53 protein-coding genes (1 of these 53 running past the window's edge) are annotated in these 57,671 nt (G+C 38.6%); 26 read left to right on the forward strand and 27 right to left on the reverse strand.

Features of this window, described 5'->3' with window-relative positions:
• The first annotated feature begins 249 nt into the window (after positions 1–249).
• Positions 250–558 (forward strand): hypothetical protein, encoded by a 309-nt coding sequence (locus M23134_RS27740; RefSeq protein ID WP_002701977.1) that lies wholly within the window; start codon positions 250–252, stop codon positions 556–558.
• 64 nt (positions 559–622) lie between these two features.
• The gene (locus M23134_RS27745; protein WP_198145104.1) at positions 623–1,510 is read left to right on the forward strand and encodes a PD40 domain-containing protein; all 888 of its coding nucleotides are present in this window, start codon (positions 623–625) and stop codon (positions 1,508–1,510) included.
• Positions 1,511–1,570: 60 nt separating this feature from the next.
• On the opposite strand, the gene M23134_RS27750 is transcribed toward M23134_RS27745, so the two are convergent.
• Positions 1,571–2,404 (reverse strand): hypothetical protein, encoded by an 834-nt coding sequence (locus tag M23134_RS27750; protein ID WP_198145105.1) that lies wholly within the window; start codon positions 2,402–2,404, stop codon positions 1,571–1,573.
• A gap of 418 nt (positions 2,405–2,822) precedes the next feature.
• Here M23134_RS27750 and M23134_RS27755 point away from each other — a divergent pair, with 418 nt between their 5' ends.
• The 3 genes from M23134_RS27755 (at position 2,823) to M23134_RS27765 (ending at position 5,573) form a co-directional block, all read left to right on the forward strand.
• Positions 2,823–4,151, forward strand: coding sequence for an alpha/beta hydrolase family protein (locus M23134_RS27755; protein WP_198145106.1), 1,329 nt, complete (start codon positions 2,823–2,825; stop codon positions 4,149–4,151).
• Positions 4,152–4,243: 92 nt separating this feature from the next.
• The gene (locus M23134_RS27760; protein WP_002701983.1) at positions 4,244–4,726 is read left to right on the forward strand and encodes a nuclear transport factor 2 family protein; all 483 of its coding nucleotides are present in this window, start codon (positions 4,244–4,246) and stop codon (positions 4,724–4,726) included.
• Positions 4,727–4,805: 79 nt separating this feature from the next.
• Positions 4,806–5,573, forward strand: coding sequence for a hypothetical protein (locus tag M23134_RS27765; RefSeq protein ID WP_002701984.1), 768 nt, complete (start codon positions 4,806–4,808; stop codon positions 5,571–5,573).
• Between the two features lie 211 nt (positions 5,574–5,784).
• Here the strand turns inward: M23134_RS27765 and M23134_RS27770 are convergent, their stop codons facing one another.
• Positions 5,785–6,207, reverse strand: a complete 423-nt coding sequence (locus M23134_RS27770) for a CBS domain-containing protein (RefSeq protein ID WP_002701985.1) — start codon at positions 6,205–6,207, stop codon at positions 5,785–5,787.
• A 121-nt stretch (positions 6,208–6,328) separates the two neighbouring features.
• Positions 6,329–7,192, reverse strand: coding sequence for a bile acid:sodium symporter family protein (locus M23134_RS27775; RefSeq protein WP_002701986.1), 864 nt, complete (start codon positions 7,190–7,192; stop codon positions 6,329–6,331).
• Positions 7,193–7,297: 105 nt separating this feature from the next.
• On the opposite strand from M23134_RS27775, the gene M23134_RS27780 reads away from it, so the two are divergent.
• Positions 7,298–8,302: an NAD-dependent epimerase/dehydratase family protein gene (locus tag M23134_RS27780; protein ID WP_002701987.1), complete on the forward strand. Its 1,005-nt coding sequence runs from the start codon at positions 7,298–7,300 to the stop codon at positions 8,300–8,302.
• Between the two features lie 88 nt (positions 8,303–8,390).
• Here M23134_RS27780 and M23134_RS27785 read toward each other — a convergent pair whose 3' ends face one another.
• From M23134_RS27785 to M23134_RS27795, 3 genes are all read right to left on the reverse strand, one after another.
• Complete coding sequence (locus tag M23134_RS27785) at positions 8,391–9,653, reverse strand: GDSL-type esterase/lipase family protein (RefSeq protein ID WP_002701988.1); 1,263 nt, start codon at positions 9,651–9,653, stop codon at positions 8,391–8,393.
• A complete protein-coding gene (locus tag M23134_RS27790; protein WP_157558684.1) occupies positions 9,625–11,220 on the reverse strand; it encodes an SGNH/GDSL hydrolase family protein in 1,596 nt (531 codons plus the stop codon). Before M23134_RS27790 ends, M23134_RS27785 begins: the two co-directional genes overlap by 29 nt.
• 125 nt (positions 11,221–11,345) lie before the next feature.
• Positions 11,346–12,026, reverse strand: a complete 681-nt coding sequence (locus tag M23134_RS27795) for an ABC transporter ATP-binding protein (RefSeq protein WP_045114478.1) — start codon at positions 12,024–12,026, stop codon at positions 11,346–11,348.
• 152 nt (positions 12,027–12,178) lie between these two features.
• Between M23134_RS27795 and M23134_RS27800 the strand changes: the two genes are divergently transcribed.
• Positions 12,179–12,997 (forward strand): CPBP family intramembrane glutamic endopeptidase, encoded by an 819-nt coding sequence (locus M23134_RS27800; protein ID WP_002701992.1) that lies wholly within the window; start codon positions 12,179–12,181, stop codon positions 12,995–12,997.
• Between the two features lie 220 nt (positions 12,998–13,217).
• The gene (zupT, locus tag M23134_RS27805; protein ID WP_002701994.1) at positions 13,218–14,045 is read left to right on the forward strand and encodes a zinc transporter ZupT; all 828 of its coding nucleotides are present in this window, start codon (positions 13,218–13,220) and stop codon (positions 14,043–14,045) included.
• Positions 14,046–14,067: 22 nt separating this feature from the next.
• Here the strand turns inward: zupT and M23134_RS27810 are convergent, their stop codons facing one another.
• Positions 14,068–16,803 carry a SpoIIE family protein phosphatase gene (locus M23134_RS27810; protein ID WP_002701996.1) on the reverse strand — a complete coding sequence of 912 codons (2,736 nt, stop codon included), beginning with the start codon at positions 16,801–16,803 and terminating at the stop codon, positions 14,068–14,070.
• 287 nt (positions 16,804–17,090) lie between these two features.
• Here M23134_RS27810 and M23134_RS27815 point away from each other — a divergent pair, with 287 nt between their 5' ends.
• The 4 genes from M23134_RS27815 (at position 17,091) to M23134_RS27830 (ending at position 20,008) form a co-directional block, all read left to right on the forward strand.
• Positions 17,091–17,564 (forward strand): MarR family winged helix-turn-helix transcriptional regulator, encoded by a 474-nt coding sequence (locus M23134_RS27815; protein WP_045114479.1) that lies wholly within the window; start codon positions 17,091–17,093, stop codon positions 17,562–17,564.
• 289 nt (positions 17,565–17,853) lie between these two features.
• On the forward strand, positions 17,854–18,039 hold the full coding sequence (locus M23134_RS27820; protein WP_002701999.1) for a hypothetical protein: 186 nt from the start codon (positions 17,854–17,856) through the stop codon (positions 18,037–18,039).
• 84 nt (positions 18,040–18,123) lie between these two features.
• On the forward strand, positions 18,124–19,341 hold the full coding sequence (locus M23134_RS27825) for an MFS transporter (RefSeq protein WP_002702001.1): 1,218 nt from the start codon (positions 18,124–18,126) through the stop codon (positions 19,339–19,341).
• Positions 19,342–19,708: 367 nt separating this feature from the next.
• Positions 19,709–20,008: a hypothetical protein gene (locus tag M23134_RS27830; RefSeq protein WP_045114480.1), complete on the forward strand. Its 300-nt coding sequence runs from the start codon at positions 19,709–19,711 to the stop codon at positions 20,006–20,008.
• 187 nt (positions 20,009–20,195) lie between these two features.
• On the opposite strand, the gene M23134_RS27835 is transcribed toward M23134_RS27830, so the two are convergent.
• Entirely contained in the window at positions 20,196–21,452 is a 1,257-nt protein-coding gene (locus M23134_RS27835) for a competence/damage-inducible protein A (RefSeq protein WP_002702005.1), read from the reverse strand.
• Between the two features lie 567 nt (positions 21,453–22,019).
• Here M23134_RS27835 and M23134_RS39035 point away from each other — a divergent pair.
• Positions 22,020–22,442 (forward strand): hypothetical protein, encoded by a 423-nt coding sequence (locus M23134_RS39035; protein ID WP_002702006.1) that lies wholly within the window; start codon positions 22,020–22,022, stop codon positions 22,440–22,442.
• Positions 22,443–22,666: 224 nt separating this feature from the next.
• On the opposite strand, the gene M23134_RS41420 is transcribed toward M23134_RS39035, so the two are convergent.
• Positions 22,667–22,831, reverse strand: coding sequence for a hypothetical protein (locus M23134_RS41420; RefSeq protein ID WP_002702008.1), 165 nt, complete (start codon positions 22,829–22,831; stop codon positions 22,667–22,669).
• Positions 22,832–23,038: 207 nt separating this feature from the next.
• Between M23134_RS41420 and M23134_RS27850 the strand changes: the two genes are divergently transcribed.
• The 3 genes from M23134_RS27850 to M23134_RS39040 all read left to right on the forward strand — a co-directional run bounded on the left by M23134_RS27850 (position 23,039) and on the right by M23134_RS39040 (position 25,863).
• Complete coding sequence (locus M23134_RS27850) at positions 23,039–23,539, forward strand: NADH-quinone oxidoreductase subunit A (protein ID WP_002702009.1); 501 nt, start codon at positions 23,039–23,041, stop codon at positions 23,537–23,539.
• 285 nt (positions 23,540–23,824) lie between these two features.
• Positions 23,825–25,141, forward strand: coding sequence for a lytic transglycosylase domain-containing protein (locus tag M23134_RS27855; RefSeq protein WP_002702011.1), 1,317 nt, complete (start codon positions 23,825–23,827; stop codon positions 25,139–25,141).
• A gap of 314 nt (positions 25,142–25,455) precedes the next feature.
• Complete coding sequence (locus M23134_RS39040; protein WP_157558685.1) at positions 25,456–25,863, forward strand: hypothetical protein; 408 nt, start codon at positions 25,456–25,458, stop codon at positions 25,861–25,863.
• A 401-nt stretch (positions 25,864–26,264) separates the two neighbouring features.
• Here M23134_RS39040 and M23134_RS27865 read toward each other — a convergent pair whose 3' ends face one another.
• Positions 26,265–27,452 carry an IS4 family transposase gene (locus M23134_RS27865; protein ID WP_002701467.1) on the reverse strand — a complete coding sequence of 396 codons (1,188 nt, stop codon included), beginning with the start codon at positions 27,450–27,452 and terminating at the stop codon, positions 26,265–26,267.
• 117 nt (positions 27,453–27,569) lie between these two features.
• Between M23134_RS27865 and M23134_RS27870 the strand changes: the two genes are divergently transcribed.
• The 6 genes from M23134_RS27870 to M23134_RS27895 are packed head-to-tail and all read left to right on the forward strand — an operon-like array spanning position 27,570 to position 33,563.
• Entirely contained in the window at positions 27,570–28,376 is an 807-nt protein-coding gene (locus tag M23134_RS27870) for a hypothetical protein (RefSeq protein WP_002702014.1), read from the forward strand.
• A gap of 8 nt (positions 28,377–28,384) precedes the next feature.
• Positions 28,385–30,532 carry an eCIS core domain-containing protein gene (locus tag M23134_RS27875; RefSeq protein WP_045114482.1) on the forward strand — a complete coding sequence of 716 codons (2,148 nt, stop codon included), beginning with the start codon at positions 28,385–28,387 and terminating at the stop codon, positions 30,530–30,532.
• 3 nt (positions 30,533–30,535) lie between these two features.
• Positions 30,536–31,144, forward strand: coding sequence for a hypothetical protein (locus M23134_RS27880; RefSeq protein WP_002702018.1), 609 nt, complete (start codon positions 30,536–30,538; stop codon positions 31,142–31,144).
• Between the two features lie 34 nt (positions 31,145–31,178).
• Complete coding sequence (locus M23134_RS27885; protein ID WP_002702020.1) at positions 31,179–31,787, forward strand: hypothetical protein; 609 nt, start codon at positions 31,179–31,181, stop codon at positions 31,785–31,787.
• 36 nt (positions 31,788–31,823) lie between these two features.
• Positions 31,824–32,435 carry a hypothetical protein gene (locus M23134_RS27890; RefSeq protein ID WP_002702022.1) on the forward strand — a complete coding sequence of 204 codons (612 nt, stop codon included), beginning with the start codon at positions 31,824–31,826 and terminating at the stop codon, positions 32,433–32,435.
• Between the two features lie 12 nt (positions 32,436–32,447).
• Positions 32,448–33,563 (forward strand): prolipoprotein diacylglyceryl transferase family protein, encoded by a 1,116-nt coding sequence (locus M23134_RS27895; RefSeq protein WP_002702024.1) that lies wholly within the window; start codon positions 32,448–32,450, stop codon positions 33,561–33,563.
• A gap of 40 nt (positions 33,564–33,603) precedes the next feature.
• Here M23134_RS27895 and dapF read toward each other — a convergent pair whose 3' ends face one another.
• From dapF to M23134_RS27915, 4 genes are all read right to left on the reverse strand, one after another.
• Positions 33,604–34,380: a diaminopimelate epimerase gene (dapF, locus tag M23134_RS27900; protein WP_002702025.1), complete on the reverse strand. Its 777-nt coding sequence runs from the start codon at positions 34,378–34,380 to the stop codon at positions 33,604–33,606.
• A 134-nt stretch (positions 34,381–34,514) separates the two neighbouring features.
• Complete coding sequence (locus tag M23134_RS27905; RefSeq protein ID WP_053337403.1) at positions 34,515–35,438, reverse strand: mechanosensitive ion channel family protein; 924 nt, start codon at positions 35,436–35,438, stop codon at positions 34,515–34,517.
• Positions 35,439–35,723: 285 nt separating this feature from the next.
• Positions 35,724–36,077: a 50S ribosomal protein L19 gene (rplS, locus tag M23134_RS27910; RefSeq protein WP_002702029.1), complete on the reverse strand. Its 354-nt coding sequence runs from the start codon at positions 36,075–36,077 to the stop codon at positions 35,724–35,726.
• 166 nt (positions 36,078–36,243) lie between these two features.
• On the reverse strand, positions 36,244–37,074 hold the full coding sequence (locus tag M23134_RS27915; protein WP_002702030.1) for a DUF481 domain-containing protein: 831 nt from the start codon (positions 37,072–37,074) through the stop codon (positions 36,244–36,246).
• Between the two features lie 408 nt (positions 37,075–37,482).
• Here M23134_RS27915 and M23134_RS27920 point away from each other — a divergent pair, with 408 nt between their 5' ends.
• Positions 37,483–38,193 (forward strand): head GIN domain-containing protein, encoded by a 711-nt coding sequence (locus M23134_RS27920; RefSeq protein ID WP_002702031.1) that lies wholly within the window; start codon positions 37,483–37,485, stop codon positions 38,191–38,193.
• A gap of 10 nt (positions 38,194–38,203) precedes the next feature.
• Here the strand turns inward: M23134_RS27920 and M23134_RS27925 are convergent, their stop codons facing one another.
• The 3 genes from M23134_RS27925 to M23134_RS27935 form a co-directional block, all read right to left on the reverse strand.
• Complete coding sequence (locus tag M23134_RS27925; protein ID WP_002702032.1) at positions 38,204–38,785, reverse strand: NTP transferase domain-containing protein; 582 nt, start codon at positions 38,783–38,785, stop codon at positions 38,204–38,206.
• Between the two features lie 135 nt (positions 38,786–38,920).
• The gene (gene moaC, locus M23134_RS27930) at positions 38,921–39,406 is read right to left on the reverse strand and encodes a cyclic pyranopterin monophosphate synthase MoaC (RefSeq protein ID WP_045114497.1); all 486 of its coding nucleotides are present in this window, start codon (positions 39,404–39,406) and stop codon (positions 38,921–38,923) included.
• Positions 39,407–39,756: 350 nt separating this feature from the next.
• Positions 39,757–42,567 (reverse strand): hypothetical protein, encoded by a 2,811-nt coding sequence (locus M23134_RS27935; RefSeq protein WP_002702035.1) that lies wholly within the window; start codon positions 42,565–42,567, stop codon positions 39,757–39,759.
• A gap of 325 nt (positions 42,568–42,892) precedes the next feature.
• Between M23134_RS27935 and M23134_RS27940 the strand changes: the two genes are divergently transcribed.
• Positions 42,893–43,711, forward strand: coding sequence for an MOSC domain-containing protein (locus M23134_RS27940; protein ID WP_002702038.1), 819 nt, complete (start codon positions 42,893–42,895; stop codon positions 43,709–43,711).
• Between the two features lie 55 nt (positions 43,712–43,766).
• Here M23134_RS27940 and M23134_RS27945 read toward each other — a convergent pair whose 3' ends face one another.
• From M23134_RS27945 to M23134_RS27960, 4 genes are all read right to left on the reverse strand, one after another.
• Positions 43,767–45,398 carry a DUF6029 family protein gene (locus M23134_RS27945; RefSeq protein WP_157558686.1) on the reverse strand — a complete coding sequence of 544 codons (1,632 nt, stop codon included), beginning with the start codon at positions 45,396–45,398 and terminating at the stop codon, positions 43,767–43,769.
• Between the two features lie 267 nt (positions 45,399–45,665).
• The gene (locus M23134_RS27950) at positions 45,666–46,181 is read right to left on the reverse strand and encodes a TlpA family protein disulfide reductase (RefSeq protein ID WP_045114486.1); all 516 of its coding nucleotides are present in this window, start codon (positions 46,179–46,181) and stop codon (positions 45,666–45,668) included.
• 78 nt (positions 46,182–46,259) lie between these two features.
• The gene (locus tag M23134_RS27955) at positions 46,260–47,258 is read right to left on the reverse strand and encodes an Omp28-related outer membrane protein (protein ID WP_002702045.1); all 999 of its coding nucleotides are present in this window, start codon (positions 47,256–47,258) and stop codon (positions 46,260–46,262) included.
• A gap of 617 nt (positions 47,259–47,875) precedes the next feature.
• Entirely contained in the window at positions 47,876–48,973 is a 1,098-nt protein-coding gene (locus M23134_RS27960) for a WG repeat-containing protein (protein WP_053337404.1), read from the reverse strand.
• A 610-nt stretch (positions 48,974–49,583) separates the two neighbouring features.
• Here M23134_RS27960 and M23134_RS27970 point away from each other — a divergent pair.
• The gene (locus M23134_RS27970; RefSeq protein ID WP_002702051.1) at positions 49,584–50,558 is read left to right on the forward strand and encodes a polyprenyl synthetase family protein; all 975 of its coding nucleotides are present in this window, start codon (positions 49,584–49,586) and stop codon (positions 50,556–50,558) included.
• Between the two features lie 6 nt (positions 50,559–50,564).
• On the opposite strand, the gene M23134_RS27975 is transcribed toward M23134_RS27970, so the two are convergent.
• The 5 genes from M23134_RS27975 to M23134_RS27985 all read right to left on the reverse strand — a co-directional run bounded on the left by M23134_RS27975 (position 50,565) and on the right by M23134_RS27985 (position 56,289).
• The gene (locus tag M23134_RS27975; protein WP_002702052.1) at positions 50,565–51,848 is read right to left on the reverse strand and encodes a TPR end-of-group domain-containing protein; all 1,284 of its coding nucleotides are present in this window, start codon (positions 51,846–51,848) and stop codon (positions 50,565–50,567) included.
• 108 nt (positions 51,849–51,956) lie between these two features.
• Complete coding sequence (locus M23134_RS27980; RefSeq protein WP_002702054.1) at positions 51,957–53,120, reverse strand: tetratricopeptide repeat protein; 1,164 nt, start codon at positions 53,118–53,120, stop codon at positions 51,957–51,959.
• A gap of 226 nt (positions 53,121–53,346) precedes the next feature.
• Positions 53,347–53,520, reverse strand: a complete 174-nt coding sequence (locus M23134_RS41425) for a hypothetical protein (protein WP_002702058.1) — start codon at positions 53,518–53,520, stop codon at positions 53,347–53,349.
• Positions 53,521–53,553: 33 nt separating this feature from the next.
• The gene (locus M23134_RS41430; protein WP_157558687.1) at positions 53,554–53,712 is read right to left on the reverse strand and encodes a hypothetical protein; all 159 of its coding nucleotides are present in this window, start codon (positions 53,710–53,712) and stop codon (positions 53,554–53,556) included.
• Between the two features lie 1,299 nt (positions 53,713–55,011).
• The gene (locus tag M23134_RS27985) at positions 55,012–56,289 is read right to left on the reverse strand and encodes a vWA domain-containing protein (RefSeq protein ID WP_002702064.1); all 1,278 of its coding nucleotides are present in this window, start codon (positions 56,287–56,289) and stop codon (positions 55,012–55,014) included.
• 434 nt (positions 56,290–56,723) lie between these two features.
• Between M23134_RS27985 and M23134_RS27990 the strand changes: the two genes are divergently transcribed.
• A complete protein-coding gene (locus M23134_RS27990) occupies positions 56,724–56,978 on the forward strand; it encodes a hypothetical protein (protein WP_002702066.1) in 255 nt (84 codons plus the stop codon).
• Between the two features lie 98 nt (positions 56,979–57,076).
• Here M23134_RS27990 and M23134_RS27995 read toward each other — a convergent pair whose 3' ends face one another.
• On the reverse strand, positions 57,077–57,671 hold the 3' portion of the coding sequence (locus M23134_RS27995) for a ferredoxin--NADP reductase (protein WP_002702068.1). It continues 470 nt past the right edge of the window; only the last 595 of its 1,065 coding nucleotides appear in the window; its start codon lies off the right edge, out of view; its stop codon occupies positions 57,077–57,079.

Raw genomic sequence — 57,671 nt, forward strand, 5'->3', positions numbered from 1 at the left:
TCTTTGCGTAGCCTTGGCTACGGAACTATTTTTTGAAGAAGTACAACGGTCAGAGACGAAATTCAGTGGATTAGGTTATTTTTGTAGTTTTACTAAGGCTATTATAAACTAAATAAAAGAAGAATAGGTTTGGGGAAAAAGAAAATTATCTGGTTTTGGTAAAAAAACCTTGAATGCTGGCAATGTGGCAGACATCATCTGCGTGGCGTATTGTTTGAAAAAAGTAAATAAACCATCTACTCAATATTTATGAATCACCTACAATACATTTACCTTCTAGTAGCAGTTTTGCTATGGGTACTAGGGTACTTACATACAGGCAAGCTGGTGCGCCCCCGCTGGAAGCAACCTGGCAAAGCTGTTTTTTACCTCACCATTTCGGTAGCCCTTATATATTGGTTTGATCACTACGCCTTGTTTTTTATCATTTTACACCCTTTGCTAGGGCTGGTGTTTCATATCAGAGTGTGCCGTCGCCACCACATCAATTGGAAAACTTGCCAGCCTCGCGAAAAATACATTGAGTTGCAAGAAAAATGGGCAAAGGGAGAGTTTTAAAGTGGAGAATTTGCGTCTTTGTACATAGATTATGTACTTTATTAAAAAAACTTATAATTGACAAATGATACATAGAACTCTTCTTATTCTTAGCATGTGTTATGCTTTTGGGAGTTTTGCCCAATCCAAAAAATACTTAGGACAAACCCCTCCATTGTCAAAGCCAAAAAAATTTGCTCCTGGGCTCATTTCTACCCAAGCAGAGGTAGAGTTTGGGTCGGTGTTTTCTGCTGATGGCACTGAGTTTTTTTATGGAGTAGATATTGATCAAAAACCAGAAATACGCTATTGTAAATTGGTAAATGGGCAATGGAGCAAACCGAAGGTGTTGCTGAAACACCCTCAATATACCTACCATGACCCCTTTTTGTCGCCCGACGAACAAAGACTGTATTTTATCTCTAATAGACCACTGAGCGGCAAAGGAGCAAAAAAAGATGCTGATATATGGTACATCCAACGTACCACACAGGGCTGGAGCAAACCTATCAATGCCGGGCGCAATATTAATACTGACAAAAACGAATATTACATCTCTTTTACCCAAAAGGGGAGCATGTACTTCTCGTCGAACCATGCAGCCAAACGCTCCTACAATTACGATGTTTATGTGTCACGCCTTAAAAAAGGCAAATTTCAGCCTTCTGTTCGTTTGGGACCTGGAGTGAATACCCGCCGTTATGAAGCCGACGTGTTTGTGGCGTATGATGAGTCTTATTTGATATTTTGTTCTATTCGTGGAGATGCTTCGCGACGAGGTGATTTGTATATTAGTTTTAAACAAAAAGATGGGAGCTGGGGCAAAGCCAAAGACATGGGAAGCCTGATTAATACGGTAAGCCACGAGTTATGCCCCTTTGTAACCAAAGATGGGAAGTATTTCTTCTTTACCCGCAACAACGATATTTATTGGGTAAGTGCTGACATTATAGACTTGTATAGGAAGCAGTAAACTATGCTATGCTTTTTTGAAAAAACAAGTTGGTCTTGCAGGTCAAGACCAGCTTATGATCTATTTCAATGTTACCTTATCAAAAGACGTGAACAATTTTTCGGGCACATCATCTACTACCTGTATGTTTGATAGTTTGGCTCTGCCCCGATTGCCCGATAGCATCAAGTTGCCATATTTTTGGTAGTCGAGCCAAGGCATTACAAAGTTAGCAGAATCTTGGCTGGCTTCTTTAAAGTACGCCCATTGTGCCACCAGTTTGCTTTGTTGGTCTACATACACCTCATATTTGTTTTGTGGAGTATCGCCCACATTCTTAAACGAAAGTGTCAACACATCAGCTTTTCTACCTCCTTTTACAGTGTCTTCGCGGGCATACTTAAGAGTTACCCCTGAATCTTTCAGTTTAAAAGGCATACATAACCAATACATGTCATTGATCCATACACTTTTGCCTCGCTTCAGGTATTTTTGCAGTGAGTCGGCTTGAGTTATTTCTACACTGTCCTTTCGTACTTTGCCTTTGAGTGGTTCACGGTACACATTTAGTAATATGTTCATTTTGCCATTGTTGTAATCAATGCGTACATCTCCCGTTTTTTTGTCCCAGTACAATTGTCGCCGATTAAAAAAGTTCCAACTAATCAAACGTGTTTTATCCCAATTGGCACGACCCCCACTTGCTTTCATTACCTCATCGGCTATTTTAATGGCCTTAGGGTCTGAGTTTTGGGCATCGAAGCCCTCAGCCGCAGGGTTTTCTTCTTGAGGTTGTTGGGTAGTTGTCTGGCTGGAGTCCGTATTTGAAGTAGTCTTTTGCGTGTTGCTACCGCCACAGCTTATCAAACCAATGGCAATAAGTATGGGCAACAACACAAGGATTAATTTTTTCATTGGTTCAGGCATTTTGAATTTAACAAAGAGTTTATCCTAAATTAAAACATAACATTCGACAGGCTCTTAGGCTTTCAAGTCCGATCAAATCAGGGAAATGACATTCTTAGCAATGCAAAAGCAAGATTTTTAACTTTCAACCTAAAAGACAGGGTAGTTTATAGGTAAAAAGCACCATCAATATCTCAAAGTACCTATTTTTCCTTGAATAAGCAGTTTTTGACAATTTTTCTCTGCATCAAATGTGTATTTTTATATTATGAACATTTTGGCTGGCACAAAAAACAGTTTTGCTCTTTCCTCCTGTCTGCTTCAGTGGGGGCAAAAGATAACCATTTTTACCAATTGCCATAAGTTTTGTATAGAAGCCAAAGTGCTTAGCAAAGAACCAGGAACACAACAATACTATTGTATACCCATGAAAAACTTAAAATGCTCACTGCTGTTCATACTTGTTACATTACTGTCACAGTGTATTCAGGCACAACAACTTCCTCGTCGCGCTTTCTTAGGAGCCCAATTGCAAAATGTGACCGAAGCTCAGCAAAAAAGCCTCAAGTTACCTACTCAACAAGGGGTACACCTTGTTCGCGTACTGCCTGGTTCGAGCTTGGCATTTGCCAAACTTAAGGTGGGCGATATTTTGACAGCTATTAATCAATACTCCATTGTTAACGTACGTCAGTTTATGCCTTTACTCAAGAAATTTAAGGCAAATGATAAAGTAAAACTGACCTATTACCGCCAAGGAAAACAACGTCAAGCCCACATGACTTTTCAGGAGTTTCCAAAAATGCAAAGTAAAACTTATGATGTAATATACAGCTCGGTAAAAGCCAACACCAATCATTTGCGTACTATTATCACCAAGCCCAAAGGCAATGGTAAGTATCCGGCAGTATTGATTGTACAGGGTTTGGGTTGTGCGACGATAGACAGTCCTGTAAACCGTTTTTCAAAAGCGATCTCCGACTCATTGACAGGTAGAGGAATGGTGGTAATGCAGGTAGAAAAGACCGGAATGGGAGATAGTCAAGGCGCCCCTTGTCGGGAATGTTCTTTTGAAGAAGAGGTAGAAGGCTACCGTCAAGGAATCAAGGCGTTGAAAAAGATGTCTTATGTAGATGCTAATCAGGTGTTTATGTTTGGTTTTAGTATGGGAGGTATTATCGCCCCCATTGTTGCAAGCCAAATGCCAGTCAAGGGAGTCATTGCTTATGGTACGGTAGGAGGGAGGAACTGGTTAGAGTATGAAATGGAAAACACTCGCCGTCAGGCAGAAATGGCAGGCACGCCCTATGATGAAATAAGTGTAATAATGCAAGCCAAAGAAAAAGCTTTACATTACCTCATGGTAGAAAAGCAAGCCACTCAAGATATTATAGCTAAATATCCCGAAACTGCACCACATTTACGTTATCCACAGCACAGCCAATACTTACGCTCGGTAGGCAGTCTTAACCTGGCAAAAAACTGGTTGAAAATCAACGCCCATGTGTTGGTAGTGCACGGCAAAGCCGACTTTGTGAGTTTTGCTAAAGACCATGCCTTGATTGCCAAAATTGTAAACAGTAAACATCCTGGCAAGGCTACTTATACAGAGTTGCCCAACAGTGATCATTGGCTCAATGCGATGAAAACCATGCAGCGTAGCAGGCAAAATCGCAGAAACAGAAATAATGCAAAAAATTATCGTTTGCTCAGCATTGTTAGTAATTGGATTCTGGAAAAAGTGAAGATTTCTTAAATAACTAAATACATTAAAGTATCTCTGATGGGTAGCTGATAGCTATTTTTACTCGAAAACGAGGAGATTCTATAACTTAAATTCCTGTTAAAATGACTTATATAGCAAAAAGTGTATGGGCAGTGTTACTAAGCGTAACCATGGCTGCCGCAGTACAGGCACAAGATATAAAAAACGAAAGCAAAAAAGTAAAGGCAGTGATCAAACAATTGTTTGACGGCATGCGTCAGGGCAACCCTGACATGGTAGCAGGTGCTTTTTACGAAAACGCCACCTTGCAAACTACTTTTACCCATCGGAAAACTGGTAAATCGGTACTGCACAACGGCGGAGCCTACACCAAATTTGTAGAATCTATCAAAAAGAAAAAGCCTGAAGATACTTATGATGAGCGCATCAGTAAATATGTTGTGCAAATTGATGACAATCTTGCCAGTGTATGGACTCCCTATCAGTTTTACCTCAATGGTAAATTAAGCCACTGTGGAGTAAATAATTTCCAGTTGTTTAAAAGTGAAAAAGGCTGGAAAATCATTTCAATTATAGATACTCGTCGCCGAAAAAAATGTAAATAATTTTGAGGGGCATCACACAAAGAATACAAGGTTGTCTGGCAGTAAAACAGGCAACCTTTTTTTATAAAATACTACGTTCATGAAAAAACACTTGACCATATTTAGTCTTTTGCTGATACTCAGCCTGACACCCCCCCTTGCCCATAGTCAGGGCAAAGTTAACTCTACTAAACGTTTGCTTAAGGCAATGAAAAAACGCTATGATGGCAAATGGTTCAAGGCTTTTACTTTTATCCAAAAAACCATTCGTTACAATGCTCAAGGACAACCATCAGCACCTGCTACCTGGTATGAAGCCATTCGTTACCCTAATCAATTTAGAATAGATATAGGTGACCTCAAAAATGGTAAATCAGTTATTTTTGCTGCTGATTCGGCATACCGCTTCAAACAAGGCAAATTGATCAACACTCGCTATGACCCTCAGCATTTTTTATTGATGAAAGGAGGGCTTTATTACTATAGCCTTAAAAAGTGCCTGCGTATTTTGAAAAAAGGAGGTTATAATACCAATTTGTTTCATGCCAATACTTATAAAGGGCACCCAGTATATGTGATAGGTGCTAAAAAAGGCGACCTTAAGACCGCTCAATTCTGGCTAGACCAGGCACATTTTTATGTAGTAAGGCGAATACGCACTACTCGCAGCACACCTGCAAAAGTATTGGATGTACAATATGCAAACCATAAAGCTACTGGAGGTGGTTGGGTAGAGCAAAAAGTGAGTTTTGAACTAAATGGCAGGTTGGTACAAGTAGAAGAGTACACCAACATAGACACCAGCCCAAAGTTGCCCAGAGACTTTTTTGACCCTACTCAGTTTGGTAAATCGCACTGGTATAAATAGGGGAGGGCTTTTTTCTTGTTTTACCAACAATCTTACACATAGTCGATCATAGTTGCCAACTGACGACTTGCCAAAAAAAATGACGTGAAATAGACCAAAAAAAATCGCTCACTAACAAGGAATCAGTGAGCGGTTTGATTGGAAAACTAAACTTGTGAAAAATATAGACTTAATAAAGTAAGCTTTGTGGGCTGTAATCTTTATATATCTCTTAGTGATATTGTTCCAATAAATACTTGATAAGATCGGTAGTAGTAATAATACCTACTAAGCCGTTGTTGTCTATTACTGGCAATGCATGAAACTCTTTCTTAGATAAGATTTCAGCGGCTTCTCTGATGGTGGTTTCTGTATTTACTGTTACCAATTGGTCAATCATTACTTGTTCAATGGTAAGTACACTGTACAAAGTGGTAGTTACTTGCTCGTTGCCCTTGCCATAACTATCCACAAAGTTTACCCGCATTAAGTCAGTATAACTTAACATGCCTATAATCTCTTGATTGTCTACTACAGGCAAATGGCGGATTTTTTTGTCTTCCATCATTTTCTGTGCATCAATCAAAGAATCCTGTAAAGTAATGGTTACAGGGTTGTCCGTCATTATCTTGGTAACTAACTCTCTTTTTTTCATATCTATAAGGATTAAATATTTTTGATTTCTTTTTTTAATGAGTGCAAGTAGCTACTTTTTATTGAGCAATTCTATGATATAAATCAGGTTTAGAACTGATGTGTGTCAAATAGCTGAAAAATCAAACTTTTACTCCCCTTGAAGCTTTTCGGGCAAATAGCACCACCGGAACCACAGTAAAAAACATCAACAAGCCATATACTGCCCCAGGGGTAGCCATTTCGGCATTATGCAATACCGAAGCAGCGATAGTAATGGCAAGTGTACCATTCTGAATGCCTGTTTCGAGGGCAATAGTAAAACTCTGGCGTACATTTACTTTGAATATTCTTGCCGAAAAATACCCAAAAGCCATCATTACTACATTAAGCAACAGCACTGGTACTGCTGCCTGACGTAATTGAGTAAAAAAGCTAGCCCGATTGCTATAAATTGCCGCCGCTATAATGAATATAAAAAAGCCAATAGAAAAAGGTGCGAGTATTTTTTCTATTGATTTGGCAATGGTTTTTGATCTAGCTTTGATAAACATGCCAATGGCTATTGGGACAATGGCAATGGCAAACATAGGGAGAATGATGCTCAGTACATTAAGGGAGGTTTCGTCACCCATAAACTTGTTGATTGCCAACCCCATAAATACCGGAATTGTAATTACTGTAAGTAAACTACTGATGGCAGTAAGGGTCACGGACAAAGCCACGTCAGCTTTAGCCAAATAAGAGATCATGTTGGAGGTAGACCCGCCTGGGCAAAAAGCAAGCAAAAGCAAGCCTACGGTGAGTGCAGGAGAAAGTGGAAAGATACTTACCACTAACAGTCCAAATAAAGGAAGCAAAATTAATTGATTGATTAACCCTATAGCCGTAGCTTTGGGGAGCGAAATCACTCGCTTAAAATCTGCCAGGGTAAGGGTAAGCCCCATGCCAAACATAATAAAGGCGAGTGCCAAAGGTAAAAATACCTTGAAAACAAGATTAGACATAAGTAAATTGAGTATGTAATATAAATGAGCCTTGGAACAAATAGAGAGTGACTTTTGGTTTACTCTCCAGCCAAAGCAAGTTAACAAAATAATGACAAAACGATTATGAAAAACATATTATTGATAGGTGGGACAGGGTTTATCGGTCGGCATTTGGTAGAGCAGCTCAACAAAGAACACAATCAGTTAATTTTGTTTAGCCGCAATGCCCCCACATTTGAGTTGCCACAAGGTGTGCTCACTATACAGGGCAACCGCATGCACCTGAAAAACTATCGGGCACAATTTGAGCTTTTCAAACCCGATGTAGTCGTTGACCTCATTCCGTATACTCAGCAAGATGCTGAAGATTTATTGGAGGTTTTTCAAGGAATTACTTCTCATATCATTGCATTGAGTAGTGCTGATGTATACAAAGCTTATCAGATTTTTCACGGAAGTGGTGAGGCTGTAATGCCTGGTGTACTCAACGAAAAAAGTGAACTAAGAACCAAAATGTTTCCTTATCGTCAGCCTGAGCAGTTTAACGACCTCATGTACGACTATGAAAAAATTCAGGTAGAGCAAACCTTATTGGGCAATGGTAACATAGATGTAACCATTTTGCGAATGGCGGCTTTGTATGGCGAGCATGATACCCACAAAAAACTGTCAGCGTATATTCGCCCAATGCTTACTGGAGAAACTGAAATATTAATACCTGAACACAAAGCCCACTGGCGGTGGACAAGGGCGTATGTAAAAGATGCGGTACGTGCTATAGATTTGGCGATTAGTGAACCTGCTGCTCGTAATGATGTATTTAATGTGGGTGCTGCTAAAACTTATAGCCAGTTTGAAATTATTGAGTTGCTCAAAGCGCTTACTGGCTGGAAGGGGGAGATTATTACAGTAAAACAAAATATTATCAGTGATGCCCCCAATGAGTTTGAAGAAGAGCTTACTAAAGATGAGTATGATTATGGGCAGCATCTGGTAATAAATTCCCAGAAAATACGTGACATGTTAGGTTACAAAGAAAGCGTGCCTTATATCATAGGTATAGACAAAACCATTGCTTATGAAAAAAGCCTGGTAGATAGTGAAAAACAAACGCAGGAGTCGGAATAAGAAATGAGTGAAAGGTACCAATAAAAAAAGATTGAGCAGGACAATTTTACTTTGCTCAACCTTTTTTTGTACAAAAGTTAACTGTTTTTTAGTTCATATCTACCATTTTTAGAGCGTGCATTCTATAGTCTTGAATCAACGCTTGGTAAAGTAAGTCGCCTTGTAAACGGTACCCTTTACCACTCAAGTGGATGTAGTCACGGCTTGATAACTTGTAGCGTCCCCATTTTTTGATAGAGCCCAAACCACCCATAATGGTATAAATATCCCAAACCGCACAATCCATCTCTTCGGCAAGTTCAAAAATCTTACGGGCAGCATAGTTATTACTGTAGTTCTTACGCCCTCGGTATAGGCAATCGCCAGGAGTCGTAAGTAAAATAGAAGCCTTGGGAGCTGCTCTTTTGATACGTCCAATCAAAATGCTATAATCACGCTTAAATTGCTGGGCATTAAAACGGTGAGTATAAGCATCGTTGGTACCTAATGAAATAATGACCAAATCAGGTTGAATACTTTTTACTTGATTTACTACCCTGGGACTGCGTAAAAATGACTTTACAGTAGCACCATTGGCACCAGCCGAGTGGTAAATCACGCCCTTGTCATTGTTTTCTAACGAAACCCCCTCCAATACAAATGAATTTTGCCCTGGGCGGTTCTTGTTCATGGCTATAGTTACTTTGTTTACTGGGTGTTTCAGTAAAAACTCTACATAACCATCTGCTACAATCCTTTGGGGTGATAGAACCTCGTGCGTGGTAATCAGTTTTACCTGAAAAGAAGAACGATTACGGGTATTATAAAAAACTTTGACCCGATTAATGCTGTATTTATGTCCTTGGCGATTTGGGTTAATTGTAAAGCGTGCGTTTTGATCATAAGTGGAAGCTACCATACCACTGATGCCCCAAGAGGCATGCTTGGCAAAGTTAGTTGCCCAACTGCCCGACCACTTACCCGAATAGGTAGTTTTATAAGTGTGAGGATCATAAGATTTAGCCATAGAGTGTGGAAAAACATAGCCTCGTCCGGCAAGTCCAAAATGAGGTTGATATTTGAAGTGTTTTCGTACCTGATCAGACAAGAAGTCGGCCTGAAGGTGAGAGTCACCTATATGCATGATATTAACCTTGCGGCGTTTATCTTGCAGGTACTCATCCAATGCTTGGTAAAAATGACTAAAAGCCTTTCCTTGTTGGGGTTTATATACCTGATTGTAATCGTAGCGTACAAACGGGTATTTTCGCTCTACTGTAGGTGTGTTGGGCAGTTTAGCCAGATGTTGATAATTAAAAGATGCCCAAAGACTGATGTATAAACTAACGATATAATTGATAGAACTTGTCATATTCTGAAAGTATGGCTTTGTACAGCATTTCAGAGACAATTAATGCTCCTTTGCCTGTAAAGTGAGTAAAATCTCGGTTTGCCAGAGCTGGTTTATGAAAAACCCAGCTAGGCATTGAATTTTTGCCACCCATTGCTTCATATAAGTCCCAAAAAGCACAACCTGCTTTGAAAGCAGCGTTTTTCTGGGCTTCTCGAATCAAGGGTACATTTGGATATGTTGTATATCCTCCGGCAGTACGCCGCGACATGTCAGAAACTCCAATAACCAGGATACTTAACTCAGGATCAAGGCTCTTAAGGAATTTCAACTGTTGGTAAAACATTTTTTCGTACCATTCATAATTAGTAAGTACATGCGGTACAATGTTAACACCAAACTGAAGCACAATGAACTTTACATTCATTGTGCGGATTAACTTGCGATAATGTTCGCGTTGTATACGGGTAAACTCTACTCCTGAACTACCCCTAAGAGGTATATTGTCAAAAGTAATGCCCTGATTAGCATCTAAGGCAACCCCATAAATTTGGGGGCTTTGTGTGCCCACTACTTTAATTTGTACCTGTTCCAGTGGTTTAGTCAGCTTGTGCTGATAATAATTGAACTCATCTGATACAGGAACTTTTACCCTGATTGAGGAATCGTTTTTGACATTGATTCTCAACTCAAATGGGGCTTTTTGATTTCTATAAAGTATTTTGATATTTTGAACAGCTTTTTGCTTAGGAGTAGCTGACGCTAGTGCTCTGTAAGATACAGATGCCGCTATCTGTGTAGTTTTCAGTGGTTTAGCAATGTAACTTGCTTTTCTAAATAACGGTTGTGGCGTTGAAAAATTATACTCATTTTCACCGAATTCATTATATCCTGTGGCAGGATTCAAAAAACGATAATAACTGCCCAATATGCCATAATACTTAGAATTGGTACGGCGAAAGGTTCTACCAAAAATAGAAGCTTTGATCCAGCGCCTATCTGCCTTTTGATAAAAAGAAGTTTTGGTATGGAGCTTATCCACAATGTCTAGTACACCTACACCACCACCACCAAACTGTTGCTGAAACTTTTCACGCAAAAATGCGGTAATTCGGTCACCCTCTAGTTGTGAGTCTCCATAATGCAACACTCGTACCAATCGGGTGGCTGTTTTTTCCTGCAATGAGGTCAAAGCCCTGAAAAATGGGAAGAGTAAACTATCTTGTCCCTCTGGATATTGTATTTTTAGTTCAGGTTTTAGGCGCAATGAGTCAGGAGGACGGTAAGCTTGGATATTTTTTTTAGTAGAATCCTGAGACTTTATGCTATCATTGCCTTGTGCGGTTTTACTGTGCCCGTTTTGTTTTGAACCTCCTGTATTTTTAGGGTTTGAAGTATCAAACTGATCTGTAAGCTTGTCTATGTTTTTATAAGTAGGTTGGTTGGCAGGTAGAACATCAGAGGCTTGAGGGAATCGAATGACTTGTTTTTCGCTTATTTTCACTTCTTTAGGCATCAAAAGTGAAACAGCTGCAAGTATGGCAATTACATATACCATCAGCATTAGTATGCGAGTAGGCTTTATCATAGGTTTAAACGCACTGAATCAAGCTGCAAAAGAAGCAAAATATGCTGAATTTCACAAATTATTGAAGTGCTAATATTGTGTTAAAACGCTCAGATAATCAATTAGTTATATTCTATTTGTTTAGCTCAAAGCTCTTTATTTGAGTGCTTACCATTGTTTACAATGAGTCCATCTACCATTACTATCTTACGATCAGCAAGTTCGGCGAGGTTTTCGTCGTGGGTTACCACTACAAAAGTTTGTTGGAACTCTTCTCGGAGTTTTAAAAATAATTTGTGTAACTCTTGAGAGTTTTCAGTATCCAGATTACCACTGGGTTCATCGGCAAATACTACTGTAGGAGCATTGATCAATGCTCGTGCAATGGCTGCTCTCTGTCGTTCTCCACCCGATACTTGTGCTGGAGTTTTATGAGCAATTTCCGCCACGCCCAACAAGCTTAATAACTCCAACGCTCGTTCTTCAGTGGCTTTTTTTTGTTTTTTTGCCAAAAAAGCAGGTAAGCTTACATTTTCCAGAATACTAAATTCGGGCAATAGGTTATGAAACTGAAACACAAAGCCAATGTGTTCATTACGAAATTTTGCCAGTTTTTGTCCACGCAACAAATTAATGTTTTGCCCATTCATTACTACCTCGCCCTGGTCGGGTACATCCAATGTACTGAGTATATGCAATAACGTGCTTTTGCCTACCCCTGAGCGCCCCACAATAGATATAATTTCAGCTTTTTTTACTGCAAGATTTATTCCTTTTAAGACTTCCTTATCTCCGTAAGATTTATTAATGTTTTTGGCTTCAATCATTTTTTTGTGCAAAATCTGTTTTAAGTCTGCAAAGTACGAGATTATTTGCAAGGAATGAGCTTAAAGTGAATTTTGATGGTTTGAGAAAAGATTTTTTAACAACTTTGCTCCATTTAGTGAAAAATAATTGCCTCATTTTTTTATAACTTCTAATGTTGAAAAAACTCTGGCGGAAGCTATTTTTGAGCACATTTCAAAAGGTATCGCAGGAAGCTACTCCCCAGATGCACGGTGTTGGCTTAAACAATCAAACCATTGGAATACTGACCACGGCAATACTGTGTTTGGTGTTTACCGAATATTGGGGTAGCCTCAGTTATTTAGTTAAATCGTTGGCAAACATAAGTTTGCCGTTGAGTAACCAACTAAAGCATTGGCTGAAAATTCATGCACATCCCCAGTGGATAAAAACGGTGTATTGGTCAATGGTTACTATAGTCTTTTTTTTACTGGTGCCCTTGGTATATATCAGATGGTGGCTCAAAAAGCCACTCAAAGACTTTGGTTGGCAGTGGCGTGCTACTCGTCAAGATATACTCATCTATATCACATGTTTGCTATGTATGTTGCCCCTAGTATGGGTTGTGTCATCCTCTCCGGTTTTTCTTGCCAAATACCCTTTTTATCAACCTAAGCCCAATGAAGTGGCCTGGGAACGTTACTTTGTCTTATGGCAACTAGTGTACTTACTGCAGTTTGTGGCAGTAGAGTTTTTCTTTCGTGGGTTTATACTACATGGAATCAAAAAACAGTTGGGAGCTTATAGTATTTGGGTAGCCATGCTGCCCTATTGTATGATTCACTTTGGTAAACCTTTGCCCGAAACCTTAGGAGCAATTGTAGCAGGTTTGATATTAGGAACTTTTAGTCTGAAAAACAATTCTATTTGGTTAGGGGTGTTGTTGCATTATGGGGTAGCCATTACGATGGACTTGCTCGCTTTATGGCACAAAGGTTTGTTGTTTGGCTAACTTTATCTTTGGAGTTAAAAATGAAGTATTTTGGGCTAACCAAATAAACCAAATCTAACTAAGCGAACGCTGTTTTTACTTTTAAAAATAAATCAATTGATTTTTAGACAGGTTCTAAAATAAGCGAAGTAAATGATACATTTAGTTAAAACATAAAAATTTTTTAGGATAGGCTAAAAATAACCTATAAATTTGTTGTTGCATTTGAATAATTTGTATAATGGATTGGAGCGACAGTAATTTATGGTTTGCTTTTGGGCTGACTCTTTTTGCCGGGTTATCTACTGGAATAGGTAGTGCAATGGCTTTCTTTTCTAAAACCACCAACACTAAATTTTTATCAATAGCACTTGGCTTTTCTGCTGGTGTAATGATTTACGTATCATTTGTCGAGATATTTGTCAAGGCTAAAGATGCACTTACCCAAGATTTAGGAGTAAAGATGGGGTACATCATTACAGTAGTATCTTTTTTTGGTGGTATGCTACTCATTGCTTTAATTGACAAGTTGATTCCTCATTTTGAAAATCCCCACGAAAATATCAAAGTAGAAGATATAGACGACAAAGAAAAAGATGAGGAGTACCAAAACAGGAAGAGTTTGTATAAAGTGGGTGTTTTTACTGCCTTGGCTATTGCTATTCACAATTTCCCGGAAGGACTCGCTACCTTTGCCGCAGCACTCAAAGACCCTACCTTGGGTATACCTATTGCGGTGGCAATTGCCATTCACAATATTCCTGAAGGCATTGCTGTATCAGTGCCTATCTATTTTGCTACTCATGACAAAAAGAAGGCTTTTCGGTACTCGTTTTTATCGGGGCTTGCCGAGCCGGTGGGAGCCATTGTGGGTTACTTTATCTTTTATTCCATTTTCAACGACATTACTTTTGGGGTACTATTTGCCGGGGTTGCTGGTATCATGGTGTTTATTTCATTAGATGAATTGTTGCCTGCTGCCCGCGAATATGGTGAGCACCATTTGTCTATTTATGGAATGATTGCTGGAATGATGGTAATGGCTTTGAGCTTGATATTGTTTGTTTGATAAAGCAACCAAGTTCATTTGATCAAACCTTTACCCCTACCAATGTAACATCATCGCGTTGCTCTTCCTCATTTTTCTGAAAGTCGTTCAATGTGGCAGCAATAGCCTGACGTTGTTTTGCCAAAGGTAAGTGGGCATAGTGCGCCAGCATTTTTTTAAAACGGCTTGAGCCAAAATTACGGCGTCGAGAGTTGGGTAGGTGAATCATTCCGTCGGTTGACAAATATAAAATAGAGCCTTGGGGCAACTGCAAACAATGTTGTTCAAATTCTTTGTGGCGCTTGTTGCCGCCAATTGAATAGCGGTTTGCTGGTAACTGTGCGAGTTCATTAGGTGCCTGAGGTAACACATAATACAAAGGACGCTTGGCACCAGCAAAACTTAAGGTGTGCCCTTGTTCTTTGTTTTTTTCCAGCGTACAAAGGCAAATATCCATGCCATCATTATTTGTGCTATTTTCCTGTTTTAGGCTCTGGCGTAGCTCAGTATCTAGTCTTTGCAGTATTTGGGCAGGAGCCAATACCTTCTCTATGTGTACAATTTCGTTGAGAAGTGCAAACCCCATCATGCTTAAAAATCCACCTGGTACCCCATGCCCGGTACAGTCTACTACAGCAAACAAAAGCAAGGGGTGAGACAGAGCCAGTGATTGATTGTTTTTTTTGGGTTTTACGGACGCAAACCAGTAAAAATCACCTGATACAATCTCTCTGGGTTTAAAAATCACGAAATGTTCTTGAAACACTGCATCCATTTCAGCCTTGTAGGGCAACATTGCCTCTTGCATACGTTTGGCATAATGCAAGCTATCTTGGATATGTTGATTTTTACGCCCCAGCTCATCTATTGTATCACTTAAAATAAAGTTATGTGCTTTTATCTCAAGGTTTTGTTGCTCTAGCTTGGTGTTGGTAGCTTTGAGCACTTTTTCTTTGTTTTTCAGCCTTTCATTTATCTTCATCAATTTGTTGGCAAATTGTTGTGATTCTTGCTGATGCTTTTTGATAATAGCATTGCGTTGTTTCAACATTTTATTGCGCTTGCGTATCTGATAAATCGCCGCCAGAATAATCATCAGCAATACACTCATCCCTATCAGTGTATTATGCCTCAGTGCCCGTTCTTCATGCAATACTTGTTGCTTAAGTTTTCTGTCTTTTTCAAGCAAGGCAATTCTCTGTTGTCGCTCTTTGTCTTGAGCTTGTTGGCGTTCCAGTGCAAGTTTCTGAAGTTTTTTATTATTGCGTAGTGAGTCTATCAGAAGTTTTTGTTCTTCGGTATACAACCTTTGCTCTGCCAGTGAAAGCAATTGTTTCACTTTGTTTTTTTCCAATAATTCGTTGGCCAGTATCGACTGCTGCAACTCTTGATCTTTGCGTAGTAGTGACAGTTCAGAAGCTTTAAGCGCCAAATTTTGTCCTTTTTTTTCACTTTCAAGCTGTAATTTACGGTTGAGCGAAGCCTGTTTTTCTTCTTCAGTCAGCAATAGTTGATAGTCTGCTTCTTTTTGGTCAATGGTGAGCTGCCGGGTATATAAGTCCTTTAGTTTTTGCCGGTTTTCTACTTCTATCTCTTCTTTTAATTGTATCAGCAATTTGTAGTAAGCTTTTACTTTTTTTGGTCTGTTTTGTTGTTCATAAATTTTGATAAAGACCTTGTAGCTATTTTGTAAAACCTCCTTGTTTTGTTGGGCTTTTGCAATATTCACTGCTTTCTGCAAATATTCTTGTGCCCGATCAGGGTTCCCCCGAATGCAATAGTTAGTAGCAATGAGATTGTGCAGGCGGGCAATGTCTAGTGCATCCCCAGTTTGCTGCCTAAACTCCATTGCTTCCATAAAATATTGTTGGGCCTGCTGTGGCTCTTGTAACAGGTTGTAGGTAATGCCTATATTAGTGAGTAGTATGGCACAAAAGTTTTGATAACCTTTTACTTTACCTTTTTGGTGTGCTCTTTTATACAAAACCAGCGACTGTTTGAAAGCATTGATGGCCTCAGTGTGTTGGTTTAATTTTTTGTACAAAAAACCAATACTATTTAATGTAATTGCTTTTTCTGTGGCAGACTCTGTTTCTTTCTGAGTTTTTAAAATTAATTGCTCGTATGCCAACGATATATGGTAAGCGTTGGTTTGTTTATGTATTTTTGCCAGTTTTTTGAGGGTACGCAGGCGTTCTTTTGCTGGCTCACTACTTTGCATACCCAACAATTGCTGGTACACGGTTGAGGCTTTTTTGTATAACTCCATTCGCCAATAAGCTTGTCCAGTGTTGTCCAGTACTTTACACATTAGGTCAGCGTTGTAGTGTTGAGCTGTGATAAGGTCACGACTTTGCCGAAAATAGTGAAGGGCTTTGGTAGGGCTTTGCCAATGAAGGTATAAGTTACCGATTTCGTAATATACCTGAGCTATACTAGATGGTTGTTGAAGGGTTTGATATACTGCCTTGGCTTTAAGAAAAAAATTGAGAGAGGTGGCAAATTTTTTATGGTGATGGCTTATTTTACCTAAAATGAACAAGCTTTGTGCTTTACCTTGTATATAACTATTGGCTTGTGCCAAACGCAGCGCTTGTTGTGCCTTACGCAATGCCAAGTGTGTTTGTTGGTTTGCCAAAGACTCTACTGCTTGTTGGTTGAGTTGGACTACGTGGGTAGTATCGTAAGGTGGGGTGTTTGATTGGCTATGAACAATAGTGCAGGTAAAGGCACAAGTCAGGTAATAAAAGAGTAATATGTAGATAGACCAAAGATGCATAAAAATGGTAGTAAATAAAATCTAAAACTTGCCTGAACAATTTACCTGAACAACGGGATATGAATGGGTGAAAGTTAGATATACAAATCAACAGTTCAGTGCTTCCCTCACACGAAAGGTTATTTCGAAAAATAATCAAGAGTCTGATTCATTCAATATGAATATAAACAATAATACTTATTTTTTGAACCTTTTACAAATGCTGTATAAGCTTATATTAAATTGCACGTTGTTTTTTAAAGTTAAATGCAATACATTTGCGATAGTTGATAATGCAACTAAATATTATGTCGGATAAATCTTATAATTTAGACGACTCATTAGGGTACTTGGTCAATCATACTGCCCGTGCAATGAGTCATCAACTCAACCAAAATTTTTTGCAGGCAGGGTTCAATGTTACAGGCGAACAATGGATTGTATTGTTACAGATTTTGGATGATGACGGGCTCAATCAGCAAGAGATTGCCTGTAAAGTTGGCAAGGATAAAGCAAGTATTACCCGTTTGGTAGATGGCCTGGAAAAGCGAAACCTTGTGGTGAGAATTTCTGATAAGAACGATCGGCGTAACAAGCTGATTTACTTGACAAATGAAGGGAAACAGGTAAAAGCAGAGTTAAGTAAAATAGCGGAAAAAACGCTGACTGATTTGCAGCAAAACATAGATCAGGCAGATCTTGAAAACTGTAAAAATGTGTTACGTCAAGTCTTTAAAAATTGCCTTGAAGTGTGTAGAAGAGGGTTTGATCCCAAACCATGAATTCCAAGGCAAATAAATTGAAAATATAAAGAAAGCCTAAAATAAATTGGTTGAGTGGTGTAAATGACAAGTCATTTTTGGCTAAATATTTGGATTGATTTTTTGCAAAATCCTGTGTAAAACCTTAGATTACGTGATGTTTTGCAGAAATATTCGGGGTATATAGGGCGAACTGAGAGGTTTGACAAATAAAATTTTTTAAATATTGCTACCAGCAAACTTTTCTATGTCCTGAATATCAGCGTTATTAGACTACAAATTGTTTATAAACTTTCATAATTATTACTCTATGGAACAGTTGACAGAAGATTTAAAAGTAAAATTAAGTGGTGAGATTGAAGAACTGAAATCCCAACTTACCGGGAAACTTTTTGAAGATATGGAGATTAGAGATCAAATCCATAATCTTGAAATGAAACTGAATGGAGTAAAACCCGCAAACAGTGAAATTGATTGTATAGGGTGCTCTAGCTAGTATTTAAAACATTGCCCGGCGAATTGTCGGGTTTTTATTAAATTATACTGTTGATATATCAACTATTGTCAAAGTTTTAAATGTATGTTACTGAAAAATAAAAATATAGTCAAGCTGGTTTTGTTACTGGCGAGTAGCTTAACGGTGATGTCAGGAGCCACTATTGCTCCTTCTTTGCCTAAAATGAGCGAAGTGTTTGCCAATACACCCCATGCAGACTTTTTGTCTAAGTTGGTACTTACTTTACCTGCCTTAATGATTGCCTTGGTATCGCCGCTGGTAGGAATTATGATTGATAAGTTTGGGCGACTTCAGTTGTTGTTCATAAGTTTGATAATTTATGCCTTGGGTGGTACCACTGGGTTGTACTTTAGCGATTTATACAGTATACTGGCAGGCAGGGCTTTGTTAGGTGTAGCAGTGGCAGGTGTGATGACCTCAGCAACTACGCTTATTGCCGACTATTTGGAAGGAGAGGAGCGGAACCGGTTTATGGGCATACAAGGGGCATTTATGGCTTTTGGTGGAATGGTGTTTGTCGGAAGCGGTGGTGCCTTGGCAGATCTCAACTGGCGTTTTCCTTTTGCCTTGTATTTCTTTTCATTGGTGGTATTGCCACTTGCTTATACCTACCTGGTTGAACCTGTTAAAACTACGGATAAAAACATAGGGCAAATAAATAGTGGCCCAGCTGTCTATCCTAAGTTTTTGATAGGCTTTATTTACATCATTACCTTCTTAAGCATGTTGTTGTTTTATATGATACCTGTGCAGCTTCCGTTTTTGCTCAAAAGCTTAAATATAGAAAAAAGCTCTTTGGTTGGACTTGCTATAGTGGTAAGTACAATGATGGGGGCCGTTACTTCGGCTAGTTATCAACAACTGAAAAAAAGGTTAAGTTATATGCAAATCTACGCCATTGCTTTTGGATTGCTAGGCATTGGTTTTAGCCTGGTGAGTTTGGCACAAGGGTATGTTATCATATTAGTAGGAATGGTATTTAGTGGTTTGGGTATGGGACTCTTGATGCCCAACCCCAGCCTATGGTTAATGTCGTTGGCTCCGGCAAAAATCAGAGGACGTTTGATTGGTGGGCTTACAATGGCAGTATTTATAGGGCAGTTCTTTGCTCCTGTCATTAGCGAACCAATTGCCTTGAGGTGGTCATTATCTACAGCGTTTGGAGCTGGTGGATTACTTATGTTGACGTTAGCTGTGGGCTTTGTTTTGAGTAATCGAAACCTTATGAGCCGCGACAAAAAATGGAAACAACAGCTAAAAAAAGATGGAGTGGTATCTTGAAGCGATTTTTTAGAGGTGATTAGTTGATGTTAAGTAATGAGTTTTAAATAGTAACGTTTTGATAAACAGGTGATTAAGGTTTTATTATTTGAGAAATCGCTTGGTTTAACACTGATCGCTTTTGCTTGGTAATTCTGGTGAAGTTAATCAATATTTTGACAGTGAGAATCTTGGTTATCTGACAAATCATTTGAATATTGGCATAACTTTCTGTTTCAGAATTAAGTTAAAGTAATAAAAGTATGATAATTAAAAATACTCCGGCAAAGATTTTTTAGAATAGAAAAACTGAATAATAATTGAGAAATTTATAATACCATCTGCTTACAAGTATAATGACAATATTCAACAATAAAATACCAACACTATGAATCAATATATGATAGATATCGACCTGCCAGAAGAATTAGATGAAGACTTTATGGCTTTGGTTCCAGCACAACGCCTCAAGATTAATAAACTGATGGGCAACCGTACCATTAGTAGCTATTCGTTGGCACTAGACCGTTCTAAACTTTGGGTAACCATTAATGCCAAGTCGGGCACCGAAGTAATGGATGTTTTATCTACTTTCCCTCTTATCAAATATATGAAATTTCATATTCACGAATTGATGTTCCACCATGAAGCTTCTATGTTGGTGATTCCTCCATTCTCGCTTAACTAATACTTTATCCTCTTGAAATAAAATCAAGGGACTAAATTGGCTGAAAAAACCAAGGCTACAATGTATTAGGTATTCGTTCCTGAGGTACTGGTTGGCGTATCAAACAGATAACGATATAAAGACGCTTACAAATCTTGCGTTGTAAGCGTTTTTTTTATGGTGACTTTTGTCATCCAACTTAAACTTATTATTGAATCAGCCCTTGTTGTTTTTTGCGTACCAAGTCAAGGATAACATTTGCGGTAATTTCAATATTGAGTTGCCTATCAGGTGTAAGCATAAGTTTTTTGCTATAAGTACCATTTTCATCTGCGTAGGCAATCCAAACAGTGCCTACAGGCTTTTCTTCTGAGCCTCCACCTGGTCCAGCCACTCCACTGCTTGCCACCCCTATATCGGTACCAAACCTTTCGCGTACATTTTCTGCCATTTCACGAATAGTTTGTTCGCTTACTGCACCATGTGCCTTTAGTGTTTCTTCTTTCACCCCTAACCGACTCATTTTTATTTCGTTACTGTATGCTACAATGCCCCCTAACAGGTAGCGCGAACTACCAGGTATTTTGGTAAACAAATGGGCAAGAAAACCCCCTGTACAGCTTTCAGCAGTAGCAATGGTTTTACCCTTTTCTACCAATAGCTTGCCTAAGTTTTCTTCTAATGTATCGTTGTCATAACCATAAATGTACTTGTGAATCAAAGGCGTTACTTTAGCTTCTTCATCTGCTATTTGCTGCTTTATTGTAGCCTCATCTTGTCCTATTCCAGTCAGGCGCAGGCGTACATGCCCATAATGAGGCAAATAAGCCAGTTTAATATTTTCGGGTAGGTTATCTTCCCAGTCCTTGATAATGTCGGCAAGCAACGACTCACCCTTGCCAAAAGTTTTGATCATGCGGTGATGGATAATAGGAGTACTAAAAAAACTATGGATTCTAGGAATAACCTCTTCTATCATCAATACCTTCATCTCATGCGGAACCCCTGGCATCGATACAAACACGCTACCTTCGTGCTCGAACCACATACCAGGTGCTGTGCCCGAACGATTGGTAATATAAGTAGCATTGTCTGGAATGGCCGCCTGCTGGCGATTACTTTCTAATATAGGAATGTTTCGTTCTCTGAAAAGCTCTTCAATTTTTTGAAGTGCAGGTTCGTGAATGACCAGATTTGCTCCAAAGTATTTAGCCAGTGTTTTTTTTGTAATATCGTCTTTGGTAGGCCCTAAACCTCCTGTAATTAAAATTATACTGGCCCGTTGGCTGGCTTCTTTCAAAATGTCTAAAATCTGAGTTTCATCATCACCTACTGATGATTTTCTGATAGTTTTTACTCCTATTTTGTCCAACTCAGCACTTATCCATTGGGAGTTAGTGTCAGTAATTTGGCCATATAAAATCTCATCACCAATGGTAATGATTTCAGCAAAAGTTGTATTCATAAGTTGTCGTTTTCTAAGGGAAATACAAGCGTGTAAAGGTTTGAGAAAATCTGGTAAAACAAAGCTTGTAGTGATCAAAGGCAATAAATGTAAGTGTTTCTAAATAAAACTTGTGTAATATTTTTAATAAAAATACAGTATATTTTACAGTTTTACTTGTTATTTTTATGGATATAAATAGAATGCTTCCAGTTTTCCTTCTTTTAGCTCATCCTCTTCCACAAACACCTTTACTTTTTCAATAGTAGGCAAACAGCCTTATAAACAATCCTTTTCTGTCTTCATTAACTTATCAGTTGTGTATCAGTATGCATTGAACAGGTAATGGTTAACCTGCCTGGAACCCTAGCTTCTAACTAATAAATTTATAACTAACTGAAAATAAGCGTACTGTAAATTTGTTAGTTGCCTATGAACCGAATCTACAGCAGCTTGCTGTGATGAGCTCAACGCAGTTAAACAGGGTGCATCTAGCGCCTAGTCGCTAGAACCTTGTTGGGGCTTCTAAGTAGGCAAAGCCATCAGGTTTTGCAATAGTTACGAGCTTAAATTAAAACTATATACACAATGAATTACGAAAGAACATATACTACCGATCACGGGCGTACTTATTTGAATATCCGTTATAATGCCATTGACGATTATTTGTTAATCAATTGGCTGGGGTATATAAGTCCTCAGTTTGTAATGGAAGGCTCTAATGCTATTATAGAAGCAGCAGTAGCCTGTAGTACTGGTAAGTTTTTATCTGATAAAACCTCAGTACAAGGTACTTATAGAAAAACCAACGTTTGGTTGGAAGAAGACTGGTTTCCAAGAGCCATGGATGCAGGCTTAAAGTTTGGTGCTTCACTGTTGTCAGAAAACATATTTAGTCAGATGTCAAGCAAAGACTTAGAAGAAAGAGTGAAAGGGGGGAGGCTTACTTATAAAAACTTTAAAAGCATGAACGATGCAGTAAACTGGCTTAAAGATAAAAAGAGTATATAAATGCCTTAAATATCAGGAGGGTTTGAGGTAAGTGTTCTACACTACCTCACTCAAGCTCCTCCACCTTCAAAAATATCCTACATATTTTTTTATATGACCTTTAATGAACACTTTTTACTCGAAAATTTATAGGTATAAGAGCTAAAGTGGAGACTGTTTTTAAGGCATAAAAAAAGCCTACAAACACTGTTTGCAGGCAATATCAAATGCAACCTTGATAGGTATTACTCACCTTTAGGCTGATTTTTTTCGTAACGACGCATTACCGTCTCAGCTTTTTTGATTTGAGCTAAGTGATAGCTTTTTTTAGCTACTTCTTTGCCACCTTTTTCTATGGTGACTTCACGGTCTTTATTCTTTAAGATTTTTTTAGCTATTCTCTTGTTCATGATGCTTTCAACACATTTAGGGGGATGTCCTCCAGAAAAAATTTTCAAAAAAAAGTATGCAAAAGTACAGAGTTTTACTGTAATGTCAAAGAATCGGGCAACTAACTTGTTTTTATATGAGACTAAAAAATGAAAACTAGTTTTTTTTATCAAATTTACTAACTTTGTCAAGCTACTAAACCTGATATTTTTATTAAATTTAAAACCATGCAAAACCCTGAAATACAAGAATTTGGTATTATTCTCCTCTTCATTATAGGGGGTGTTGCATTTGTATCAGTTACTTTTTTGATAAGTTACCTACTACGCCCTAAACGCCCCAACCCTGAGAAACTCACTACCTACGAGTGTGGCGAAGATGCTGTGGGCAATGTATGGGGGCATTTCAATATTCGTTTTTATTTGGTGGCCTTATTGTTTGTCTTGTTCGAGGTTGAGATTTTATTCCTGTTTCCCTGGGCAACAGTATTTGGGCAAAAAGAACTTATTGAAGGTACCCAAGGTCAATGGGGATGGTTTGCGCTGATCGAGGTTATAATCTTTGTGGGCATTTTAGTACTAGGACTGGCGTATGCTTGGGCAAAAGGTTACCTTGACTGGGTACGCCCTGCACAAAAAAAATCGGATTATGTATCTAAGATTCCTGCCAGTGCTTATGACAGGGTAAACCAGCAAATGTATAATAAGAGAGAAAGCGTACAGAGGTAGGGAAATGTGAAATATAAAATTAGTACAATTTTATATCGTAAATTTTATCATAAAAACCTTGCCTTGTGCGTTATAAAAGTACCAATCTAAAACTATGACCTTACCTGGTCAAATAATTAAAGGAACACTATATATTATACCATGAATATATTATTCAATGTATTCATATTGATCAACACTGTCATACTATCTGCTATAACTTGAACTATTGATGGCAAACCCAAGTCAGGTATTATGAACCTAAATTATCTTAAAATAATTATTAAAAATAAAGTTGTTAAATTTATGCAATATTCTTTAAAAAAAGCAATCAAACAAGGTTGTTTAATAGTAGCACTGTGGGCAGGTGCGACAAATGTTTACAGCCAAACCGAAAGAACTTCGTTTGATGGTAGCATATTTTCTGCCGGGCTGGAAAAGAAACTGTCGGCATATTTGGAAAAGAACAATGAAGCTACATCCGTAAAAAGTACTATTAAAAAGCCCAATAAAAACCTAGTGCCCCCCGTACTCGAAAATCAAGTAAAGGCACGCTTAGCAAAGGTGAAAAGTGCTATTGAACTCACTTACAACAAAGATGTGTTGGGTTGGGTACATTTGTACACTATTCGCAAACGTAAGTACACTGAAGAAATACTCCGTCGTACCAGTTTTTACTTTCCAGTGTTCGAACAAGCCCTTAAGCGATACGGTATTCCTGAAGAGCTTAAGTATTTGCCCATTGTAGAGTCTGCTTTACGCCCCAACGCAAAATCTTTTGCCAATGCGGTTGGTCTGTGGCAGTTTATTCCCAGCACAGGTAGCAGCTATGGTTTGCGTCAAGACTGGCTGATAGATGAGCGAATGGATATTTATAAATCTACTGATGCAGCTTGTCGTTATTTACAGGGAATGAATAAATACTTTAACGATTGGCAGCTTACTTTGGCAGCTTATAACTGTGGTCCAGGCAGGGTGATTCAGGCAGTAAAAAAAGCCAAAAAAGAAGCGGCACTCAAAGGTAAACCATTTAAAAAAGACTTTTGGAATATTTATAAGTACTTGCCCAAAGAAACCAGAGGCTATGTACCCGCTTTTATAGCAGCAAGCTATACTTTACATTATTACAAGAACCATAACCTTACCCTAAATAACCCTATACCTGCTATACCTTCTAATGTAGTAATAGTAAAGCAGTTTATAGATCTTAAAAAGTTTGCCAAGGCGCTTGAGGAACCTTATGAAAAAATTCATTTGTTGAATACCCACTTAAAACGCCAAGTACTTACACCCCATTGGAAAGGTTATCCGATACGTATTCCTTCTAATAAAAAGGAGTTTTATGAGAAAAATAAAACCAAAATATTAACGGCTGCCCGTCAGGTGAATAACCGAAATATGAATTACAGAGTGCGTAAGGTGAAGTACTTTCCAGATAGAAAGAAAATCAAACGTGACCGTCGTCTCAGGAGTTACCATGTGGTAAAAGCGGGTGATTCGCTGGAGCAAATAGCTAAGACGCACCAATTGAGTATTCCTGAAATACGTTTATGGAACTTAATGCCTTCAAACCAAGTGAGTGAAGGGCAAGTATTGTTATTGCTCAAACCCAGAAAAAAGTAAAAAAGAGTTTAGATTCTGAGGGTAATTGAAACACTGATTTTATCCGTTTGACTTAGATTATATTTACGCTTATTTAATTTTTATTACAATGCTACTTTTGTTATTAAGAGTAGCATTTTTTTTGTTAATGTTGAATTTTATGTATAATATCTTGTATTGTAAAAATAGTATACATTTTATTTTAGATAGAATTGATTGTATTTTTGCGAGAACAAGTGAGGTGATAAGGATTTATTGCGTCGTTGTTTTAAAGGTATAAATTATTATTCTTCATATCAGACTAATCACTAAGGTTTTATTAAAGTCATCACATCATGGAAGTAATATTGAATGAATCTTATGGCAGTGTACGCCTGGATGCTCATAATAGGATTGTATATGTGTATTTCGTCGGGAGAATTTCCACTGATGAATATAAAAATATTTGGAATACACTGTTGAGCATTGCTACAGAAAAAAATCTGCGTAAGGCGTTTATAGACCAGAGTAGGATAGAAAAAGCTAGTATTGAGGCACGTGCTTGGGTAGTTGCCAAGTGGTTTCCTAAAGCCAAGAAAAACTTACCTGCTGACAATATCAATATCGGAGTACTTTCTTCTACAAGTTTTTTTGCTAAAATAGGAGGAGAGTACATTGCTACTGCGGTAAAAAATATGAGTAAGTTCAATATTAAGTTTTTTCCTACCGAGGCCGAAGGAACCAAGTGGTTGAACGGCTTGTAAAGCACCTATAGGATATTTTTTATAATATTGTCAAGCCAGTTTTTGTAAACCTGAAATCGTTTACAAAAACTGGCTTTTTTTGTTAACATTCACTTTTTTGAGCGTTCAATTTGCTGTTATTTTTGACGCAAATTGTATATTGCCTTATAGAAGTTATCTTGGTTTCATACCTCTACCCAAAGCTAGTAATACTATGAGTAATATAACCAATATAGTAGAAGACATTGCCTGGCTGTCTCAAATATGGAGTTATCGTTGGGATTTTTTTGAATGTGTAAAACACAAAAATATAGACGATTTTTTTATCAGCCATCAGCCCAAAAAACAGCAAGTCTTTTTTTATCAACCAATATCTTTTTCTATCACCCACACCGATATAGGGCTGTTCAGAGAAATATTATCTATTCTCTTTTCAGTCTTTTTTTTGCTTTTTTTAGAAACCATTGACTCAGGTCTGGACTTTCCATCATTTCTACTATAATCAAAAGATAGATGTCTTCCAAAAAGAGTTTTTTGGCTCTTTTATATGTTTTGATGGCATTTTTTTGTTTAAAAATAAGGATCATCATTGCTGCAATAAGCTTTACATAAATCATTACTTTTATAGCATTCAGATCATTACAAACAAAGTGTGTAAGGTTCATTTCTTGTTTTAAAAACCTGAAAATCACTTCTATATCCCATCTCATCAAGTAAACCTGAGCCACCACTTCTGCGGGTAAATCCCAAAGATTGCTCAGGATAAAAAGGTGCTTCCCCGTTTCCTTAACTCTAAACTCTATCAACCTAAACTCATGCTCCATTGAATTGGTAGGTTGTCCACGCTCAAATAATTGTACAACACTGTCTTGTATAAAGTCTAAATCAGGGTGGTGGCGATCTAGGAGCTGATGAGGACGATTCACCTGATAACGGGGCTTTTTACCTATATTGGTCACAAACTGTATAGATGCTTCATCAAAATCTTTAAACTTACGACGCCCTTTCAAACCATTATCAAAAACTATAATATCTTGGGAACTGTGTTTTCCCAGATTAATTTGTTCTTGCAAGGCGGTTTCTTCACTTAAATGAGCCTGATCTTGATGGAAACTCACACGGAGACCAAAACCATCAGTGTGCTCAGTAGTCAGTTTTACTTGAAATTTATTTTTAGATGTATTACCTACTTTCATTCCTTGTAATAAATGACCAAATACCTTAATCAAAGTAGAGTCGTAACGTTTGATATGGTAATCAAGAAGCTTTTTCTCTCCATATAAAGCATGAGCTTCTGCAAAAAAATGTTCATATACCTGCTCGATAAAAGGAAGCTTGATATGCCGCAAACGTTCCCGAATACCAGTCCAACCAGCCATTTGTTCGACCATCTCAGATGAAAAACTTTGAAATATAGGATTGCTCATCTCAGATGATATTTCCCGAAGGCTAAGACGCTCATTGTTTAACACGCTGTATAGCAGTAGCTTAATAAATAGTTTGCCTGGTAATTTGCTTACCCACTTATCTACATCAGTAGACTGACTTAAGTTATCAAGCAAATCATCAGGTAGAAGGGAAAATAAATCCGAAACGCTAACTTTACCCATAAATTTAGATATAAGGAGAATGAAGATGAACCAATCAATATATGTTAAAAAATTTCTCTGAACACTCCTACCGATACAGAAATTATTACAAAATCTAGTGAATACGCACCAGAAGTATTGGCTAAAGCCACTAAAGTATACGCTCAACCTGGCGACGATGCATTTGAGCCTGTAGTATATGTCACTAACCAAAAACAGGTTAAGCTAGTAAGCATCCAAGGCGATTGGGTAGAAGTACAAGGTAGCATATATGAAAACGCCAGAGGGTTTTCCAATATATATATTGAGCGCTCTTATCAATCTTTTTGGCTGCCTATTCATTATACGAATATCCCCCCAAACTACCACTTAGAGTTTACCTGGGAAGATTTTGATGTGGAGAGTAACTTATGGGATAATGAACAGAAAGACTTAGTAAAGCAAAATTTAGAGACAAAAGACCAGGTAAATTATTGGAAAGACTTTTATAAAGCAAAAGATGTTTTTCGAGCAAAGCCTCCTCAACACGAACCTAATAGCTCTGTGTACGCTAAATTTATAGATAATTATCAGTTGTGTATAAAGGACAGAGCTTTGCTTATATTATCATTAGTGAACCAAATTCGCCCTGATTTTTTGCTAAATCTAATTACAAAAGCTAAAAAATACCCTGATTTGGGTGGGGTTACCGGGCAAAATTTCAAAGGGTTTTTGCCTACAGGCGAAACTTTTTTGTTTTTAATGGCAGGAAGAGATGCCTATAAACGTCACGAAGTCATGGATTTCTTATTTACTAAAAGTGTATTAATGCAAGAAGGTTGGATAACCCTACTTAATGCATTGCCTGGTGAGCCCTTGATGAGTGGAGTGCTTGGTTTTCACCCCGAACAAATTACTGTGCTCCTAGAGCTCCAAAGAGATACTGAATTGATTAAAACCTTATAACCACCATCATGTCTGAATACGATAAAAAATTCATATCGAATATATCCTTCAAAGAGGGGTTGGAACAAAATAAGCCTAAGACCAACGATTTATATTCTTCTGAGCACTTGCCCAAACTCTCACAAGACAAGTCTTTGTTAAAATTTAAACCTTTAGACCAAATCAACGGCAAGGCGTCTAAAGAGCGACAGACAAAACTACTGATTGAAGAAGGGGAACAAAAAACAAGGGGCTGGCAATTGACCAAACCTGAGTTTATTGACCGTATTAAACAAACGGTAGATGTAAAGGTGAACGACTTGCTAAAGCATGTGGGGTTTAGCACTAAAGATTGCCCTTGGTTAGAAGCCTTTTACGCAGACCTAGGGATGCACTCAGCCACCTCTATAGAGGCATTGTTACGGCAATACTTGGGGCAAAATATAGAGTCTACCGACGATTTTTTGACAAAACTCTCAGATAGAATAGAAAAGCCCGTAAAGCATTGGATAAGTACGCGTGAGATACAAGATGTGCCAGAGTTGCTAGAGCAGAAAATGCTTGAAAATGACCCTAGCAACACCAATGGGCACTTTAACCCTTTGGATAAAGCCAATAAAACGACTACTTCCTTGCCTCCTGAGCTAAAGGCTCAACTGGAGGAGTTTTTAGGGGCAAGCTTGAGTTCTATTAGACTACACACCGGCTCAGAAGCCAATAAAATACTACAAGACAAAGAAGCGCGCGCCCTTACCCTGGGGCAAGACATTTACCTCAACATAGACAAGTACCCTTTAGACAAGCCCGAAGGCGTGGCAATACTTGCCCACGAGATTATGCATGCACGTCAGCAAATGGGTGCTAGTTCGTTAGATACTTCTGACAATTCTGAAGGACTAGAACAAGATGCCGACCGTGGTTTGATGGCTTTGTTGCGCCATTGGATGCAATGGGGAAAGGGTTTTGCCAAAACACCTGTAAACCTCTCATCTGGATTGAAGATCGCAAGGTGTAAAAAAAATGGTAAGCAAGAAAATGCCGATCCTTTGAATATTATGAAGGCGCAGCAGATTAGCCCCGAAGAAAAGGATTTGAGCAAATCTCAGGTGCAAAAAGGCTTAAAGAACGATGGACTGACTACCAAGGTGGTCAAAGATTTTGAGAAAAAGATAAAGAATGCCACCAAAGACGAAGAAGTGGTAGAGGCAATTAAAAAATGTGGACAGCAGATTTGGACACAAACCAGCGCGAGGGTAAAAACCAAAAAAATCAAGTTTGAGGGGAATTTGTATTGGGCGCGTATTTGGATGCATACCATATTGAAAACCGACCTGGCTACCACCCTCAAGGGAAAGTTACCCGAATATACTGATTTGCTCGAAAAACAAACCCGTAATATGGCGCCTGGGCAAATCAACTTCACGAAAGAGAAGGCTACCAAAAAGATATTGATTTCGGGGTTCGACCCGTTTGATACTGAGCGTATATCCGAAAACTCTCGCAATATTTCTGGTACGGTGGCGCTCTACTTTGATGGTAAAACTATAGGAAGTGGCGACAAAAAGGCAGAGTTGGCCGCCGTGATTTTTCCGGTAAACTATAAAAATTTTAATGCAGGGATGATAGAGAAGTTTTACACCCCTTACCTCGACCAAGTAGATGCCATCATCACTTTTAGCCAAGGGGGGGAAAAAGAGATAGACATTGAACGTTTTTATGCCAACTACAGGTCGGGTAGTGAAGGGAATAACCACCAAACCGAAAAGGGCAAGCCTATCATGAGTGGACAACCCCAATTTTATGAAACCAACTTACCCGTAGACAAAATGATTCATAAGAATGAGTTGGTGGGCAATAAAAAGCAAAATGTGTTTTTTGACCAATCATATAAAACGGATAAGCAAACGCTAAAATCGCCCCATAAGGATGTAAATGTAAAGAATACCAATGTGCCTGATTTTGACATAAAAGACATCAAAGGGAAGGCTCAGAAGGGTTCTGGTGGTAGTTTTTTCTCAAATGAATTGCCCTATAGGGTGGCGCATTTGATTAAAACCAAACAAAAAGAGAAAGATATTAAATTTGGGCATGTGCATTTGCCTTATGATCCGAACTTGGTAGACCAAACCATCAAAGAGGTACAAAAATTATTAGAACGACTTAAGGATGCATTATAAACTATGAAAAAGTATTATTTAATTTTGTGTATGTGTTGTTTGAGTGACTTGGTAAGCGCTCAACCTGACCCTTATACCCATTGTGACCTATCTTTTACTTACCAATACCAAGGCAAAAACAAAGAAATTCTGTTTCCAGAGTTTAGCAAGGTACAACAAAGTGACGGGGTGGTGGTGATGGCGAGTAAAGACAAAAGGGGTAGGTTTGGACTGGTGGTGCAACTGCCTGATAAGAACCATACCTATAGTGTAGAGGGTTACAGGGCTTATTCTTATACCACGACTAAGGGTTCTTTGGAGGTAGAGTGGGGAGATGAAAAGTCAGTAACCGCTGACCTGTTTTTATTTCCTATCCCGTCGGCTCATCGCAAAAAAAAGGTGGTCAAAGTGTCTTCTCATTATGTGATGCATTTGCAGATGAAAATGCAAGAAGTGAATAAACAAGGTTTTGCACGTTTACACTATAACTTTTTGATTCCTTACCAAGTAGGGGCTTATGGTATCAACCTATTTGATCTTGAAAGCGACATGGATAGTGAGAAAAAAAACGTAACCAAATTTTGGAAAACTGGCGTACACCCTACCAAAATATATACTTTTAAGTTGCGCTAAAATCAATAGCTTGTTTTTTTACTTCTAATACGCTATGAAAAAGTATTATTTAATCTTGTGTATATGTTGTTTGAGTGGCTGGCTCAAGGCTCAGCCTGGATCTTATACTTATTGTGAGTTATATTTTACTTATCAATACCAAGGCAAAAGCAAAGAAATTCTGTTTCCAGAGTTTAGCAAGGTACAACAACGTGACGGCATGTTGGTGATGGCAAGTAAAGACAAAAGAGGCAGGTTTGGACTGGTGGTACAATTGCCTGATACAAACCACACATATGTTGTAGATGGTTATAAAGATCACACTTACACAGATACTGAAGAATCTTTGCATGTAGAGTGGGGAGATGAAAAAGCATTAACAGCTGATTTTTTTTTATTTCTTATTCCATCAGCTCATCGTAAAAAAAAGGTGGTCAAAGTACCTGCGCATTATGTGATGCATTTGCAAATGAAAATGCAAGAAGTGAACAAACAAGGGTTTGCGCATTTAGACTATCATTTTCTAATTCCTTACCAAGCAGGGGCTTATACTATCAATTTCTTTGATATTGAAAGTGACCCTGATGCAGGTAAACAGCGCATCACCAAATTTTGGAAAGTTGGTGCACAGCCTACCAAAATATATACTTTTAAGTTGCACTGAAACCAATAGCAAATGAATTTAGTCTTCTAATACGCTATGAAAAAATATTATTTAATCTTGTGTATATGTTGTTTGAGTGGCTGGCTCAAGGCTCAGCCTGGATCTTATACTTATTGTGAGTTATATTTTACTTATCAATACCAAGGCAAAAGCAAAGAAATTCTGTTTCCAGAGTTTAGCAAGGTACAACAACGTGACGGTATGTTGGTGATGGCAAGTAAAGACAAAAGAGGCAGGTTTGGGCTGGTGGCGCAATTTCCTGATACGAACCATACCTATAGTGTAGAGGGTTACAAAAATCATTTTTATACAGATACCCAGGCTTCGTTGAAGGTAGAGTGGTCAGGGAGAGATAGGGCGGTAATAGCTGACCTGTTTTTATTTCTTATTCCGTCGGCTCATCGCAAAAAAAAGGTGGTCAAAGTACCTGCGCATTATGTGATGCATTTGCAAATGAAAATGCAAGAAGTGAACAAACAAGGGTTTGCGCATTTAGACTATCATTTTCTGATTCCTTACCAAGCAGGGGCTTATAGTATCAATCTCTTTGATATTGAATGTGATCCTGATGCAGGTAAACAGCGCATCACCAAATTTTGGAAGTCTGGCGCACACCCTACCAAAATATATACTTTTAAATTGCGTTAAAATCAATAGCAAATGAACTTAGCCAGAGTTTTTCGTTTACCCGAACAAGTGCGTTTGCTTCGTCGTACTTTTTCTGTTTATTTTATTTTAGGGCACACAAGCTTAGCCCTTTCACTAATAATTAACCTGTATTTGTGCTATTATATAGGGTTATCTTATGCCTTATGTGTGAGCCTATATATAGTGGCATTGTTTGTCTTTTATGGGTTGGCATTTGTTTCTAAAGCCTTGTTGGGGTACGAACACTATGTTTTATTAAGGTACAGTCTAGTAGTCAATGTTGTGTTGGCGATTATGTTGTGGTATGTTACCGCTTCAACGAACGAATATTGGCATTATCTCGACTTGTTTGCCATTGCCTTGGCACTAATGATTGTCATAGGTAGGGTAGGGTGCCAAACAGTAGGTTGTTGTCATGGCAAACCTTGTAATTGGAAATTTTATACGGCTTATGGTTTCAAAAATGTGAGTGAAAAACCATTAGTGAGATTTGTACCCATTCAGTTGATTGAAGCTTGTTTTGCCTTTTTTCTGTGTGGCTTAGGTGTTTTCTACAAGCTTATAAATGCACCTGCGGGTATTTTCTTTATAGCTTTTTGGTCGTTGTATGCTGTTGGTAGGTATGTATTTGAGTTTTATAGGGGTGATCCTGACCGCCCTTATTGGAAAGGTTTTTCAGAAGCACAATGGGTATGTATTGGTATTTCGTGTTTTGTGATGGTCGTTAAGTGGGTATATGCTATGCCTTTGGTATGGTGGGTCACCAGTGCCATTTTGGTAAGTATACATACTTTGATATTTCTTCATAGAGTAATTTATCAAAAAGCATTTTATCGTTTGAGCGAACCCAAAAATCTAATGGAGTTTAGTCAAAAAGCGCTTCAAAGCAGACAAAGTAAGCAGGTAAAAATTACTAGTCAACAAATTAAAATATCTTGTACTGAGTTAGCTGCTGAACAATATTTATATACTTTGTCGCACGTAGATGTTCCTTTGCCACGAAGGTGGGCAAAATGCCTTTTCAGGTATTTACAATACACTATGCACCCTACAAAACAAATCAAAATGGATAATTACAATAAGGGAGTATACCACTTAATCATTTTGCCACAAAAAGTAGAAGGATAATAAGCGCAAGTGAAGAACTCGCCTGCGCTTGCTGTTATGCTTATACACTTACTACTCCTTCAAATACTGCTTCGGCAGGACCTATGAGGTAAATATTGGTAAATTCCTGATCCAATTTTTTGGTAAATGAAATTTGCAAATCGCCTCCAAGTGTTTTTATATTGATAGGGCTGTTCATTTGCTGCAAACCACTGGTAAGTGCCGCAGCTGTTACTCCAGTACCACAAGAATAGGTCTCATCTTCTACCCCACGTTCATAGGTTCTTACAAAAATATGTTGCTCACCTATCTTTTCTACAAAGTTTACATTGGTGCCCACCTCTTTGAAACGTTCATTGTAACGAATAGACTTGCCCTCTGCAAACACATCAAACTGTGGGAGGTTGTTGACAAACTGTACATAGTGAGGCGATCCAGTATCTAAAAAATAGTGGTCAAGGTTGTTTTCTACTGTCTGTACATCCCCCATTTTAAGGTGTACCAGTCCATCTTCTACCTTGGCATCGTGTGGACCATCTACTGCTATAAAATGAGTTTCGTGCTCAAATATGCCTAAAAACTGAGCAAACTTTACAGTACACCTCCCTCCGTTACCACACATAGAACCTTCTTTTCCGTTGGCATTAAAATATACCATTCTAAAGTCGTAGCCTTCAGCGTTGCGTAATAAAATCAAACCGTCAGCACCTATGCCAAACCGTCGGTCGCAAAGGCGAGCAATTAATTCGTAATTGTCAATAGGAAACTGGGCAGCTCGGTCGTCAATCATGACAAAGTCATTGCCAGTACCCTGATATTTGTAGAATGATACGTTCATAAGTGAATAGTTGTTAGAAAATGAATTTAAGACTTTGAGCTCATTCTGAGCGAGTTCTTGATGTATAGGTTCAGTGTACTATACAAGGCAACAAAAATAAGTGATCATTTAAAATAACAAACATAATACAATGATTATTGAACCTGCATACGCTCAAATGAAGGTATTTGCTCTTCTACCTGGTGGTAGTTACGGTGTATTTTTATCCCGTTATCTTGTAGTGCTTTGATCAGATTAGTGCGCACGTCATTTTGTAAATACCAGGAGTTGGTAGCGTTGTCTGCCCAGGCAACTATCCAGCATTTGATGCTTTCTTTCGACATTTCCATCACCCAAAAACGAGGTTCTTCGTGAGGAGCAAAATACTCACTCTGACGGGCACAACTTTTAGCAAGCCTTTCTACCTCGTCAATATTGCTCTCATACGCTACAAAAAACTCTACGTGAGTCCATTGGTAGTTGTCTATGAGCGAATAATTGGTAAACTTATTCTTGATCATTTGAATGTTAGGTATGGCATACCTGCGCCAATTCCACATTTTTACGATGGTGTAAAAAGGGTTGATGTCTTCTATGGTGCCATAAGACTTGTCTACCATAACAGTATCACCCACATTGATTACCTTAGAGTAAGACAGTACCAAACCACTGATGCCATTTTCTATGATGGGTTTGGCAAGCATGCCAAAAACAAGTGTGGCTACCCCCAGTAAAAAAGTAAGTATAGTAGCTGGGATTTGCTTCATGAAAGGAAGCATACCCAGCAATATAAAAGGTATAATGAGCAAAGGTAAAACAACTCTTTTGGTAACAGAAAACTGTTTTTCTATGTTGTCCAATCCAATTTGTTTGCCTTCTATGGTTGGATTTTTCAGGGGGCTGTCAGACTTAATTGCATTGAAGTTTTTTTTGTTTTTGAGCCTGAGTATTTGATAGTTTTTTGCTTTGAGCGATTGCTTAAGTAGATAAAGAAGAATGAGTATAAATATAGTACTCACCATTATCAGATAAATGGCCTTATTGGTGTTTGTCTGTATTAAGCTAATCAGATTTTGCATGAGATACTTAAGTTTGATGTGTCATTGAATAGATTGAAATACCACCTGCTACAATGCATTATTGCCTGTTGGGTAAAATCGAATGCCCAATAATGAGTAGTTAAAATTACTTGGGGTAGGGTAGTATGTATGTATGACTGCCTGAATGAATGAAGAATAAACTATAGGAGATAGTACCTTTTGGATGAAATATTGTAGAATAAGTAGAACCAGAAGGGGATAAACAAAACAAGGAGTAGACAACAACTTTGTCTACTCCTTGAAAGCATATAATAAATACAATGCTTATTTTTTCTCTTTAATTCTGGCAGCTTTACCAGATTTTCCACGTAGATAAAACAAACGTGCTCGGCGAACTTTACCCTTTCTTACCACCTCTATTTTGTCAATATTTGGAGACAATAATGGGAAAATTCTCTCTACTCCTATCCCCCCAGACACTTTGCGAACTGTAAAAGTCTCGCCATTAGAACTAGGGTTTCTGCGCTGAATCACAGTACCGCGGAATTGCTGAATACGCTCTTTGTTACCTTCCTTAATTTTCACGTGTACATTTACCGTGTCACCAGGTCCAAAGTCAGGCATATTTTTGCGAGTTTCCTGATACTCATCTTCTACCAATTTTAATAAAGGGTTCATAACTATATTGATATAATATCTTGTAGTTTGCCAAAACGAACCGCAAATATAAGATGTAAAAAGGGGAATAACTAGTTTGATAGAAGTTTTTTGCAGACAAACCTTTGCCCTAGAGTTTAAAAATAGCCTGTAATCGATAGATTATTTGGTACATTTAAAAGTAAGGCTAAAAGTTAATAATCAGGTTACTTCTAAGTGAATAGTCGTAGTTTTCGAGAAACGACTGGATAAAACTGGCATGTCTGTATTTAAAAGTCATACCAAATGACAATGTTTTGCTAATATTGGTTCTAACTGAAGCATTGAGCAAAATACGATAGTTTTCGGTAAGGTTAAACATTTGACTGTTGTTAATATCATAGACTGCGGGTTGAATATATGCAACAAAACTGAAAAAAGTCTTATTGCTACTGTTGTCTAGTAAGTAGGTCATACTTAGGTAGTTACTCCATCGCCAAAAGTTGGTTTGCAAAGGGTAGGTCAGGTCACTGGAATCTAACTTTATCTCTTCAAACTCATACATAACTGACGAACCAAACGAAAGGTTAAGTGCTTTAGGGTTTTTAATAATGTCCCAACGAAAGCCAATGCCTCCAAGTAAACGGTTTTGTAAACGAATGAATTCATTGAGCTCATTTTGACCAAAAACTTCAGCACTCCAGTGGCTGGCGGAGTCTTTGTCAATGGCATAGTTATACTTGGCATACAAAAAACCCTTACGTTTAAAAACATTGGTACTACCATCATTACGGGTTTGCCCAAAGTTATAACTGCCAATGCCGAAAATGACGTGGCGTTTACGCACATAACTGTTTTTGATACTCCCCGAAAAGATATCGTTGTTTCCATTTCCCCGGTTAAGCGACAAGCTCGCTTTAAGTTGCCCTACTAGCCCCTGTTGACGATTTGAAGGGCGATAAATCTCTGTGTTGACTTGGGCTATAGTTTGACAATAACTGGTAAGAATGAAACTAAACAAGAGTAAGTGTTTCTTCATAAGTAAAGCTTGCTTTTGTGTTTGTAGATTTATTTTGAAAAAGTTAGAGGTTGAAACAAATTGTGTTGTGTATTATATATAAGAAAGTTTCTACTGCTTCTGTACTTATACTTTCCTGATTATATTTAGAAGGCATTGCTTGACATTAAAGTGTGTGAGTACTCCAGGTACTACATAAGTAAATTGTTTTTCTGCCCCTTTTGCCCTTAACCAGGTGACTTTTCCGTACTGAAGAAGGGTAAAGATATTTCGAAAATATACCTTCTAAATTTGGTCTTGACTGAGTATGGGTGTTTTTTTTCAAAAAAAAAGCAATCAGAATAAAATGCTCAAGCAACCTTTAGCTCTAAAGGCGTATCTGATTGTTAGTTGCTATATTACTATTCATTTGATTAAATACAAATAGCCATGTATAAGATACTGTATATTTTGTCACTTTTGCCCATATTTCTGATGACAATGTCTAACGCGTATGCACAAAATAAAACGAATGTTGAATATGATGCCTCTAATACCACACGGTTAAAGGTAGGAGGGTATATTCAGGTAGAACTTATAGAAGGAGACAAAGAAAAAGTAGTATTTAGTGCTTCAGAAGAGGTAAAAAAGCTGATTAAAATCAAAGCAAGAAAAGGAAGGTTAAGCATATTGGCAAAACAAAAGTACTTGAAAAGCTTGTCGCCTGTCAAACCCAAAATTAAAGTATACTATAAACACCTAAAAGCCCTGAAAGTAAGAAATGGAGCAAAATTAACCGGACAGCATTTAATCAAAGCAAAATATTTTGATTTGGTGGTAATAGAAGGAGCTTATGTAACACTAAAGCTGCAAACCAAAGACCTAAAGGCCAGGGTAAGTACGGGAGCAGACGTGGCGCTCAGTGGAACTACTGATACATTTGAGGCAAAAGTAAAGATGGGCTCTATGCTTGATGCTTATACTTTCAAGAGCAATGTATGTTTTGTTCGAACAAGCATGGGAGCTAATGCCAAAGTATTTGCCCGTGAACTTTTAAGGATGTCGGCAGGGATGGGAAGCTCTATAAAATATGAGGGTAACCCTAAGCAAATCGCCAAGTCATCGTCTTGGATGGGCGGCAATATTGAAAAGCAACAGTAATACTTTTGAATCAAAGGCCTTTGAGTTCATCCAAGGCTTTTTTGTATTCTTCGGGGTGGTTGGCATTGGTCAGTACCAAGGGTTGGGCTATTTGAATCAAGTGCACCTCCGACTCTTTGAGTATATTCAAAGGGCTGGTGTTATCCTCCTCGATAAACTTTTCAATGATTGGTTTACTTTGTGGTTCCCAGATTGTAAGCAAAGGTTCAGGCAAATCATTTTTGGGGTTGACATAAGCAGTGGCTATTTTTGCCGGATTACGTTGCCTGATCAACGCATCAATGGTTTCTTCATTCAAATAGGGTAAATCACAGGCTACTACCAACCAAGTAGTGTAAGGCTTAAACTTAAGGGCTGTAATAATTCCTGTTACTGGTCCCAAATCTTCGTAGCGATCATATAAGTAGTTATACTCTACGTCTTCTTCCCAGGTACCCGCCTGTTCAACCCGGCAAGAAATGTAGGTTTTTTCGCAAAAGTTTTGCAATAACTCATATAAATATTGCCGTTGTGGCATCCCATGATAGTCCAGCGCCCCTTTGTCGGTTCCCATGCGGCGACTCTGCCCACCAGCCAATACTAATCCATACATAATTTTTTTACCAAAATTTTAGATGTACTGATGTACCAGGTGGTATACCCAGTATTTGTATTGAGTATATTGCAGGAACAATGCCTAAATATATTCAAAAAGCTTCAGTATTTTAAATAAACATATATCAGTAGGCTAACTTCGCTTAAAGTCTGTTTTCCCACCGGTTTTTTGCATCAATTTGGTATCTTTTATCACAATGTTTTGTGACAACCCCTTACACATATCATAAATAGTAAGTGCTGCCACCGAAGCCCCAGTAAGCGCCTCCATCTCTACCCCAGTTTTACCTTCTACCCGCACAAAGCAATCTATCACTACCTCGTTGCTTCCTTGAATCTGAATTTCAAACTTACAGCTGTCAAGACTCAAAGGGTGACATAAAGGAATCAACTCGCTTGTTTTTTTGGCGCCCATAGTGCCTGCAATGATCGCAGTTTGAAACATCGCCCCCTTTTTTGTGTAAATGTCTTGATCTTTGACTTGCTGCATTACTTCTTGCGGCAGTAGCACTGTAGCGCGGGCGTGGGCGTGCCGTACAGTGGTTTGTTTGTTACCTACATCTACCATCGACGGGTTGCCATCTTGGTCAATATGCGTCAGTTTTTTATTGTCTGTCATCTTGGTTTTGCTCAATAGCACTCTAGCTAAAATGCTGCCTATATTTGTTTGAAAAATTGCCAAAGGTCAAACTTTCCTTCGTTTTTAGCAAGTCTTGTTTTTATAAATTTAAATAATGATCTAAAGCACAAAACCAACCTTGGTAGGCAAGGTTGGTTTTGTGCAAGTGGGTGTTTTTTATCATAAGTGATCTTTCATAAATAATTTGAGCCATTAAAGTGTATCTATTGCCCTCATTCTTCTCAAAAAAAAAGCCTCATAGCTTTGGCTATGCACCGTTTTTTTTGAATTGTCTGAGAACAATATATTTTCTTAAATTGGCACATCTTATTTTTTCCAGATCACTAAGCTTATTTTTTTCGCAACCTGTTCCATTGACGGCAATAATACTTTTTTATCCATTTCACCCTTTTGCGGTATGTTCTGCCACTAGTCAGGTCATAATCTTCAAAAGCTTCTTTGCACTGGTTTTTTGCCAAACGGTTTGGGTCGTGCTTAAAGTCAACCATGGCCATTTCATAGGCTAATCTCTTTACATTGCTACGGCTTGGCAGCATCTTAATGTATTTATTAATCAATTTGGTGGCAAAATCGCGGTCATCATCTTTGTTCTTATCAAGAAAATGAATAATCCCATACGTCCAGAATAACACATTAGAATGATTTTCTAAAAAGCTTTGTAAATCTGGTTTTTGAATGCCAAATATTTTTAGGTTATACTGTTGGTAATTGCTCACTACTTGATAGTGTAATTTAATTGCTTTTTGATGCATCGTTTTTTGCCCTGATTGTGCGTATTGATTAATTTCTTTCCAGTCTAGGGCATACTGATAAGCATTTTTATAACGAGTTTTTAGTTGCTGAGCTATTTGCGAGGCTATGCCACAATCTTTGTTGGCGTTAGCTTTGCCTACAGCTTCTTCAAGCAACTGCCAACCTTTGATAAAATCTTTTCGATCAAAGTTTTCCCTGGCTTTTTGTACAAGTTGATTATAGGCTTTTTGGTTCAACTCACATTCTTTGTTAAATATGGCCTTTTTTAGGACCTCATATTTGTTGTTTAATGTAGGGTCGTTTGTCAACGGGTAGTTGTAATGACGGGTAAAACTTAGAATTCCCGACGAAATAGCCATTGCTTCTTGTAACTTATCTTGTTTGAGTTCAGCGTGTGCCTGATCTATACGGGTAGTTATAATGCGTTGAATGGCCTCTTTTTTATATTGATCTACCTTGATTTTTAGCCGATTTACTTGCTCCTGTTGCCCACTTACCAAGGCCAGGGCTGTTTCTGCTGAAGCTAGTTTGTCAAGCGATTTTTGATAAGCTTGGTTACTGTTGTCATTTATGGCAAGTCCAGTATAAGCTGTAGCTAGTCCTAGGTTTACCTTGTTTTTGGTGTTCAATGGTGCCCCTGTATCATTCACCAAACTTGCCCCAAGCTGAAAGTCATTCAGTGCCTGGCTGTATTGTTTTTGGTTGTTGAAACCCTTGCCTCTAGCCACGGTTTTGTTGAGCAATACTTGGTACTGTTCTACCAGTTGCTGTTTTTTGACTGCCTGATTTTGAATAAACTGTTGATTAGTCTGATGGTAAGCATGGGCAGTCTTTAAGTGCTGGGCAGCGTTGTTAAAATCACCTGATGCTACAGCTTGTTGAGCACGATTAAACTTTTGCTGGTAGATATTGGTGTGTGCTGAAGTTTTTACCTCTTGGTACGTGTTGGTCGTATGTACATTGGCTTTTTCTTGGGCTATTTGTTCAGCAAAGCTTACCTCATTCAATGCTTGCTCATAATTTTGGTTTCTTACCTGTACTTGTGCCTTTTGTACAATACGGTTATACAACCTTTGGTATAGTACAGAGTGTTGGTCAGAGATTTGGTTGCCAAAGCTTTGCTGAAAACTTTCTGCAGCACGCAAGCTGGTATAGGCTTGTCTGAAGTTTGCCTGTTGCAAATAGTTATTGAACTTGCTCAAATATGATTGGTAATGTTGTGTGCGTGCACCTACAATCAAAGCCCTTGCCTTGCCGTCACAGTTGTAAATATTTGCCCCTCTTCTGCCGCAAATGTTTTGTGCCTTTTGGTAATACTTGATTTGTGCTTGATAATGACGCTGCCTTTTCCCCAGGTTGACATAATAATCAAATATTTTTTGATACATATTTTGGGTGGCATTGTTTATCAACGATGAGTTGGTTACTGCTTGGTTGTTATACATTCTATCCAATTGATGAAGGGCATCTTCAGGACGGTTGTTTTTCAGTGCCAATGATGATTTCTCTATATAAGGCAAGGCAAAGTGTTTGTTTTTGGCAATGGCAAGATCAAGGTAGCGAGGTTGTCTGGTTGACACAAACTTGCGGTAATACAAAGTATGCCATTTTTGTTCGGCAGCGTGAAACTTTTGCTCTCCTTCGTTTAACAAACGGTTAGTACGCCGTATTTTTTGCTGAAGTTTGGCTGGGTCATTTTGGTCAAGTTTCAAAGAAGTAATGAAATGATAATTATTGATCTTATCAAACCCTTGACGAATGTCGTGCAAAGAACGTTGGGTATTGACCAACAAGTCAGGATCGGTATAATTTAGATAAGGCAGTTTTTGTAAAAAACCGTTTAATTGGGTAACGGCTTTGTAGTAATTGTCGATAAGCAAGCGTTGGCTATTGTTGCTATTGGTAGTACGAGTGTTGGTGTTATACTTTGCTTTCAGGTTTTTTACTTTGATTTTTTTTGCTGATGTATTGGCATCCTTAAACGAAGCCTTATATACATACCCCCCTTTTGCCCCAGGGCTCACTTTTACATTATTGCTACTAAATACCAAGGTTTTGTCGTTGTATACTTGCACATCAAAAGAAAGCGAAATAGGAGAAGGGGTGCTGTTAAGTTTAAAGCCCCGGTATTGATTGTTGGTGGCTCCTGCTACCTTAAACCTGACTTTCATTGAGTAGTGCCCCACGTTGTTTTCCCGCTTTACTTCTGTATATTTTGTGCGTTGGTTAAGCTGAATAAAACTGCCTGTTGTAGGACCAGCTATTTTTCTGAGTTTAACAGTTTGCCCAAAACTATGAGGTAAGTGGAGGCATAGTAAACATACAAGTATGCCATACATTTTGAGTGGTTGTTTGAAAAGGTGAAGAGGAGTAAATGTTTTTTCCATAGTTTCAAGCGGTTTTAAGTTTATACATGACTATATGTACTCAAAGCTACGGCTTAAAACTGAGAAGCTTTTCTTGTTTTATACTAAAATAAAAAAGTATTATAGCAAGCAGTAAGTGATTCCTAAAGGTTATTTTTTGAGAAAACAGCATTTGATAAAGGGGCTTAATAGACGCAAGAGTGACATTGGTAGGCAATAACTATCGATTCAAAGAAACTTCCTGGTAATGGTAAATTTTAACTATAGTAATTGACCTGTTTATAGTAATTGATAGAGGTTTCTTCTTAATTTTAACTTTGCAAAACTTATTTTACCTACAATAATTATGAGTATCACATTAGCCAACCTTTACACATACCCTGTCAAGTCTATACCTGGAGTAAGCCACCGCTTTGCCGAAGTGCAAGACCGTGGTTTAGAGCTTGACCGTCGCTGGATGATTGTTGACAGTGAAGGTGTTGCCATTACCCAGCGACAATATCCTAAAATAGCTTTGCTTAAGCAAACTGTTACTGAGCAAGGGTTGGTATTTGAGGCACCAGGAATGTCATTGCTGAGGGTGTTGTTTGGTGAAAATACTGGAAAATCGACTGCTGTGAATATATGGAAGGACACTTGTAACGCATTGGTGGTTAGCTCGATGGCTGACGTATGGTTCAGCGATTTTTTAGGAGCAACGTGTCAGTTGGTGTACATGCCCGATACTACCCAACGGCTGGTAGAAAAAGCCTACAACATCAATCAACATATTACGAGTTTTTCAGATGCCTACCCGTTTTTACTTATTTCTGAGGCTTCTTTAGCTGATTTGAATAGTAGGATGGAAAAGCCGGTACCTATGAATCGTTTTCGCCCCAATTTGGTGGTATCAGGTACCGATGCTTTTGCCGAAGACACCTGGAAAAAAATAAAGGTAGGAGAGATTATTTTTCATGTGGTAAAGCCTTGTGCACGTTGTGTGCTTACTACAGTAGATCAAGCAACTGGTATCAAAGGGATAGAGCCACTGCGTACCTTGTCGCAATACCGCAAAGTAGGAACCAAGGTAATGTTTGGACAAAATCTATTACCTGAAAACAAAGGACAGTTAAGTATAGGCGATAAGGTAGAAGTATTAGAGATAAAAGATAGGGTAGAAGCATAGAATGTAAAGGTAGCCAGGTTTTGAAGGTGGCTACCTCTACCATAAGTTTTGGGGTTTAAAAACTACTGGTCACAGATAAAGTCAGTCCGCTGGAAGCCGGTACCAATCGACATACACCTCCCACACAAATAAGCCCAGCGCGTTGTCTGCCATAACTGAGCGAAAAACGATTGGCTCCTTTGGCATAAGCCACTCCACCATTGTAGTAATGCAAAGGTATTCCCTTGCCTATTCCATTATAGTTGATCTCGTCAGAGGCAAAAACCAAGAAGTTAGAAAAACCTATTTCTATCAATCCCATTGCCCAACTGCCAAAGTCCTGGCGGGTATACAAATGCTGTAACTCAAAGCGTACTGAGGTTTTTCTACGGGGTTTGATGAGCACATCGGCTATTACAGTATGCGATTTTACTACACCACTTCCAATCACTCCCTCTATTTGGTCTTTGTCATATTCAAGGTATACATAACTAAAAGTGGTTTTGAGTTTTCGGCTCCATTTTTTACTCAATTCTACATTAATGTCCTGAAAATACTTGCGATTACCCAGTTTCCAGAAGTCTGACTCGTACCCAGCATCCCCCGATATAGGGCGTTGGTCTAGACTATTGGCAACGGCATAGTTGAGGCTAATAGTAGTACCATACTTGCCCCCCAGTGCCGAACCTCGCTTGAAAGTATAAATCAAATCTGCCTGTAGACCCGCTTCGCCAAATACTTGGGTAACATAAGGGTAAAGTGTTAAAAGACGGTAGGTGTGTTGTTTGGTAGTGATGGGTATAAAGTTTACCATAAGGCTATTAAGTGGAGCATCACGGCTTGAACGAAAATCCATGTTTTCTACCCGTTTCATTTGTACATTAATGCCTAACCCATTGTGGCTATAACTGGCATTTAACAACAAAGCCGAGCCGTCATGGTTAATGTAGTCATTGCTAAGCATTGGGGAGGGTTTTTTGTATACATATTCAGCATCTATGTTAAAACCTCCGTTACCAATGGCAAGCCTTCCAGCGTAAGCATCGCTTTGGGGCGATATATAGCCAAGTGTACCCGTGTAAGGCTCATATACACTTACATAACTTCCACCTAGAGTAATAGAGATTTCGCTCAGGGGGAATAAAAACTTATTGAGATAAATTTCAGCATCAGCGGCACGTATAGTTCCTTCTCCTTTATTAAAACCATCGCGCTGCTTTCCAGTCAGGGCTTTTATTTGTGCCATATCGTCAAAATTGTATTTGAGCAATACTCCATCAATAGAGTTGTCAATACCAGTAGGTCGGTTTTCTTGTGCCCTTAGGATGGTACCACTACCAAATTGTTCGTAAAAATTACCGGCAGTTACTTCTAGCCCATCTTTTCTATAAGTGATAAATCGGTTGGCAATTCCTTGTCCTTTGAACTCTCCTGGGTAGCCCAATAAAGGGGGGAGGTAGGCCTCGTAACGTAGCCCGGCCGAAAAATCACCTTTGCGGTAAAATAAATTGAGGTAATGATTAGAAGCCATTCGGTCAGCCCCTTCTACCAAGGTAGCGTTAATTGCTGAATCTGCCTGATAATACTGAAAGTCAGATTGTAAGCTTCCTGAAATTACGCCTTTGTCGGTGGGCTGTTGGGCAAAAGCTACTGAGCCCCATAATAACAGACAAGCAGTACAGGCGTAAAATTTAAGTATGTATTTCATGATAAAAAAATCTTTGAGCGTGGTGAGGAGTTGTATGGTGTGACTTATTTTACTCAAATGTGTGTTTTTCAATAGTCCATAGCGCCTGCAGGGGCAAGCTTTTAGCGACAAGCTTCAAGTTTGACGCTGCTCTACAAGCAACTTACCGATTTTATAATACATTGATTTTTAATGGTTTATAAAATCGGTAGATGGAGGTTTTATTGTCCTATCACTGTGCAATGCGTAGTTCAGCAATAGAACAATAAAACAGTATAATCATAGTTTTTACTTCTTGGTGTTGAGTTTTTTTAATACATCATAGTACTTCTCTTCATCACCAGGTTTGTATGAGGTGTGTTGCCACACAATTTCACCGTCTTTGTTCAAAATAAAAGTATGAGGCACATTGAGCACATTCATTGCACGTTTGAGGTCACCGTTTTCGTCTATATAAGTCTCAAACTCCCAGCGTTTACCTTTTACCAATGACTTAGCTCTGGCCCTGCTACGCGCATCATCTACTGAGATGGCAATTAGTTTTACTTTCATGTCTTCTTGCCAATCGGGGTACACATCGTGTATAGCGCTTAGCTCCTGAATGCAAGGTTTACACCAGGTAGCCCAAAAACTTACAACGGTAAAATGTCCTTTGAGTGCCAGTGCCTGAGTAGATAAACTGTTGCCATCCAAGGTCTTAATGGTGACGTTAGGCAAACCCTTGGTCGTTTTTTGCGCTTTTGCCGAAAAACTTACAGCCACTACCAAAAGGCAGGTGATGTACAGTGCAGATGATGTTTTCATTATTGAGTTTGGTTGTAAAAAAGAGATGAATATAAGAAAGACCAGACTGCTTTGTCTGGTCTTTTGACATAAAATGAGTTAGTTCCAGGCTTGGGTTTCGCCTACTTTTACTACTTGAGAGTTGATAACTTCTTTGCTTGTTTTATCAGTCACAAAAGCCACAATACGACAGTTATCTTTGTTGTAGCTGTCGTCTAGTTTTAGCTTAAACATGCGCTTATATACCTTATCTGCTTCTTGTCCACAGGTGGGCAATTCAAACCCATTAAGATCTGTCAATATATCCCGTAAAGTGGCATTGTGTTCATAACCTTTGATAGGGTTACCTTTTTGGTAAAACGGAGAACTGGAATTGTCATTATGATAGTTTGCCTGGTCATAACCATTACCTTGTCCTACTACTTTGTCTTCTATAAGATAAACCGTAATGGCGTATTCCCCTTTTTCTTTGATTCCTACATAAGTCAATACCTCTACTTCGTTGCTGCTGTTAACATTGGTTTCTATAGCAATGCCTAGTTTTGGACTGGTGGTATTATTTATAATTTGACCACTGTTACGGTTAGAGTTACCTGGGTGAGAAACCTTACTACCATTCACAGTCTTGCGGTTAAAAGTAGCCCCCGGAAAACTGTTGATGTTTCCCAGAATGGTTTCAAGGTGGGCAAACATGCGGGTTTCCATTTTATCGCGGTAGTGTATGCCTACACCAATTACTTGGTGAGGGTATTTAAGTTCGGCGTCGTGTACGCTCTTGGCTCCCGATGGGCAGTATCCGCACCAAGTGCCTGTAAATTCCTCTATCAAAACTTTTTGTGTAATGGAGGCTGGTATTGTCTCAGGTACTTTACCATTGGTGGTGTATGTGCATCCACAATCATCAGTGGTAGCGTCTTTGTTATAGTTGGTAGCGAGCGGGTCGGTACAGTTGGCTACAGTAGGAGTAGGGTTACCATTACCGTTCCCTCCTGAACCTCCATTATTAGGCTGAGGAGTTTCTTCGGTTCCAGCGCATCCTACCATAAAGCTTATAGCCAATAAGCAGATGAGCAATTGGGCGTTTTTCAAAATATTCATATTTGTGGTTAAGTATAGTAAAAAGTATATGATAAACTATATCCAAATTATAAAGTGTAAACCATTCATAATTTGAAAAAATATTTTGCTTATTTAAAGGTGTAGTATTGTAATATTCTTAAAGTTTACTTTTCCAAGCTTATGTTTTTTAATGCCCGAAATTAGTAAAATACGCCGCAAAATATTTTCCATTCCACTTGACCTTCATGTAACTTACCAATGTGTAATAGTAAAAAATACTATCAATCATTAGGGTATTCACTCAAATATCACAGTTATAAACTCCGTGTTTCTTGCCATATCAAAATAACTGTGTGGGTATGCTTGAGGGTGAGTAAATAAGTAGGGTTACAGGTTTAAAAAGCAGTTTAAGGTAATATGGTACTATGTTTTGTTAATAAAATACAGGTATGTACCAAAAGAGAGACAGGGGCACACTCAACAATAAGTATAAAAAATAAGAAAGAAATGCGCTTGTTTTTTGGGCTAGTGTGATAAATTATGCTTTATAGTAGTGTTTTTTTAGGGTTTTTACGGTTTATGAGTGTTTTTGGGAAAGCATTTGATAATTGTAAAGTACAAAACGGATGCTTTAAGCATCCGTTTTGTACTTTTTTTTATTTTAAAGGATTTTTTAATATGCCCCATTTACCCTCTTGTTTAGCCACTGCATAGCCCCCTCTAAACTCGCTGGCGCTGTCAAATTTGCACATAAAAACCAGTTTCCCCTTTTTATCTACAAACCCCCTTTTGCCGTTGATTTTTACTTTAGCAAGCCCCTCGTGAAACTTGTAGGCAAAGTCGTATTGATGAGGAATGACTACATTGCCTTTTTTGTCAATTGCCCCCCATTTATCATTTAGTTTCACGAAACATAAGTCCTCTTGAAAACTCCACATAGATTGATACTTTGGAGGAATCACTTCTTTTCCATTTTTATCTATGAACCCATTTTTGCGTCCAACCCTTATTGTACCTAACCCTTCTTTAAACCACCCTGTTTTATCGTATTTGAACTTGGTAATGGCCTTACCTTTGGCGTCGATGTATGAGTGTTTTTTGCCTTGTTGTAAACCACACATGCCCTCTTGAAAATACCAGGCATAATCGTAGCTAAACGCGGTTACCTCACGGCCATTTTTATTGATAAATCCCCACTTGCCCTTCTTTTTTACGGCTGCCCAATTGCCCGTGTGAAAGTCCATCACTTGCTCATAGGCAGGAGAGATTACCTCTTTGCCTTTCTTGTCGATAAATCCCCACTTGCCACGTTTTTTTACTGCGGCTAATCCTCCATAAAAATAGGCGATATCTGCATACCTAAATGGTATTACAGTTCTACCCTTGACGTTGATATACCCCCACAATCCTTTGCGTACTTTGGCAATGCCTTTTCTAAAAAAGAAAGCATCGTCAAACTGAGGCTTTATCACCATTTTACCTGATTTGTTTATATAGCCATACTTACCATTCATTTTTACCGCTGCTTTGCCTTCCATAAAATCAGCTGCATTGTCATATTTTGTCGGAACTATCTCTTGACCTTCCGTATTAATAAACCCCCACTTGCCTTCTGTAGATTTTACCCTTGCCATTCCATCACTAAAACCCCCTACAGTTTTATAATTTAAAGTAGGCTTTACATGCCACTTTTGCCCCATTACAGGAGCTATGCTGACTACTATCAGTATCGCTATGAGTAGTTTTCGAATCATAATTTTTTTGATTTTGGTAAATGTTTATTTTTTATCACGCTCGCTGGCGTGTTGATATTTGGTTAAAATAATAAAAAATGGGAAAACTCACCACCTTCTCTCAACGCTAAATTTGATATTGGCAACTTAACAATCTTTCTCCTTCGGGTTAAATAATGTTTGTTGTACTTGATATAATGGAAGTATGAAAGGAATAGCTTTTCTTTGTAGGGGTGAATTTCCTGTGTAAAGTTTTTTTGTTTTTCTTTACATAGGGAGTTAGTTTCCTGCATGATTTTTTTTGTTTTTTTCGCTATGACAACATTCAAAATTAAAGAATTACTCTGTTTTACTCAAAAACACTTTTTTTGTCTAGCATACCAAGATTGTGTCTCATAGCTCAATTAGGGTGCACGTTGAAGTGTCTAAAAACTTTTGTTCCACGGTATTAAGTGTAACACACATAAAATGGGTGTGGTTTTTAGTGTTTAAATTGTTTGCTCCAACTCTAAAAATAAATCAAACAAAAGGCTTCTATAGCTTGTAATGTATATGACTTGCAAAAAGTTATCAAACCAAATTGGTAAATTGAACAATTTGATCGTATACTTGTACCTCTTTAGAAGCACGCATGACATTATCAATTAAGGACATACAGGCGCCTATACAAGACGTAATGGCGAATTTTGAAGGGAAATTTCGCTCTTTTATGAAAAGCGATGTTTTTTTGCTCGATAAAATCATGAACTACATTGTCAAGCGAAAAGGCAAGCAAATGCGTCCTATGTTTGTGTTTCTGTCGGCAGGTACCGGAGGCGAAATCAACGAAATGGCCTACCGGGGAGCAGCACTTATTGAACTTTTGCACACTGCTACTTTAGTTCACGACGACGTAGTGGATGACTCTAATTACCGCCGGGGTTTTTTCTCTATCAATGCTTTATGGAAAAACAAAATTGCCGTATTAGTAGGCGATTATCTCTTGTCACGGGGTTTGTTGTTGTCTATTGACAATGAGGACTTTGAGCAGCTCAAAATTGTATCCAATGCAGTACGTGAAATGAGTGAGGGAGAGTTGTTGCAAATAGCCAAAGCCCGCCGTTTAGACATTACCGAAGAAGTTTATTATGACATTATTCGTCAGAAAACCGCCTCTTTGATTGCCTCTTGTTGTGCAGTAGGTGCATCAGCTGCAGGGTTAAACAAAGAGCAAATAAGTATGTTTCGGGAGTTTGGCGAAAAGGTAGGGATGGCTTTTCAGATCAAAGACGATTTGTTTGACTATGGCACTGCTGAAATAGGCAAACCACTTGGCATAGACATCAAAGAGAAGAAAATGACCTTACCATTAATTTATGCCTTAAACCACGCCAAACGCTCTGAAAAGCGTCATATTATCAACCTGGTAAAAAACAAAAGCCATAAATCGGCGAAGGTAAAAGAAGTCATTGCATTTGTAAAAGACAGTGGAGGCATTGAATATTCAAACGAGGTGATGCGCCGCTATAGCAATGAAGCCATTGCACTTATGAATGACTTTCCCGAATCTGACTACAAAACATCTTTGATTCAATTGGTACAGTTTACTATAGAACGTAAAAAGTAAAGTTGATCAAGCTTCTTTTATTATCTTCAAAAAGTCCTCATCTGCCCAGTACTCTTTAAAGTCTAAATCTTCACTGGCTTCTATCCTAAACCTTTCTCTCAACTGAATTGCCCGCTCTAAGTGCTGAAACATGGCTGTTGGGTTGCCTTGTTTAGCATAAGTACAAGCCTTGTTGTACCACAATACTCCATCGTATTGGTCGTGTGCCAAGCCTTGATCATAAGCTTTGAGGGCATTGTTGTAGTCATTCATAAAAAACAACGCCAAGCCTTGGCTAAAATAATAGACCCTGTCGCGACTACCCACAGGAATTTGTTTGAGAATATCCATTGCTTCTTGGGCAGTCTTAGTCAATTCTTCGTGCCAACCCAGGTTTTGTAGTGCCAATGCCTTGTTTACCCGCGACAAAGCCCGGTCGTTATCATACTCGGCATACTTCAGGTATTGGTCGTAACACTCTAGTGCTGCTTCTGGTTGTTTACTCTCCTGAAGTACTCGTCCTTTGTCGTTCCAGGCAGTAGCATATGTAGCGTCTAGTTGTAGCACTTTGTCAAGTACCTGTAGTGAGTTTTCATAATTAATGCCCTGATTGATGTCGTCTATTACCTCCATATAATATTGAGTCGCAAATATTTTAGGAAAAAAAGTTTCCAGTTTCTGAAGTGCTTTATCAGTGAGTGGGGTATTTTTATAACTCAGTGATTGTAGTTGGGTGAGTTGGGCTAGTTCGTCGGGAATGTCAGTGAAATTGTTTCCCTCAAGATATAGAAACTTTATTTGCTTAAAAAGCCCTATTTCTTTGGGCAACGTATCGAGGTTTAGGTAATCCAGGTCAAGCATGTCTTGATCTATCAGTTGAGCAATGATTTTTTGAGGAGACGCGGTTTTATTTTCGAGGCAATATTTGGCACCTTTATGAGCATATAGCAAAGCCATATTTGCCAATATTTTGTGGTCAAACTCAGGGTGTGCACCCAATTTGGTCAAAAACTCCGTCATCTTGTTCTCATTGTAATACTCTCCGTATACATTCCATTTGTACTTAGTAAATTCGTACAAATCAGCCGAAGCCATATTTTTATAGTATAGTTTAGCTCGACGTTTGAGGGCGTCATCGTCGGTATAAAAAATAGATAAGGCATAAAGGTGGGTGACTAATTCTGTGACCATTCCTCCTCCTTTTATTAGCTGAAAAGCCAACTCAATATTATGTTTTTCGCCACTTTCGAGCAGCTTTTTTATTTGTTCAATGGCTTCCTGATTTTTTTCAAGGTAGTTCTGATGGGTCATGAGGGTATATTCTGATGATTTTATGCAGACATTGTTATCTGTAAAAGTGTGTCGATTTAAAATTAACAATCATTTATTATTATGTATACGTTCAAACCCGCTATTTTTTTATTCCCCTACTAATTTCTTAAAATCAGGGTCTTGGCGAAAGTTAGAAAAATCAAAGTCCTGGCGAGCCTCTATTTTAAAAGTACTCCTTAAGCAAATCGCCTTGGTGAGGCACGACAACATGTTAGTTTTGTGTTGTTCCAGTGCATAAACACACGCCCTATTATACCAAGCACTGTCATAGTTGGGGGCTATTTGCAACGCTTGATTGTATGCTTGGTGCGCCTTGGCATACTTGCCCAATCTTATATAAGCAATGCCCAAGTCGTTATATATGACCTCTTTTTTATATTTGCCTGACAACGACTCTACTTCATACAAGGCAAGTGCTTGTTCAAGTATCTCTATAGATGTTTGATACTGCTTCATTTTTCTAAGCACTCCAGCTTTTTGGGTGAGATAATAAGCGTTGTGAGGCACCAGTATAGTAGCTTTAGTAATGTATTGCAAAGCCTCTTCGTAGTCGTTCCATAAGTGATTGCTTGTATAGATTACCTTAGAGCCCTTCTGACAATAATGTTCTGCCATTACTTGAGGAAAAAACGCCTCTAATTGTTTGATGGCTTCTTTGCCCAAGGGAGTATCCTCAAAGTAAATGTTTTTCAATTGGGTAAGGTTTTGTAGTTCGTCGGGAAGTTGACTAAATCTATTCCCTTCAATATTTAAGTGTTGTATTTCAGGAAACAAACCTATCTCAGGGGGTAAAGCTGAAAGGTTCATGTGGTACAAGTCTAAGAAACCACCCCCCTTCATCCGCTGAGACAGTACCTGTTGGGCGGGCAGTAGTTTGTTTTCCAGACAATAAGCCGCCAGTTTACCAGTTTGTTCAAACATCAATGTTACCAGTAGTGGAGCATCAATGTCTGGATGGTCTTCAGCAATGGCAAGTATTCGGTTTATAGTATCATCATTATATACCAACCCTCCATAATACCTAAAAGCCAATGGTAGTTTATGCAGTGCAGTGGTGGCATCTTTGATGGTAGCATCATCGTGGTAAATCAACAAAACAGCGCAAAGGTGAGTCACTAGTGCAGGCACCATTCCACCTCCTTTAATCAGGCTCAAGGCAAGCTCTACATTTTCTTTTTGTCCGCTTTCTATCAATTGCTTGATTTGTGTGACTGCGTTCTGGTCATTTTTTAGATAGTCTTGCGGGTTCATAGGTGTATGAGTGATTGGGGGTAAAGTTAGTAATGATTTGTGAGGATATGGTAGTTGGGTAGTAAAAATGAGTAGAGAGGGCAAGCGTGGCAAATTTAGTCAAAGCTAATAGGGGGTAGGATGACCTTCAAATAAAAGATAATCAGAGGCATTATCTGAAAACAAAAAAAACACCAGTCTTCACCGATGTTTTTAAACTTTGATGTATGCCTTGAAATAGACAATACTATGCAATTACTACCAACAAAATAATATACTCAGTAGAGGTAGCATTGTTACTGGCTGGCTTCATTGCCTTGTTATTGGCTGGAGAAGCTTTAGCGTTGCCTCCTACACATTTACTTTGTTGTTGTGGACTGAGGGCAAGTTTTGTAAAACGATCTATATTTTTAGTTTTCATTATGTTGAAAGGTTAATTGGTTAAAAATGCACTCTATAGAATGATATACTCTGTAGCCGTAGCATTGGTAGTGATTTTTCCTACAGTAATAGGAGTGGTAGTTTGCTTCGAGGTTTGCCCTCCCATACATTTGCTTTGTTGGGTGCGATTCAAGATTACATTAGTGAAGCGATCTATGCTTTTAGTTTTCATTGTTGTTAGATTTTTTGAGTTAACTAATATCCAAAAATACGTTACATTTTTTGTTTTATGAAGCCATAATTCACCAATGGTGCCATTATGCCTACGAATGCTTGGTATTACTTTATAGACCTTATTTTCTTTACCGATCAAATCAGGCACTTCGGGTCTTCAAATGGGGTAGTTAGCCTAAAAGTCATAACCTGCCTGGGCAAAATGAGTATATAGTATTGCATAGCTGGTTGAAGGATCTTGGGAGTTAGGAACACTTGTGTTTCTTCTCTCAAGTTTTTTTTTGCCCTTTAGTTGGCATATTGTTGCTATAGCCCCCTCTAAAAACCTCCACTGAGATGATTTTTCATTGCTTTTTTTCTTTACCGATCAAATCAGACACTTCGGACCTTCAAATGGGTAGTTAGCCTAAAAGTCATAACCTGTCTGGGCAAAATGAGTATATAGTATTGCATAGCTGGTTGAAGGATCTTGGGAGTTAGGAACACTTGTGTTTCTTCTCTCAAGTTTTTTTTTGCCCTTTTTTAAATCAATTATACCAAATCGTTGCCATTACCCTTACGCTATTGTATATCTACATCTAAAAGCCATCACCAAACTTGTCCCCTCCTCTTGGTCTTAAGCGCAGCTGACCAAGAGAGCGGGTAACGATAGCGAAGAACTTGGTCTTGCCAAAAAAGACCACTACAAGTGAGTTGGTATGGATTTTCAATCAGACTTGGTACACCATAAAAAAACAGGAGCCACCTGTATGGTATACCCCTGTTTTATCTTGTACTTGCCTGTTTACTTCTTCTTACGTGCTATGTAGTTGGCACTTCTAGCCCCCTCTAAAAACCTCCACTGAGATGATTTTTCATTGCTTTTTTTCTTTACCGATCAAATCAGACACTTCGGACCTTCAAATGGGTAGTTAGCCTAAAAGTCATAACCTGCCTGGGCAAAATGAGTATATAGTATTGCATAGCTGGTTGAAGGATCTTGGGAGTTAGGAACATTTGTGTTTCTTCTCTCAAGTTTTTTTTTGCCCTTTTTTAAATCAATTATACCAAATCGTTGCCATTACCCTTACGCTATTGTATATCTACATCTAAAAGCCATCACCAAACTTGTCCCCTCCTCTTGGTCTTAAGCGCAGCTGACCAAGAGAGCGGGTAACGATAGCGAAGAACTTGGTCTTGCCAAAAAAGACCACTACAAGTGAGTTGGTATGGATTTTCAATCAGACTTGGTATTACACCATAAAAAAACAGGAGCCACCTGTATGGTATACCCCTGTTTTATCTTGTACTTGCCTATTTACTTCTTCTTACGTGCCATGTAGTTGGCACTTCTACTCATTTTTTGCGACATCATATAATCCATTTGAGACATGTTCTTCATCTGGTCGAGTTTCTCGCCGTAGGCTACAATACTGTCATACTGTTTTTTCAACTCTTCGCTGGGGGGCATTAGTTTAAAATAAGCGTCTAATGAAGCCTTTGCTTGAGCAATGATTTGTTTGGCTTTTTCAAAATCACGCCCATCAGCCACCTTTATTGCTTGTTCAAATAAGTCGTTTGCAGTAAACAAAGCTGTTTGCTCATGTACTTTGGCATTTATGCCTGCACGATACGCATGCTCGTCGGTAGTGAGTTCCATACGCAAGTCTAGCTCATCAGTAATGCGCTCCATTTTGTCTATCACATCGTCGTATTGCAGGCGTGTCTTCAGAACAAAAGGTTCGTCAGGAGTGCGAATTACCTCAAACTTAATCAATACTGCTTTTTCTTCTTCTGCTACTACATCATTAAAGTTCACACTCACTTTATCGGGGCTTATATTTGCGGGAAAGCCATATACTTGAGTGCATTTGAGGTAACTCTGAGGAAAAACCACCTCTAGTGTAGTATTTTGGGCAACTACAGAGAGTAAACCCTCTAGCTCTTGGGCAAATATTTGAGGAATTTTGTCAGGCATATCAATAAAATAATAATTAGCGCCTCCATACTCCGACAAGTTGGTCATCAGTACCTCGTTAAAATCGGAACCCACTCCAAATGTAGACAAGGCGATGCCAGCTTCGCGAAACTTCTTCTGGGCAATTTGCTGTAGTTGCTCTGGGGCAGTAATTCCAGCATTTGCCAAACCATCTGACAATAGTAAAACCCGGTTTACATAACCGTTCGATTGGGTAGATTTTACTTGAGCGTAGCCTTCCATCATTCCACCGCTTAGGTTGGTCATGTTGCGTGCCTGAATGCCCTTTACTTTTTCGTGCAAAGCCTTTTTGTTGGTGACCTTTGCCGAGCTTGCCACCACATCTATTTCATCGTCGTATTGTACTATCGACAGCACGTCGTCGCTTTTGAGATTGTCTATGACAAAGTCAACTGCTTTTTTTACATAGTTGAGCTTGTCACCCGACATAGAGCCACTACGGTCTACTACCAGCGATATGTTCAAAGGAATACGCTCTTGTTTTTCGGGAGCTTTGCCACCCTTCAGGCTTAAGTATACAAATAGTTCTTGTTTGATGTGGCTGGTGAGCCAATACTTGTTTTCAAGGTGTGCTTCAAATTGCAAGGTTTTGTTCATTGTTATATATTATCTAAGTTTTTAATGAGGTAATTTATCTCCAATATAACATTACTGACTTAAGTTTTTACGCTTCGAACTTAAATAATGTAAAGTGGATGGGAGCGAAGCGAAGCTTTTTAATTACGAATTACGAGTTTTTCAATTACGAATTACGAATGGATCAATTACGAATGAGGGAACTCACCTTCACAGGAAGTCGTTTATCGGGAGGGGCAAGCCAAGCCAATTCAACCCTAAAAAAACATTTCCACGCTTTGAAAACTCGTTGTTAATATGTTGATTTACAGTATTTTAGTAATAAGTTTTCTTGCAAAAGGTGGGCGTTTTCACTATCTTTATTCATACTTTCAGGGTGAAAGTATAGCCCAAGAGGTTATAAGTTTGAGACCTTTCCCTCAAGGGCTTTTTGCAAACAAATTAATATTTACAATATGCAATTTACTGAATTAAACGCAGAGGCACAAGGTGTCACTATTGCCACCCAACAACTCGACTTGTTTGCTTTAAGTTTACGTGCCCGGCTTGAGGCATTTGTGTTTAACGCTGATGCTTCGTTAGACTATTTGCGGAAGCAAAAAAATGAACAACTCAAAAACTATTTGCAAACCACCATTTTTGAGTTAGAGTGTTTGCTCAACGAGTTTGAGATGTACGATACATTGCAAACTCCATCACAAACCCAATAACACCAAAAGCCTGATTCAAATCAACGAATCAGGCTTTTGATAAAAATATAGAATAAGTAATGCTTTGCTAAACATTTAGAGCAGCAACAATACAACACTTAATCAACCTCAATCACCACATCGGCGGTAAGCGGGTGCCCTACACAAGTAAGTACGTGCCCTTGTTCAATTTCTTTAGGCGATAGAGAGTCCTCTTCGTCCATGTATACTTTGCCTGAAGTACAACGCCCCATACAAGAGGTACAAATACCACTTTGACAAGAAAAGGGTAAATCTATGTTGGCATCCAAAGCTGCATCCAGAATAGATTCGCTGGGCTTGACCGTAATTTTGTGTTCATCGCCACTATAAATAATGGTAACCTCACGTTCTACAATACCCTCTACATCGTTGGCTGCTCCTTTTTTGGCATCGTCCAGGCTTGCCGTAAAGCTCTCTTTGCGTAGTTTGTCTTTAGGTAATTTATATTTTTGGAAAGTTACCTCTATTTGTTCCATCATTCCAGCAGGACCACACATAAAATACTCACGAGGTTTGAACAACTTCTTTGGTAGACTTTTCAAAATAGCTTGCACCAAATCAGGGGTAAGCCTGCCTGAGTACCCGCTCCATCCGGCAGGAGGGTTTTCGAGTACGTGTACTATGTTCAACTGCTTGCCATACTTGGCTTTTAGCCCATCAATTTTGTCTTTA

This window comes from Microscilla marina ATCC 23134 (assembly GCF_000169175.1).
GTDB lineage: Bacteria > Bacteroidota > Bacteroidia > Cytophagales > Microscillaceae > Microscilla > Microscilla marina.

Coding starts and splice junctions, on each gene's coding strand:
- M23134_RS27885 (WP_002702020.1), top strand. CDS start 31,179: ATGAAAAAGTATTATTTAATCTTGTGTATATGTTGTTTGAGTGGCTGG.
- M23134_RS41420 (WP_002702008.1), bottom strand. CDS start 22,831: ATGAACAAGAGAATAGCTAAAAAAATCTTAAAGAATAAAGACCGTGAA.
- M23134_RS27795 (WP_045114478.1), bottom strand. CDS start 12,026: ATGATTGAAGCCAAAAACATTAATAAATCTTACGGAGATAAGGAAGTC.
- M23134_RS27975 (WP_002702052.1), bottom strand. CDS start 51,848: ATGACCCATCAGAACTACCTTGAAAAAAATCAGGAAGCCATTGAACAA.
- M23134_RS27835 (WP_002702005.1), bottom strand. CDS start 21,452: ATGAATACAACTTTTGCTGAAATCATTACCATTGGTGATGAGATTTTA.
- M23134_RS27745 (WP_198145104.1), top strand. CDS start 623: ATGATACATAGAACTCTTCTTATTCTTAGCATGTGTTATGCTTTTGGG.
- M23134_RS27875 (WP_045114482.1), top strand. CDS start 28,385: ATGTCTGAATACGATAAAAAATTCATATCGAATATATCCTTCAAAGAG.
- M23134_RS27855 (WP_002702011.1), top strand. CDS start 23,825: ATGCAATATTCTTTAAAAAAAGCAATCAAACAAGGTTGTTTAATAGTA.
- M23134_RS39035 (WP_002702006.1), top strand. CDS start 22,020: ATGAATTACGAAAGAACATATACTACCGATCACGGGCGTACTTATTTG.
- M23134_RS41430 (WP_157558687.1), bottom strand. CDS start 53,712: ATGAAAACTAAAAGCATAGATCGCTTCACTAATGTAATCTTGAATCGC.
- M23134_RS27960 (WP_053337404.1), bottom strand. CDS start 48,973: ATGATTCGAAAACTACTCATAGCGATACTGATAGTAGTCAGCATAGCT.
- M23134_RS27990 (WP_002702066.1), top strand. CDS start 56,724: ATGCAATTTACTGAATTAAACGCAGAGGCACAAGGTGTCACTATTGCC.
- M23134_RS27815 (WP_045114479.1), top strand. CDS start 17,091: ATGTCGGATAAATCTTATAATTTAGACGACTCATTAGGGTACTTGGTC.
- dapF (WP_002702025.1), bottom strand. CDS start 34,380: ATGAACGTATCATTCTACAAATATCAGGGTACTGGCAATGACTTTGTC.
- M23134_RS27790 (WP_157558684.1), bottom strand. CDS start 11,220: ATGATAAAGCCTACTCGCATACTAATGCTGATGGTATATGTAATTGCC.
- M23134_RS27940 (WP_002702038.1), top strand. CDS start 42,893: ATGAGTATCACATTAGCCAACCTTTACACATACCCTGTCAAGTCTATA.
- M23134_RS27755 (WP_198145106.1), top strand. CDS start 2,823: ATGAAAAACTTAAAATGCTCACTGCTGTTCATACTTGTTACATTACTG.
- M23134_RS27760 (WP_002701983.1), top strand. CDS start 4,244: ATGACTTATATAGCAAAAAGTGTATGGGCAGTGTTACTAAGCGTAACC.
- M23134_RS27980 (WP_002702054.1), bottom strand. CDS start 53,120: ATGAACCCGCAAGACTATCTAAAAAATGACCAGAACGCAGTCACACAA.
- M23134_RS27945 (WP_157558686.1), bottom strand. CDS start 45,398: ATGAAATACATACTTAAATTTTACGCCTGTACTGCTTGTCTGTTATTA.
- M23134_RS27775 (WP_002701986.1), bottom strand. CDS start 7,192: ATGTCTAATCTTGTTTTCAAGGTATTTTTACCTTTGGCACTCGCCTTT.
- M23134_RS27830 (WP_045114480.1), top strand. CDS start 19,709: ATGAATCAATATATGATAGATATCGACCTGCCAGAAGAATTAGATGAA.
- M23134_RS27985 (WP_002702064.1), bottom strand. CDS start 56,289: ATGAACAAAACCTTGCAATTTGAAGCACACCTTGAAAACAAGTATTGG.
- M23134_RS27895 (WP_002702024.1), top strand. CDS start 32,448: ATGAACTTAGCCAGAGTTTTTCGTTTACCCGAACAAGTGCGTTTGCTT.
- M23134_RS27865 (WP_002701467.1), bottom strand. CDS start 27,452: ATGGGTAAAGTTAGCGTTTCGGATTTATTTTCCCTTCTACCTGATGAT.
- M23134_RS27935 (WP_002702035.1), bottom strand. CDS start 42,567: ATGGAAAAAACATTTACTCCTCTTCACCTTTTCAAACAACCACTCAAA.
- M23134_RS27970 (WP_002702051.1), top strand. CDS start 49,584: ATGACATTATCAATTAAGGACATACAGGCGCCTATACAAGACGTAATG.
- M23134_RS27955 (WP_002702045.1), bottom strand. CDS start 47,258: ATGAATATTTTGAAAAACGCCCAATTGCTCATCTGCTTATTGGCTATA.
- M23134_RS27765 (WP_002701984.1), top strand. CDS start 4,806: ATGAAAAAACACTTGACCATATTTAGTCTTTTGCTGATACTCAGCCTG.
- M23134_RS27810 (WP_002701996.1), bottom strand. CDS start 16,803: ATGCATCTTTGGTCTATCTACATATTACTCTTTTATTACCTGACTTGT.
- M23134_RS27780 (WP_002701987.1), top strand. CDS start 7,298: ATGAAAAACATATTATTGATAGGTGGGACAGGGTTTATCGGTCGGCAT.
- zupT (WP_002701994.1), top strand. CDS start 13,218: ATGGATTGGAGCGACAGTAATTTATGGTTTGCTTTTGGGCTGACTCTT.
- M23134_RS27770 (WP_002701985.1), bottom strand. CDS start 6,207: ATGAAAAAAAGAGAGTTAGTTACCAAGATAATGACGGACAACCCTGTA.
- M23134_RS27800 (WP_002701992.1), top strand. CDS start 12,179: ATGTTGAAAAAACTCTGGCGGAAGCTATTTTTGAGCACATTTCAAAAG.
- M23134_RS27890 (WP_002702022.1), top strand. CDS start 31,824: ATGAAAAAATATTATTTAATCTTGTGTATATGTTGTTTGAGTGGCTGG.
- M23134_RS27880 (WP_002702018.1), top strand. CDS start 30,536: ATGAAAAAGTATTATTTAATTTTGTGTATGTGTTGTTTGAGTGACTTG.
- M23134_RS41425 (WP_002702058.1), bottom strand. CDS start 53,520: ATGAAAACTAAAAATATAGATCGTTTTACAAAACTTGCCCTCAGTCCA.
- moaC (WP_045114497.1), bottom strand. CDS start 39,406: ATGACAGACAATAAAAAACTGACGCATATTGACCAAGATGGCAACCCG.
- M23134_RS27925 (WP_002702032.1), bottom strand. CDS start 38,785: ATGTATGGATTAGTATTGGCTGGTGGGCAGAGTCGCCGCATGGGAACC.
- M23134_RS27950 (WP_045114486.1), bottom strand. CDS start 46,181: ATGAAAACATCATCTGCACTGTACATCACCTGCCTTTTGGTAGTGGCT.
- M23134_RS39040 (WP_157558685.1), top strand. CDS start 25,456: ATGGAAGTAATATTGAATGAATCTTATGGCAGTGTACGCCTGGATGCT.
- M23134_RS27785 (WP_002701988.1), bottom strand. CDS start 9,653: ATGACAAGTTCTATCAATTATATCGTTAGTTTATACATCAGTCTTTGG.
- M23134_RS27915 (WP_002702030.1), bottom strand. CDS start 37,074: ATGAAGAAACACTTACTCTTGTTTAGTTTCATTCTTACCAGTTATTGT.
- M23134_RS27750 (WP_198145105.1), bottom strand. CDS start 2,404: ATGAAAAAATTAATCCTTGTGTTGTTGCCCATACTTATTGCCATTGGT.
- M23134_RS27820 (WP_002701999.1), top strand. CDS start 17,854: ATGGAACAGTTGACAGAAGATTTAAAAGTAAAATTAAGTGGTGAGATT.
- M23134_RS27825 (WP_002702001.1), top strand. CDS start 18,124: ATGTTACTGAAAAATAAAAATATAGTCAAGCTGGTTTTGTTACTGGCG.
- M23134_RS27740 (WP_002701977.1), top strand. CDS start 250: ATGAATCACCTACAATACATTTACCTTCTAGTAGCAGTTTTGCTATGG.
- rplS (WP_002702029.1), bottom strand. CDS start 36,077: ATGAACCCTTTATTAAAATTGGTAGAAGATGAGTATCAGGAAACTCGC.
- M23134_RS27920 (WP_002702031.1), top strand. CDS start 37,483: ATGTATAAGATACTGTATATTTTGTCACTTTTGCCCATATTTCTGATG.
- M23134_RS27850 (WP_002702009.1), top strand. CDS start 23,039: ATGCAAAACCCTGAAATACAAGAATTTGGTATTATTCTCCTCTTCATT.
- M23134_RS27905 (WP_053337403.1), bottom strand. CDS start 35,438: ATGCAAAATCTGATTAGCTTAATACAGACAAACACCAATAAGGCCATT.